Consider the following 57671-nt stretch of genomic DNA (forward strand, 5'->3'; position numbering starts at 1 on the left):
AGTGAAGCGCCAGCTATTGGATGAAGTGCAATCTATCTGCCCCCCGGGTGTGACTATTATGCATATTCGCCAGGGGCATGCTGAAGGATTGGGGCATGCTGTGCTATGCGCCAAACCACTGGTGGGTAATGAGCCATTTGCGGTGTTGTTGCCGGATGTATTGATTGATGATGCCAAATCAGATCTGACTAAGGATAATTTGGCTCAATTGGTTAAACGCTTTGATGAAACCGGTGTCAGTCAGGTATTAGTACACTCGGTCGAGCCAGAGGCATTATCTAACTACTCGGTGATTTCCTGCGAAAAATCCGATTTGGCACCGGGTGAAAGTAGCCGTATTAAAGCCATGGTCGAGAAGCCACAAAGCCCAGTTGACCTACAGTCAAACCTGTCTGCCGTTGGGCGCTATGTTCTGTCTGCTGATATTTGGCCACTGTTGGAACAAACCAAGCCAGGTGCCTGGGGCCGAATTCAACTGACTGATGCTATTGATGCATTGACGGAGAAAGCGCCAGTGGATGCTGTAGCCTTGACTGGGCAATCCTATAACTGTGGTGAGAAACTCGGTTATATGCAGGCGTATGTCGCTTATGGCCTGCGCCATCCGCAACAAGGTGCAGAGTTTAAAGCTTGGTTGAAAGAATTTATGGCCTAACCAATGGTTAGATAAATGAAAAGCAATCCATGTGGTTAATGCCGATCAGTTAAGGATCGGTTGACCGATCCAGTGGTTGTGTAAGAATCCGGAAATGTTCTTCGTTTCCGGATTTTTTTATGCACATCGGACAGGCTCTTGATCTCGTTTCCCGCTACGACTCACTGCGTAACCCACTGACCACACTGGGAGATTACCTCGACCCCCAGCTCATCTCCCGTTGTCTTGCCGAATCCGGCACGGTGACTCTGCGCAAGCGCCGCCTGCCGCTGGAAATGATGGTCTGGTGCATTGTCGGGATGGCACTCGAGCGTAAAGAACCTCTTCATCAAATCGTTAACCGGCTGGATATCATGCTGCCGGGCGATCGCCCCTTCGTGGCCCCCAGCGCCGTTATCCAGGCACGGCAAAGGCTGGGAAGCGAGGCTGTTCGCCGGGTATTCTCACAAACGGCGCAGCTGTGGCATGGCTCCGTCACCCATCCTCACTGGTGCGGTCTGACGTTGCTGGCCGTGGATGGCGTGGTCTGGCGAACACCAGATACGCCAGAGAACGATACCGCCTTCCCGCGCCAGACTTATGCCGGACAACCGGGCCTTTACCCACAGGTGAAAATGGTCTGCCAGATGGAACTGACCAGCCACCTGTTAACAGCGGCGGCCTTCGGTACGATGAAAGAAAGCGAATACACGCTGGCTGAGCAACTGATAGACCAGACTGCTGATAACACACTGACGTTGATGGATAAAGGCTACTACTCACTGGGGCTTCTGAATGCCTGGAGCCAGGCCGGCGAGCACCGCCACTGGATGATCCCGCTGAAGAAAGGCGCACAGTATGAAGAGATACGGAAACTGGGAAAAGGCGATCATCTGGTGAAGTTGAAAACCAGCCCACAGGCCCGGAAAAAGTGGCCCGAGCTGGGGGCTGAAATGACAGCCCGCCTGCTGACCATCACCCGAAAAGGGAAGGTGTACCACCTGCTGACATCCATGACAGATACGATGCGTTATCCCGGGGGAGAGATGGCGGATCTGTACGGTCATCGTTGGGAAATTGAGCTGGGTTACCGGGAAATCAAGCAGACAATGCAACTGAGCAGACTGACGCTGCGGAGTAAAAAGCCGGAGCTTGTTGAGCAGGAGCTATGGGGAGTGCTGCTGGCCTATAATCTGGTGCGTTATCAGATGATTAAGATGGCGGGAGCGCTGAAAGGATACTGGCCGAATCAGCTGAGCTTCTCAGAATCGTGCGGGATGGTGATGCGGATGCTGATGACGCTACAGGGAGCTTCACCAGGTCGCATCCCGGAACTGATGCGGGATATGGAGAGCATGGCGCAGATGGTGAAGTTACCGATAAGAAGAGAAAGAGCCTTCCCGAGGGTGGTGAAGGAAAGGCCGTATAAATATGGAAAAGCCAGGAACAAAAATGCCGATCAGTTAAGGATCGGTTGACCGATCCAGTGGTTGTGTAAGAATCCAGAAATGTTCTTCGTTTCCGGATTTTTTTATGCACATCGGACAGGCTCTTGATCTCGTTTCCCGCTACGACTCACTGCGTAACCCACTGACCACACTGGGAGATTACCTCGACCCCCAGCTCATCTCCCGTTGTCTTGCCGAATCCGGCATGGTGACTCTGCGCAAGCGCCGCCTGCCGCTGGAAATGATGGTCTGGTGCATTGTCGGGATGGCGCTCGAGCGTAAAGAACCTCTTCATCAAATCGTTAACCGGCTGGATATCATGCTGCCGGGCGACCGCCCCTTCGTGGCCCCCAGCGCCGTTATCCAGGCACGGCAAAGGCTGGGAAGCGAGGCTGTTCGCCGGGTATTCTCACAAACGGCGCAGCTGTGGCATGGCTCCGTCACCCATCCTCACTGGTGCGGCCTGACGTTGCTGGCCGTGGATGGCGTGGTCTGGCAAACAGACAATGCAACTGAGCAGGCTGACGCTGCGGAGTAAAAAGCCGGAGCTTGTTGAGCAGGAGCTATGGGGAGTACTGCTGGGCTATAATCTGGTGCGTTATCAGATGATTAAGATGACGGGAGCGCTGAAAGGATACTGGCCGAATCAGCTGAGCTTCTCAGAATCGTGCGGGATGGTGATACGGATGCTGATGACGCTGCAGGGAGCTTCACCAGGTCGTATCCCGGAACTGATGCGGGATATGGAGAGCATGGCGCAGATGGTGAAGTTACCGATAAGAAGAGAAAGAGCCTTCCCGAGGGTGGTGAAGGAAAGGCCGTATAAATATGGAAAAGCCAGGAACAAAAATGCCAGTCAGTTGCTTAACTGACTGGCATTAATCCATGTGGTTGCTTTTTTTTTGTATAAATTGGCACGATAAATAAATTAGGTTGGCTGTTATCTCTGATAAAGCAAACGTGTGCGAACAGCAACTGGTCAGTTGTGCTATCTATCGCACCAATCACTACCCAGCTGACATAATCCTGAGTTAACATGTTTCCCACATCAAAAACCTGTTGGCCTCAAGGCCGGTAACAGGTGTCATCCTTCAGACAGGAGTTTTTTAATGTCCAAACAACAGATTGGCGTTGTCGGTATGGCGGTGATGGGCCGTAACCTGGCGCTCAACATCGAAAGCCGTGGCTATTCCGTTTCTATTTTTAACCGTTCATCAGACAAAACTGACGAAGTCGTTGCCGAGAATCCAGGTAAAAATCTGGTGCCGAGCTATACCGTGGAAGAATTTGTTGATTCACTGGAAAAGCCTCGTCGTATCCTGCTGATGGTGAAAGCGGGTGAAGCTACTGATAAGACCATCGCTTCACTAACGCCACACCTTGATAAAGGTGACATTCTGATTGATGGTGGTAATACTTATTACAAAGACACCATTCGCCGCAACCGCGAACTTTCTGCGCAAGGCTTCAACTTTATCGGTACTGGTGTCTCCGGTGGTGAAGAGGGTGCATTGAAAGGCCCTTCCATCATGCCTGGTGGGCAGAAAGAAGCCTACGAGCTGGTTGCCCCCATTCTAGAAAAAATTGCTGCTCGCGCTGATGATGGCGATGCTTGTGTTGCTTATATCGGTGCCGATGGTGCAGGCCATTACGTTAAAATGGTTCACAACGGCATCGAATACGGCGACATGCAGTTGATCGCAGAAGCGTACTCTCTGTTGAAACAGTCTTTGGGCTTGAGCAACGAAGAGCTGGCCAGCACCTTTGCTGAGTGGAATAAAGGGGAGCTGAATAGCTACCTAATTGATATCACTAAAGATATCTTCACCAAAAAAGACGAAGCCGGTAAATATCTGGTTGACGTTATTTTGGATGAAGCCGCGAACAAAGGTACCGGTAAATGGACTAGCCAAAGTTCTCTGGACTTAGGCGAGCCACTAACACTGATCACTGAATCTGTGTTTGCCCGTTACTTGTCCTCTCTGAAAGATCAACGCGTTGCGGCCTCTAAAGTGTTGACTGGCCCGACAGTGAAACCTTTCGAGGGTGATAAAGCTGAATTTATCGAGAAAATCCGCCGTGCACTGTACTTGGGTAAAATCGTGTCCTATGCGCAAGGTTTCTCTCAGTTGAAAGCCGCTTCTGAAGAGAATAACTGGGATCTGCATTACGGTGAAATCGCTAAGATTTTCCGTGCTGGTTGCATCATCCGCGCTCAGTTCCTGCAAAAAATCACTGATGCGTATGCCGAAAATGCTGATATTGCCAACCTGCTGTTAGCACCTTACTTCAAGCAAATCGCTGATGACTACCAACAAGCATTGCGTGATGTGGTGTCTTACGCTGTTCAAAACGGTATCCCAACACCGACATTCTCTGCGGCGATTAACTACTACGATAGCTACCGTTCAGCTGTGCTGCCAGCCAACCTGATTCAGGCACAGCGCGATTATTTCGGTGCGCATACCTATAAGCGTATTGATAAAGACGGCGTGTTCCACACCGAATGGCTTTAAGTTAACGGCTACTGCGCGTTCGTATTTTGATATTGGGCAGTGCTCGTCATCCTCACGTACTGTGTGTACGCTCCGGTGACTGTGCGCTGTCCGCAATCAAACTACTTTCGCTCGCGACGCCTTGAATGGACTTGCTGTTAAGACAAACTTAGCAAGAACAGACAGTCGCTGATTTTAAAAGTTTGCCTTAATAAAAACGCCCTCGATGCTGAGTCGAGGGCGTTTTTTTGCTGATAAGAAAGGCAATCAGGTAATTACTTCTCGTGACGTTCGCGCAGGCGACCTATCACTTTACTCAGATCCAAGTCCTGATCCTGCAATAACACCAGCAAGTGATACATCAGATCTGATGCTTCATTTGTTAGCTCTTCGCGGTCATTCACTGTCGCAGCGAGGGCAGTTTCTACCCCTTCTTCGCCCACTTTTTGCGCGATACGTTTAGTCCCGCTGGCATACAGTTTTGCGGTGTAGGAACTGGCTGGATCTGCTGATTTACGTGAGGCTAACAACTGTTCTAGTTGATACAAGAAGCCCCAGTCGCTGGCAGCCGGCGCAAAGCAACTATTATTGCCTAAATGACAGGTTGGGCCGATGGGATTGACCAGAATCAGCAGGGTATCATTGTCGCAGTCTGGATAGATATTAATGACATTGAGGAAATGGCCAGAGCTTTCGCCTTTGGTCCATAAACGCTGTTTAGTGCGCGAGAAAAAAGTGACTTTGCCGGTTTCTTCTGTCACTGCCAGTGCTTCTTTGTTCATGTACCCCATCATCAGAACTTCGCCAGATACGGCATGCTGAACGATGGCTGGCATCAGATTGTCGACTTTTTCCCAATCCAGTTGGTTAATTTGTTGTTCGCTTAACACACTCTTATCTCCACGCCTTGTTCAGACAAATACTTTTTCAATTCGCCGATATTAATGATTTGCTTATGGAATACAGAGGCGGCTAGCGCACCATCGACATCCGCATCACGGAATGCTTCCAGGAAGTGCTCTGATGTTCCGGCACCGCCAGAGGCGATAAGCGGAACATGGCAGATGGTTCGCATCTGTTTCAATTGACGCAAATCATAGCCGTTACGCACGCCATCTTGATTCATCATATTCAGCACAATCTCACCGGCTCCGCGTAACTGGACTTCTTTTATCCAATCTTCAGTTTGCCAGGTGGTGGCTTTGGTCCGTTTTTCATCGCCAGTAAATTGATAAACCTGATAGCTGTCACTTTCCTCGCCATACCAGGTATCAATACCCACCACGATGCATTGTACGCCATAGCGATCGGCCAGGCGGGTAATTAACGTCGGATCAGCCAGTGCGGGTGAGTTGATAGAGATTTTGTCTGCTCCGAAAGTTAGGATTTGACCGGCATCTTCCACACTCTTAATGCCACCTGCGACGCAGAACGGAATATCAATCACTTCCGCAACTCGCGATACCCAACTTTTATCAACAACCCGTCCATCAGAGGAGGCAGTGATATCATAAAATACCAGTTCATCAGCGCCTTCCTGTGCGTAGCGCTGTGCCAACGGCACGATATCACCAATGATCTCATGATTGCGAAACTGGACGCCTTTAACCACTTGGCCGTCTTTTACATCCAGACAAGGAATTATACGTTTTGCCAGCATGCAATCGCCTCCTTCACGTTAAATTTGCCGTCCAAGAGTGCACGGCCGACAATCACACCTTGCACACCGCTGCTGCGCAAACGGGCAATATCATCCAGACAGCCAATGCCGCCAGAGGCCTGGAATGCCACTTGTGGATAGCGCTGGCACACTTCCTGATACAGCTCGACATTCGAGCCACTCAAGGTGCCATCGCGGGAGATATCCGTGCATAGCACATGCTTTAGGCCGAAAGGCAGATATTGTTCGACAATCTGCTCTAGCGTGGCATCTGAATTTTCCTGCCAGCCACTGATCGCCACTTCTTTGCGGCCCGCATCATTAATGCGCACATCCAGTGCCAATACAATGGCTTCAGCACCGTAGCGCTCAAACCATTGTTGCACCATTGCAGGCTGTTTAACGGCGGTTGAGCCAACGACAACACGTGTTGCGCCAGCTTCCAGCAGTGCGACAACATCTTGCTCATTACGGATGCCACCGCCAACTTGCACCGGGACATCAACACCGGCCAGTAGCTCACGCAATAGCGGGATCTGGCGGGCGGCGGGATCTTTAGCTCCGGTCAAATCGACCAGATGTAATACTTGAGCACCTTGCTGCTGATAATCCTGCAAGCGCGGCAAAGGGTGATTGCCATAATCGCGCTGTTGGCCGTAATCGCCCTGATGCAAACGCACCACCTTGCCTTCGATCAAATCCAAAGCGGGAATAATCATGGTGCTTACATCTCCAGAAAGTTTTTCAGCAATTGGGCTCCAGCCGCTCCGGAGCGTTCCGGATGAAACTGCACGCCAAAGAAGTTGTCTTTTGCGACTGCGGCGGTAAACGGCTCGCCGTAATTGGCTTGGGCGATGGTATTTGGGCATATTGGCATTGCATATCCGTGCACAAAGTAGAAATAAGTTCCGTCTGGGATACCACGGAACAGATGATTGCCCGCCTGAGGCGTAATCTGATTCCAACCCATATGCGGCAGTGGCAAACCAAAGTCCATCATCTGTTTTACCGGCGTATCAATAATACCGAGCGTTTCAATACCGCCGCTCTCTTCACTGCTGGTTGCCAGCAATTGCATTCCGAGGCAGATACCCAGCACCGGTTGGGTGCAACTCTTGATAAGCTCAATAAGATCGCGTTGCTTCAACTGATCCATCGCTGCGTGAGCGGTGCCCACACCGGGTAAAAACAGTTTATCGGCACGCAGAACGATTTCCGGGTCACGGCTGATAACCGGTGCATAACCTAAACGCTGCACCGCGTAGGTGACAGAGGAGAGGTTGGCGCAACCCGTATCCAGAATCACCACATTCATCAAAGCACCCCTTTGGAACTTGGCAGGGTATTACCCTCAACACGGATTGCCTGGCGTAAGGTACGGCCAAACACTTTAAACAGACTTTCTACCCGGTGGTGATCGTTGCGGCCTTTGGTTTTCAGGTGCAGGGTGCAGGCCATAGCATAAGAGAGGGAGCGGAAGAAATGCTCGACCATCTCGGTGCTCAGGTCGCCGACGCGCTGATAGTTAAACTCCGCTTTGTATTCCAAATGTGGTCGACCGGAAATATCCAGTGCGCAGCGAGCCAGGCATTCATCCATTGGCAGTACAAAACCAAAACGGCCAATACCGCGTTTGTCGCCCAGGGCGTTGTTAATCGCCTCGCCTAGGGCCAGTGCGGTATCTTCTACGGTGTGGTGATCATCAATATAGAGGTCGCCACTGACCTGGATATCCATGCGGAAGCCGCCGTGAGTGGCGATTTGGTCCAGCATATGGTCGAAGAAACCGACGCCGGTTTTTATTTTGCTACCGCCTTCGCGATCCAGCCAGACATCGACATCAATGGCCGTTTCTTTGGTGACGCGGTTAACGTGAGCATGGCGATCACGCTGGGTCAGTTGCTTGGCAATTTGTGACCAATTCAAGCCATCGCGCTGATAACGCAAGCCACTGATGCCCATATTTTGCGCCAGTTGCAGGTCAGTCTCACGGTCGCCGATAACATAGCTGTTGGCGCTGTTCATCACGCCTTCGGCCAAATAGCTTTCAACTAAGGCGGTTTTGGGTTTACGGCAAGCGCAGTTGTCTGCCGGTAAGTGTGGGCAAATCAAAACCTGCTCAAAATTGATCCCCTGAGAGCTAAAAATCTGCATCATCAGGTTGTGTGGTGGGGAGAAGGTTTCTTGCGGGAAACTGGCGGTACCCAAGCCATCCTGATTAGTGATCATGACCAAACGGTAATCCGCTTTTTGCAGCGCTAATAATGCTGGGATCACATCTGGCTCCAGCGCCAGTTTATCCAGCCGATCAACCTGATAGTCTTCCGGTGGCTCGGCAATCAGGGTGCCGTCTCTGTCAATAAAAAGAAATTTCTGGCTCATATCGTTTCCTTACGGAGGCTGGCGGTATTGGTGCTATTCGGGCTATCAACGCCTGGTAGGGGAGCAAGGGCTGCAATCACGCGCTCACATTCCTGACGGGTACCAATTGTGATCCGCAGGCAATTGGACAAGCTTGGTTGCTTGTTCTGATCGCGCAAAATAATGCCCTGATCCCACAGTGTTTTGAATACGCTGCTGGAAGCGGTGAAGCGCGCTAGTAAATAGTTACTCTCACTGGTAAATACTTGCTCAACACAGGCGCACTCTTGCAGCGCATTTTGCAACCATGCACGATTGGCTGTTACTTCGCTGACTCTTTGGCGCATTTGCTCCAGTCCCAGCGGGCTAAGTGCCTGCGCAGCGATATCCGCCACCGGTGTGGATAGTGGGTATGGTGCAATCACTTTAAGCAGCAATTGGATGATATCGCTGTTCGCCAGGGTAAAGCCACAACGTAAACCGGCTAATGCAAAGGCTTTCGATAAGGTGCGCAAAATGACTAAATTCGGATAATCTTTTAGCCAACTGCTCACCGAAGCTTGTGGACAAAATTCAATATAGGCTTCGTCGATAGCCACAATAGCGCGGCCTTGTGCCAACTCCAGTACTGCGCGCAAATCAGCCGGGTTGATCAAATTACCGGTTGGGTTATTCGGGCTGCAAATATAGATCAGTTTCACCCGGTCCAGACTGGCTTTAATCGCCGGTAAATCTAGCTGCCAATCCGCTTTCGTTGGTACGGTGCGCAATTCAACACCAAAGGTTTCGGCGCTGACGGCATACATACCATAGGTCGGTGGGCAGAACAGAATGGCATCCTGAGCCGGCTCGCAGAAGGCGCGGATTAGCAGCTCAATCCCTTCATCAGCCCCACGGCTGACCAAGACTTGATCCGTTGCTAAACCGGCATAAGCTGCGTAACGCTCGATAACCAATTTAGGCTGGCATTCAGGGTAGCGGTTGAAGGTCTGCGCTGTTAGTTGATATTCCGTCGCTAATGGATATTCATTGGCATTGAGCCATACATCGCCATTACCGCCCAGACGGCGGGCAGACATATAAGGGGTCAGGGCACGGACGTTGGCGCGGGCCAGCTCTGTGACATTGGTAGATTGGCTCATGCTTGCTCCTTTTGGGCGGCTGTCAGGGCAGCGACGCGTAGGGTAACGGCGTTTTTGTGGGCGGTCAGTTGTTCAGCCTGAGCCAGCGTTTCGATGGTTAATGCCAGACCCAGCAAGCCTTGCGGGGTTAATTGCTGCACCGTCATACGCTTAACAAAATCAGCCAGTCCCAAACTGGAATAGGTTGAGGTGTAACCATAAGTCGGTAATACGTGATTGGTGCCAGAGGCATAGTCACCCGCAGATTCTGGCGACCAGTCACCCATAAACACTGAGCCGGCATTATCAATCTTATCGATAATATCTTCCGGCTGGCGTATTTGCAGAATCAAGTGCTCTGGCCCGTATTGATTACTGATATCAATACATTGCTGCAAATCTTTGGTGATGATCAAACGGCTACTTTCCAGTGCCTGTCGGGCAATGTCAGCGCGCGACAACTGCTTAAGTTGTTGCTCAACTTCGACCGCAACGGCCTGAGCAATCGCGGCATCTGGTGTCAGTAATACCACTTGTGAGTCTGGGCCGTGCTCGGCTTGAGACAGCAAGTCTGAGGCGATAAACGCCGGTGTCGCGCCGCTGTCAGCGATAACCAATACTTCAGATGGGCCCGCTGGCATATCTATCGCGGCACCGTCCAAACGTTGGCTGACCTGACGTTTTGCTTCTGTGACGTAAGCATTACCCGGCCCAAAGATTTTATTCACTTTCGGCACTGATTCGCTGCCAAATGCCATTGCAGCAATCGCCTGCGCTCCGCCAATTTGGAACACTTCCTGAATACCGCACAATTGCGCGGCATACAGAATTTCATCAGCAATAGGCGGAGGAGAACATAAAATAACGCGCTGGCAACCGGCAATGCGCGCTGGGGTGCCGAGCATCAACACGGTAGACAGTAGCGGAGCAGAACCGCCGGGGATATACAGGCCGACGGAAGCAATCGGGCGGGTGATTTGCTGGCAACGCACGCCCGGTTGAGTTTCAACATCCACCACTGGCATTTTCTGCGCGTTGTGGAAGATTTCAATATTACGTACCGCTTGCGCCATAGCTTGCTTGATGTCGTCATTCAAGCGCCCAGCAGCAGCGGCTATTTCATCGCTGCTGATGCGGATGTCAGCTACCTGCACGGTATCAAAGCGTTGGCTAAAATCACGCAAAGCGCTATCGCCTTCGGCTTTCACCCGGTCAAGGATTTCACTGACGGTCGCGGTTATCCGCTCTGATGCATTGATCGCCGGGCGGCTCAACAGCGCTTTTTGCTGCTCTTCGCTGCATTGCTGCCAGTCGATTAGGGTATTGAAATTCGTCGGCTGCATTTCTTACTCCATCATCTTTTCAATCGGTAATACCAGAATAGAGCTGGCGCCCAGCGCCTTCAGTTTTTCCATGGTTTCCCAGAACAGGGTTTCGCTACTCACCATGTGCATCGCTACGCGGCTCTTGTCACCGGCCAATGGCAGAATGGTAGGGCGCTCGGCACCCGGCAGCAGCGTGATGATTTCGTCCAGACGTTCACTGGGCGCGTGCATCATGATGTATTTGGATTCGCGTGCTTGAATCACACCCTGAATTCGGGTCATCAGGCGGTCAATCAGCTGTTGTTTGTCAGCTGGCATTTCGCCATCGCGCTGAATCAGGCAAGCTTTAGAGCGGTAAATCACTTCGACTTCGCGCAGGCCGTTAGCTTCGAGGGTGGCACCGGTTGACACCAGATCACAGATGACGTCGGCCAAACCGGCACGGGGTGCCACTTCAACTGAACCGTTCAGCAAACAGGATTTAAAAGTCACACCTTGTTTATCAAGGTATTGCTTTAAAATGTGTGGGTAAGAGGTGGCGATACGCTTATTTTGTAAACATTGTGGGCCGGTATATTCGGTATCCAGCGATGCGGCCAGTGACAGGCGGCAACCACCAAAATCCAGACGGCGTAAGGTGAAGTAACGTGGGTCTTCGCCTTGAGCACGGCGGCTCAGCAACTCTTCTTCCAGTACGTTTTCGCCAATGATTCCTAAATCAACCACGCCATCCATCACCAGCCCTGGGATATCGTCATCACGTACCCGCAGGATATCGATTGGCATATTTTCAGCAAAGGCAATCAGGCGTTGTTGTTGTAAATTGATTTTAATCCCGCAGCGCGACAACAGCTCATGGCAATCGTCACTGAGGCGACCTGATTTCTGCATCGCAATGCGTAAACGTGTTTTATCCAGCATGGTAATCCTCTTCTCTTTTAACTTTATAAAATGGTGAGCAACAAAAAAGCCCTCGGAAGATAATCTTCCGAGGGCTTTCTCTATTGCGTTCTACCGCCACCTGGAAGATTCGTTAACCGTCTTCCAGCACACATCGGCCTGCAAGACTAGTCAGGATGATGGTGATGATGGTGATTAAATTGAACGCGATTCATAGTAGCTTCTCTGTTTGGGCTTCCTGACATAATCAGAATAGCCATATCTGCGACGTGCCATAATTTCTGTCAATCAACGTAAACCATCCTGCGGGTAGCGCGCAACCTTTTTTTCACCTGACGGCTTTATTTCACCGTGGTAAGTTGCGGTTTATCGGCCAGTAATCGTTTTCTTTTCAGCGGTTATCTCTCATTTTTCTGTCAGTGTAAGCAGGAAATTGTTACGTATAGTCATTACACCGACAAATAAAAACACGCGCATAATATCGAGGAATTGTTAGGTGACATTCGTTGGCGTAGGTTATTAGTATGGAGTGGGTTGTTGGTATGAACCGGTCGAGGGTAATTGAGATGAAAAAAGTAGCCATTATTGGTTTGGGCTGGCTGGGCATGCCACTGGCGCAATCACTGGTCCGTCGTGGCGTGCAGGTTGTCGGAAGTAAAACCACGCCAGATGGTGTTGAAGCTGTCAGAATGAGCGGAATTAATTGCTATCAACTGCAACTGACACCGGAGCTGATTTGCGACCCCGATGACTTAGAACAGCTAATGACGGTGGATGCACTGGTTATCACTTTGCCCGCTAGCCGTACAGCTGATGGGGGCGAACAGTATTTTCAAGCGGTGCAGATGGTGGTCGACAGTGCGTTAGCGTTCGGTGTACCGCGCATTATTTTTACCAGTTCAACCTCGGTTTACGGTGAAACCCGTGGCCGCATCAAAGAGAGTTCGCCGCTGCAACCGGTAACCACGGCGGGAAAAACGCTGGCAGAACTCGAACTCTGGTTGCACAAATTACCCAATACCTCAGTGGATATTTTGCGTCTGGCGGGGTTGGTGGGGGCGGAGCGCCATCCTGGGCGATTCCTTGCGGGTAAAACCAATGTGAAAGGCGGTTCACAGGGTGTTAATCTGGTACATCAGGAAGATGTCATCTCCGCCATTGAACTGCTGCTTAATCTGCCCAGAGGCGGTCATATTTACAATCTGTGCGCGCCAGCCCATCCGCGCAAACGAGATTTTTACCCTGAGTGCGCACGCGCGTTACAGCTCCCCCCCCCTCAGTTTGCGCCTGAAGATATTGAAGAAGCACCACGTGAAATTGATGGCAGCAAGATTTGCAGTGAGTTGGGGTTTGAGTATCAATACCCAGACCCAAATCGAATGCCTTTGAATTAATTATCTTATCGGCTACTGCGCGTTGTCATTCTGAGATTGTGCAGTGCTCGTACTCCTCACATACTACCTGTATGCTCCGGGTACTGTGCGCTGTACGCACTCAGTCTGACTTAGCTCGCTACGCCTTGAATGTATGGGCATTGAAAACATTACGAAATAAGAATCAATGCCCAATCACCGCTTCTGATGAATATAAGTCAGGGCTAAGGCCAGCGCCAGAACCCCCCCTTTGATGATATCCATCGCGTAGTAAGGCACTGACAGCATCACCAACCCGTTTTGCAGCACACCAAGGATAACCGCGCCAATTAAGGTGCCGAAGGCATTGGGTTTGCCGGAACCGGCCAGTGAAAAGCCAATATAGGCTGCTGCCACTGCATCCATCAGATAGCCGCCGCCGGCATTAACTTGTGACGAGCCAATCCTGGATGCCAGCAAAATTCCACCCAGTGCTGCTAGCAGAGATGACAATACATAAGCCAGCACCCGATAACGTACTGTGCGAATACCTGCCAAACGCGCCGCTTCTGGATTCCCACCGATGGCATACATCCGGCGGCCATGCTTGGTCAGTGACAAATACAACTGCACCACAATCGTTACCGCCAACATAATAAGCACTATCACCGGCACTTGACCCAGCGCTGAAAACATCTCAGGTATGACGCCTTCCGCCATATCGCCGCTGGGTAGCAGCATATTCTGCGTGATAGAGCCGCCATAGCTGTACGTCATGGCCACGCCCTGAATCACAAACAGGCTGGCCAGGGTTGCCAGCATATCGGGGATTTTCAGCACCACAATCAGAAAGGCATTAAACAACCCCACCAGAGTGCAAATAAGCAAGGTCAGGATGATGGCTCCGGTCGTACCAAACCCGTACCAGACAAACAGTGATACGACGATGGCATTCGCCAGCGACGCGGTGGAACCGACCGATAGGTCAAAGCCGCCAATCGACAAGGAAATCGACACGCCGATGGCAATCACCGTCACAATGGCAATGGAGCGTAAAATGTTGATGATATTGTTGGGATCAAGAAAATTGTCTGAGGCTAGCCCAAATAACGCGATTAGCGCCACAACGGTGAGTAACATCCCCCATTTGTAGAGAAAATCAAACAACTGGTGACGCCACGGCTGCGCGTCTGGCAGGGGTATTTCTTTACTCACTGAGGGGTTCCTCCGGTTGAAAATAATAATAATGTTTCTTCATCGACATCTGCGGCATTTAGTTCAGCCACAATACGCCCATCCCACAACACACAGATACGAGAGCATAAACCGACTAATTCAGAGAATTCACCGGAAGCATAAATAATACCTTTTCCCTGCTGCGCTAACCCATCAATCAGATTGAATAGATCCTGTTTGGCTTTGATATCCACCCCTTTGGTTGGCTCATCAAAAATCAACACTTGGGCATTCCCGCGCAGCCACTTGCCTATCGCCACTTTTTGCTGATTCCCGCCAGATAAGCGGGCCAGTTTTTGTTGCGGCGATGAGGTGTGCACTCCCAGTCGTGCAATCAGCTCTTTGGCCCAACTCAACTCCTGACGGCGGCTAAAAATACTCCAGCGGGAAAAGCTGTCATCAGCGGCCACACTTAGGTTCATCGGGATACCCTCGTGGATAAAAATGCCTTCTTTACGTCGTTCTTCTGGTACCAAAGCCAACCCCTGCGCGACGGAGCGGTCTGGCGAACGTGGTTTCCACGGTCTGCCCTGTAATTCACCCTGATCAACACGGCTCGGCGTGGCACCAAACAAGGCTTTGCACAATTCGGTTTTACCCGCACCAGCTAACCCGGCAATCCCTAATATTTCCCCTTCACGCAATGTCAGGGAAATATCGCGTAACTTGTGTTGGTCATGTAACCCCTTAACGGACAATAAGGTTTTGTCACTGAAAGCGGTTCGTCTAGGGGGGTAAATATCATCCAAGGTATGGCCGAGCATTTTTTCGACAATTTGTTCACCACTTAGGTCACCCATTGCATCATGGCTGACCTTGCGGCCATCGCGTAATACCGTCAATTGATCACAAACTTCCCGTAATTCATGAATGCGGTGCGAAATGAAAACGATGGCTATCCCTTCGGATTGCAGGCGGCGAACCACTCTAAACAAACGCGCACTCTCTTCTTGATCCAGTGGCGCGGTAGGCTCATCCAGAATCAGAAAACGGCATTGATGGGAAAGGGCGCGGGCCAACAGCACCTGTTGTTTTTCGGCTAATGTGCAGGATTCCAGGCGCTGGCGCACATTCAATTTGAGATCGAGTTGCCCGAGTAGCGCTTCTGCCTGACGGTACAGTTGCGGCCAGTTAAACAGGTGCCCCTGTTCAGCCAGCGTATCCAGCATAATATTTTCTGCTACCGATAGAGTTGGAACCAGCGCAACATCAACTTCTTGCTGAACCACATGAATACCATGCTGTTTTGCCTGACGTGGTGAGTGAATATCTACCTGCTGACCATCAATGAAGATCTCACCGCGATAGTGATTGTGAGCACCAGAAAGGATCGCCATCAAGGTCGATTTACCCGCACCATTAGCACCAACTAATGCATGAGTCGAACCGCCTTCTAGTGTGAAATCAACTTGTTGCAGGGCATGAAATCCAGAAAACGAGATAGAGATATTTCGCATCTCAAGGCGGGCGGGAGTGATGGTAGACATAATTTCGATGACTGCCCTATAAAAGATGGTAACGAAACAGGCAGTCAATAATGCTGCTGATATCATTCTTTTTTAACACAGTTTCTATTATTCGCAACAAACTAAAGTAGTTAAGGTATATCAAAAAATTATTAAACAATGATAAGTATGCCCTTAAGATGGGAAAACGCAGATGACATCACAACTTAAAATAAATAATGATTTAAAAGGAACAGGGGCATGAGCACGAACGCAATCCGAGTGCAGGTAGGGCCTGCCAACTATTTTTCTTTTCCAGGCGCTATCGACAAACTGAGTGAGTTTTATCCTCAGGCGGCACGGGAAAATGCGCTGTGGATCTATGGAGAGCGCGCTTTGGCCGCGGCCATTGATTATCTGCCAGCAGAATTTAACAGCCCTCAGGCGGTGCGCGCTTCATTTTCGACCCATTGCAGTGAATCAACTGTGGCTGATTTGGTGAGCGCGGCGGGCAGTGATCGCCAAGTCGTAATAGGCATTGGGGGCGGGGCGGTATTAGATACGGCAAAGGTGGTGGCACGTAAACTTGGCTTGCCATTGGTGGCAATCCCCACTATTGCCGCGACCTGTGCGGCCTGGACACCGCTTTCAGTTTGGTATAACGATGCCGGACAAGCACTGAATTTTGAAATTTTCAAAGATGCCAATCACTTAGTATTAGTCGAGCCGCGCATTATTTTGCAAGCGCCAGTGGAATATCTGCTGGCTGGGATTGGCGATACCCTGGCTAAATGGTACGAGGCGGTGGTGCTGAGTCCGCAACCAGAAACTTTATCTTTGACGGTTCGTTTGGGGCTACAGGCTGCTTTGGAGATTCGCAATGTGTTGCTCAAACAGAGTGAAGCCGCATTGCAAGCGGTGAAACAGGGTGAGTTGACACAAGATTTCCTGGATGTGGTCGATGCAATTATTGCCGGTGGTGGCATGGTCGGTGGGCTGGGTGAGCGCTATACCCGAGTGGCGGCTGCGCATGCGGTACATAACGGTTTGACACTATTGCCACAAACTGAACATTTCCTGCATGGCACTAAAGTCGCCTATGGGATATTGGTTCAAACTGCCTTGTTGGAGCAGGATGAAGCCTTGCAATCACTGATTGTGGCATTTAATCAATTGGGCCTACCGACACATCTGGCCGCACTAGATGTTGATATTAATGACCGCGATGCCATTGAACTGGTGATTAGTCGAATTCTGAAGCCGAGTGAGTCAATTCATTATCTGCCTGTTGAGTTGAATTCAGACAAAATGTGGGCAGCGATTGAGCGGGTAGAAATTGCCGCTCAGCGCTGATACAGCCTGGAAAGAGCCGTTTAGATCAAACTACCATAAGAATATTGTTTCAAGCGGTTTAACATCTTGTTTTTTGCTCCCAAGTTAGGGCAAAATACGCGCCATGCAATAACCGACGTTTAAACGCGTCGGTTATTTTTTTGCATTCGTGTTTTCACAAATCAAGAGGCCGGACAACGATCCGGATAGATAAACAGGTCCGCGAGCGATTATTCACATACGAAAATCGCCGTTATGAGGAAAGAAAGATGGGGCAATTATTCACACTGGCACCGGTGCCCACCGGTATGCGCTGCACATGCAGCGATTATGGCGCAACAGGTATGGCACATACCCGTTTCACCGCTCTCGTTTCCCCACTTACGTATCCCAGGCAGATACGAAGTTTCCCCGTCACCTCTGACCTGCGAGCTACACTTGCAAATTGGGTTAAAGGTATGGGGAGGCTGAATCATGACGCATAATGCTACTGTTACAGTCGGTACCAATCAAACTGGCACCAATAACCGCGTTCAACTCAGAAAAACACTGACGTTGGTACAAGTTGTGATGATGGGGTTGGCTTATTTGCAGCCAATGACCATTTTCGATACTTTTGGCATTGTTTCCGGCTTGACCGATGGTCACGTCGCGACTTCTTACGCCATTGCGTTGATAGCGGTGCTGTTCACTGCCATCAGCTATGGCAAATTGGTTAAGCGCTTCCCGTCTGCGGGTTCGGCCTATACCTATGCCCAGAAATCCATTAGCCCCAATGTTGGTTTTATGGTGGGTTGGTCATCATTGCTGGACTATCTGTTCATGCCGATGATTAACATTCTGTTGGCGAAAATTTATCTCGAAGCGATTTTCCCTGGTGTGCCATCGTGGATTTTTGTTGGCGCGCTGGTCAGCCTGATGACGATGTTCAACTTGCGTGGCATTAACGTGGTAGCTAACTTGAACTCGATTATTGTTGTAGTTCAGGTGGCAATCATGGTGGTCTTCATGGGGCTGCTGATTCATGGTGTTTATCAGGGGGAAGGTGCGGGCACATTGGTGAGCCCACGTCCGTTCTATTCTGAAAATGCCCATTTGGTACCGATGATAACCGGGGCCACGATACTGTGCTTCTCATTCCTGGGTTTCGACGGCATTAGTTCATTGTCTGAAGAAACCCCCAATGCCGGTAAAGTGATCCCGAAAGCGATTTTCTTGACCGCATTGATTGGCGGCGTGATCTTTATTGTGGTGTCTTATTTCCTGCAACTCTATTTCCCGGACATTTCACGCTTCACTGATCCTGATGCGTCGCAGCCGGAAATCATGTTGTTTGTTGCGGGTAAATTCTTCCAGTCAGTTATTCTGTGCTTCTCCTGTGTCACCGTATTGGCATCAGGTATGGCCGCGCACGCCGGTGTTTCGCGTCTACTGTATGTGATGGGGCGAGACGGAGTATTTCCGGAGAAAGTGTTTGGTTACGTGCATCCGAAATGGCGTACCCCGGCAATCAACGTACTGCTGGTTGGCGGGGTAGCATTGTCTGCTATCTCGTTTGACTTGGTGACAGCAACGGCATTGATTAACTTCGGCGCGCTGGTGGCCTTTACCTTCGTTAACCTGTCGGTGATTTCACAGTTCTATATCCGTGAACGCCGTAACAAGTCGTTCAAGGATCATTTCAGCTACTTGGTTCTGCCAATGATTGGTGCAGGAACGGTTGGTGTGCTGTGGATGAACCTGGAAAGCAGCTCAATGACGTTGGGCTTGGTGTGGGGTGCCATTGGCCTGCTTTATATGGTCTGGAAAACCCGTGCATTCCGTCAGGCACTGCCACAGTTTAATGGCGAACTGGCACAGTAACTGTATTGCTATGGTGTTTCAGATGGCCGACAAAGTCGACTGAAGGGGAATTGTGCCGTTGGGGTTGTAGTCGCGTAAGCGACCGGAGTGCCCCTGGGTGCGGTAACCCCTTCACTCTCTCTGTGACCTCTACGGAGCCTGAAAATGGCTCCGTTTTTTATTGGCTATTTATGACTGGTGGGGTTAGCTCACTAGAGCTCTGGCATAGTCAAACAGGGCTTTCAGCAGTGCCAGCTTCTCTTTATCATCCTCATACTGGTTATATAACGCCTCCAGTTGCAGCACATAGTCTTGCACTTTTTCTGGATTAAGCGCTTCGCGACGATGCGCTAACCAGCGCTGTTGCTCACTGTCAGTCAACGTATTTGGATAATTACGGGCGCGGAAGCGGAATAGCAATACTTCCAACCGTGGGTCTTGGAAGGTCAGATCGAGTGCTGGCAGATTTTGCGCTTTAGTTTGTAAAATGATTTTCATGGTAGCGCGGTCAGCATCACTGAAAAAACCGTTATACAGTTGAGCATCCACATCATCAGAAACGGCAAAAGGCTCGGCCTCTGCAAATAGGGCGACCACTTTTTCACGGACTTGCGGATTTTGCCGCAATAATTGCAAATTCTGTAGACAGCGTTGGCGATCAATACCTAAACGATCGGCATTTTCCGGTAGCAGAGTTTTCGCGGGGGCGAGTACCGGGCATTTATTGATATGCACCAGTTTCAGTGGCACGGCGGCATCTTGGGCACTGAGTTTGTCGCGGCGGGTATAGAGCCGCTCACGCAGTGTATCGCTATCCAACTCTAGCAGGGGTGACATATCACCCGCCAGATCGCACATAATCACCGCATTTTTATTCTCAGGATGCCATGCCAACGGCGCAACCCAACTGGTATTACCCCGTGCCGCACCAAACATGCCTGATACATGAACCAGCGGTGTCATATCTGCAATATCAATCAATGCGTTGATTTTGTGTTTACTACGGTGCTGGTAGAGGTAATCAAACAGCCGCGGTTGTGCTTGTTTTACCCGCTTTGCCATAGCGATAGTGGCATACACATCAGACATCGCATCATGGGCATGCAAGTGTTCAACACCGTTGGCTTTGGTCAAATGCTCCAATTTGAAACTGGGTAAACCCTCTTCGTTTTCCGGCCAGACAATACCCTCGGGGCGCAGGGCGTAGCAGGCGCGCATCACATCGAGTAAGTCCCAGCGAGAGTTCCCCCCTTGCCAGCTGTAGGCATAAGGATCATAAAAATTGCGGTAGAAAATATTTCGACTAACTTCATCATCAAAACGAATATTGTTGTAACCAAGAATACAGGTACCGGGCACATTGAAAGCTTGATGGATTTGCCGGGCAAACTCGGCTTCATTCACCCCATTGGCTAAGGCATGTTGCGGGGTGATGCCGGTTATCATCACGGCTTCCGGCTGCGGCAGGTAGTCGTCTGCGGGGGCGCAGTAAACCACCAGCGGTTCTTCGATGATATTGAAATCCAAATCGGTACGTACCCCGGCAAACTGGGCTGGCCTGTCTAACGCGGGGCGCTGACCGAAGGTCTCATAATCATGAATGTAGAATGTTGGTTGCTTGTTTTTATCTGACATTATGCGGTTTAACCCTTAATTCTCATATACCCGTCATACTCTAAGCTGCATGTGCGTTGGCTGCGTTCAATCACCCGAATCACTTACAACACAGTAAGCTCATCGGGACTCTCTCACTTGCCGCCTTCCTGCAACTCGAATTATTGTGGGTATAGCTATTCTTTATGATGGGGCACTGCCCGCGGTAAGCCGCAGTGCCCCACGGCATTAACGCTAGAATATCATTTCAGGCGGGGCGGGACGTCAGGATTTATTTTGAAATAATTATGTTTCAGTCAAAATGTGTCGATCCAACTAATATTTAGCTGCCGTTTACTTAGCTATTCATACAATCCGCCTACTGAATATAATAAGTAGGACTCAAAGTGAAAACACTTCTGTTAACCGGTGCCACAGGTTTTCTGGGCGGAGCTGTGCTCGAAAAGCTATTGTTGGAAAACTCAGATTTTAATTATTTATTATTAGTCCGGGCCAATACACCGGAACAGGGATTAACACGTATTCGCGAGAATATGGCGAAGTTTTATCTCCCTAATGGGCAACTGAATAAAATTGATGTTAGCCATATTTTATTAGGGGATTTAGCTGAACCGGACAGTTTTATTAATGACCCGCGTATTGATGGGGTGACGCATGTTATTAATTGTGCTGCTGTCGCATCATTCGGTAATAACCCGCTAATCTGGAAAGTGAATGTTGATGGCACATTAGCCTTTGGCAAAAGAATGTCGCAGGTTGCTGGTTTACAAAGATTCATCCATGTGGGAACAGCTATGTCTTGCACACCCGATGCCGATACTGTGGTGAGCGAGCAGGTTTTATCCGCAGAGGATGACGCGCATTTGGTGGAATACACTAAATCTAAATCAGCAATTGAGCGCTTATTGGCTGAAGAATGCCCAGAGCTACCCTTGGTATTTGCCCGACCATCGATTGTGGTCGGCCATACCCGGCTGGGCTGTCAGCCATCCAGCAGCATCTTTTGGGTATTTCGCATGGCATTAATGTTACGCAAGTTCATGTGCTCGCTGGATGACTATATCGATGTTATTCCAGCCGATTATTGCGCAGACGCTTTAGTGTGTATTTTACTGCATCCAAATTTACCCGATAATATCTATCATATTTCAGCTGGCGAGAAAGATAGCGTTAGTTTTGCCCAGATTGATCAGGCGATGTCCGCCGCTGCCAGACAGAAACCTATGGGGGCAGATTATTGCCAGGTAGAATACGGTGCATTGGTACAAATGCGTAACCAACTTAAAGGAATTTTTGGCCCCTGCAATGAGCGCATAATGCTAAAAGCCATGCGCTTATATGGTGCATTTGCCATGCTCAACGTGCGCTTCAGTAATGAACGTTTGCTCAGCTTGGGAATGCCACCGTCACCACGCTTCACCGATTATATTGCTTGTTGTGTCGAGTCCAGCTTTGGCGAGTCTATTGTGCAACAAATGGCGGTTGACTTTAAATAAGCTTATTTCCCGGCGGGCAATACCTGACAGGGAATATTTATTCCCCCCCAGACTGCTGACAAAGTCAAATGAAGGGGAATCGTGCCGTTGGGGTCGTAGTCGCGTAAGCGACCGGAGTGCCCCGAGGTGCGGTAACCCCTTCACTCACTAAGTTATCAACAGCTTTGTTATTAAGCTCCGGGGAATATTTATTCCTGCTACTTTTGGTAACGGTTAATCCGCTGCCAGCGCGTAATAACTCAGCTAAACTTAGGTTTTAGTATCTTATTGGAAGTAGGTAAGTGTGCGCCTGAATAAAAAAATATCGCCATTGGATAACCTGATCTACACCCATTACCGCATCACTCACGCTTTACGTATTACGTTAGCGTTTATCTTAACATTTCTGATTATTCGCTTACTGGCTATTCCGGAAGGTACCTGGCCGCTGATCACATTAGTGGTAGTGATGGGGCCGATATCCTATTGGGGCAATGTGCTGACCAGAGCGATGCAGCGTATTGGCGGCACTGTTTTTGGTGCGATATCCGGCTTGATTGCTCTGTATCTGGAGTCTTATTCCTTAACACTTATGCTGGTCTGGTGTGGGGTTGTGATGTTCTTATGCGGCTACCTCACATTGGGCAAGCGGCCCTACATGGCTTTGCTCATCGGCATCACTCTGGCGGTGGTGTGTGGATCTGCCCCTGGAGATATGACTACCGCCCTGTGGCGCAGCGGCGATGTTATTTTTGGTTCATTATTGGCATTGGTCTTTACCAGTGTCTATCCACAACGCGCTTTCACCCATTGGCGTATGCAGATGAGTGATAATCTGCGGGCCATCAGCCAAATTTATGCGGCTTATTTATCGCCCAATGTTATCGAGCGCCCACGGTTAGAGCCTAAATTAAAAGCTGCACTCAGCCAGTCGGTTAAAATGCGTACTTTTATTGCGCCTGCCAGTAAAGAATCTCATATTAATAAAGACGTTTTTGAGGCTATTCAGACACTGAGCCGCAACCTGATTTGCACGCTAGAATTGCTGGTGGATGCTTATTGGTCGTCGCGGGAAAGCCATTTTATTATGCTCAATGCCAAAGGCTTGCGCAGTACTCAGTTGATGACAATCCGCACTTTGAATACATTAAGTGATAGCCTGCGCGATGGATCTCCTGCCCGTGAGCGGGAAGTTGCCGGTGAGCTGAGTGAAATCTCTACTGAGTTGAAATCATTGATGTTGGCTGTGACGCAAGAGCAGCAGATAGAAACACCGATTTATGGCTATGTTTGGCTGAGTATGGAGTTAACCAAACAGCTTGAGGAATTGGACGATCTGATTAATATGACTTTACGCAGGTGATCTATTGTTGGATTCAGGCAGATGATATTTCTGTCTGACGGGTAAAGCGGGTAAGATAAGTCTAGCCAATGAATCTTGTCATCAGGCATAACAAAGCGGTATGGTTCACATAGCCTGGTCACCAGCAATTGAATTTGTGTAAAACTTAAGTGAAGGTGTGAAAACGGATAATGCAAGTAAGCCAACTTTCCAGGACGTTTTGGAGTTTGTGCGTATGTTCCGTCGCAAAAACAAGTTGCAGCGTGAAATCGTTGATAACGAAAAGAAAATTCGTGATAACCAAAAACGCGTTCTGTTGCTCGATAACCTGAGTGAATACATCAAGCCAGGGATGAGCATCGAAGAGGTTCAAGCCATTATCGCTAACATGCGTGTTGACTACGAAGATCGTGTCGATGAATACATCATCAAAAACGCAGATCTGTCTAAAGAACGCCGTGAATTGTCGAAAAAACTGAAAGCGATGGGCGAAGTTAAGTAACTTTAGCGCAACGTGAAATAGCTTATTTTACCGCTATTAATAGAAAGGCTGGTATGAATCGCCAGCCTTTTCTTTTGGCTAAATTGTGTTTAGTTTGACGGTTTATTTTGCCGTAAGAAACGAAACGCTGGGATCTTCGCACCTTTGACAAAGATAAATGCCAGCAGTAATGAACCCCACAGAGCCATGGTGATATAACTACTCACGCCCATGATATTCAGCCCGCTCTCCAGCATTTGTAGCAGGAACAGTGCTAGCACAATGCCAACAATCTTACCAAATCCGCCATCAGGATTAACCCCGCCTAACACCGTCGCCAGGATAGTGATAAGTAACAGTGATTCACCATAGGAGGCTTTGGCCGAGTTTAGCTTGGACATCATCAACAAGGCCGCGACGGCACACAGTAACGATGAAATCACGTACACCCAAATCAACGTGCGGCGAGTATTAATTCCGGAGAAGAAAGTGGCTTTTTCATTGGAACCGGACAGGTATATCTGGCGGCCAAGCGGGGTCTTGGCCAAAATAAGCCAGATAACCAACGCCACCGCAGCAAACAGATAAAGTGGTACCGGAACCCCGAGAAAATAGCTGCGATCTAACGCCAGCACATAGTTAGGGAAATTAGAAATCGCCGATCCTTTGGAAATAAGCACATTCACGCCTTTGAGCAAGGTCATGATGCCCAGTGTCGCTAAAATCGGGGAGACGCGCACCACCGAGATAAGCACCCCATTGATAAGCCCCACCACCAAAGCGACCGAAGCACCCGCCAGTAACATCAATACCATTGAGCTGAATGTGGGTTCCAAATGGGTACAGACCCAGGCCATTACCAGTGCACTGGCATTCGCAGTAGCAATAATTGACAGGTTGATACCGCCGGTCAGCATGGTAATCGCCATTGCCAGTGTTAATACTCCGGCGACCGGGATTTGTGACGCGATAGATTGAAAGTTAGCCGTCGACCAGAACACGTAAGGAATAAACAGGCTAAACCCGATAGAAACCAGCAGCAGTAAAGCCAGTAACCAGCGCTCGGTATGATCACGTTGAGTTGTTTTCGACATGGTTATATCCCTACCTTATGACGTTGGCCCCAGGCGGTCACACTGATACTGATGACAATCACCAGACCGATAACCACGGTATGCCAGTACGACGAAATACCCAGTAAATTCAAACCATTTTGCAATATCGCCAACAAAATCACCCCCAGCAGAGTGCCGGTTAGGGTGCCGCGCCCGCCCACAATACTGGTGCCACCCAGCACCACGGCTGCCAGTACGGTGAGTTCATAACCGAGTAATGAGTCGGGCGCTACCGTCAAGACGGTATAGGACTGCACCACACCAGCGATGCCGGATAGAAAGCCCATATAGCCATAAACAAACAGTTGCAGCTTGAGGATGCTGAACCCCATGCGGGAGGCTGCTTCCTGATTACCGCCCAATGCATAAATTTGCCGACCAATACTGGTGCGTGTCATCAGCAGAGCCGTGACAATAATGGTCGCCAGCAATGTCAATATGGGTAACGAAAGACCATAGTCATAGCCATCGGCTGCGGTGAAGGAGAACAGCATTGGCCCATGTTCGAACCATTCCGGATAGGTATATAGCCAGACACCACGACTGAGATACAGCAGTAATCCGTAGAATATATTCAGCGTGGAAATGGTGATAATGATAGACGGCACGCGCAGGCGATTAACCAACAGCGCATTAATTAACCCCAATAATAAGCCGATACCACCGGCTAGCGCGAAAGCCACCGGGAAGTTGCCACCAAACTTCACAATTAATGTCACCATGACATATTGCGAGATAATGGTCATTGCCGGGAATGAAATATCAATACCGCCAGAAATCAATACGATAAATAAACCACAGGCCAAGATGGTCAACATGGCATAGTTATTTATCAAGTCATAAATATTGGCGAGCGTCAGAAAATCTGGGCTGGTGAAAGCAAGATAAGTCGAAATAATCAATATGGTGAAAGCCAACATCACTTCATGGCGTTTCAGATGCTCTTTATTAAATAGACCTGTTTTACCAACATCAGGTTTATTAAGTGCATGGGGATTAGCCATTTACTACCTCCGCAATGGCTGCTTCGCTGCTGTTACCTGGCAAGAACTCCTGCACCAGCCGCCCAGACCGCATCACTAAAATACGGTGGCTATTAAAGTAGGCTTCATCAATCTCATCACAAATCATTAAAACCGCAATCCCCCGTGCTGCCAGTGCATTGATAATATTATAAATACCGGCTTTATTGGCGATATCTACCCCCACGGTTGGTGAGTCGAGAATCAATATTTGTGGGTCGGTTGCCAGCCATTTGGCAATGGCAATACGCTGCGCATTACCGCCAGATAAGGTATTGACCGGCAAATCGCTATTACCAATTTTGATAGACAGGTGCTTAACCATGTCTTCGACCAATGTATCGACTCGCTCGGTACGCATCAGGTGGAAAGTGTTTTTAAGCCGGTGTAAAACGGTGGCGCTGATATTGTCGCGGATTGATTGTTCCATGATCAGTCCGGTACTCATGCGATCTTCTGAGACATAACCCACGCCAGCGGCAATAGCATCGCGGTTGCTGGTAAAATACATCGGTTTATCATTGATACGAATGGTACCTGACTCTGGTGTAGTTAAACCAAATAGACTAAGGCACAATTCTGTGCGGCCAGAACCCAATAAGCCGACCAGTGAGACAATTTCACCGGGATGCAATGTCAGTGAGATATTGTGATATTCATTGCCACGGGAAAGTTCTTCCACTGCCAGCACCGGCGCAAGCGAAGCGCTATAGGGTGGCAGCACCTGAAAATCAAACTTCATACCGGTCATCAGCCAGGCCAGCCGTGCATTATCAACTTCAGCGGCAGGGTAGGTTCCGACCCAATTACCATCTTTGAGCACGGTAATACGGTCTGAAATTTCCAGCACTTCGCTCAAGCGGTGGCTGACAAATACCACGCAGATATTGCGTGATTTCAGTTCATGCACCACCCGCAGCAAGCCGTTAACCTCTTGCCGGGTCAGAGATGCGGTCGGTTCATCCATCACAATTAGCCGGGCATCCTGCGCCAGGGCACGGCAGATTGCAACTAACTGTTTCTGGGCGATGGGGAGGTCTTCAACCAATTCATCCAGATTAAGATGGGCATCAATGCTCTTGATGACACGCTCGGCGGTTTCCCGCATCTGGCGTTTGTTCACCCACAGATGATGGTGATAATGGTTCATGGCGATATTCTCAGCCACGGTCAAGTTGGGGAATAATGATAAGTCTTGATAAATCACCTGAATCCCCAGCCGGACAGATTCAATCGGGGTCAGGGTTGAATACGTTTTGCCATCAACAGTTATCGCGGCCTCAGCATCGGGTTGATAAACACCGGAGATAATCTTAATCAGTGTGGATTTGCCACAACCGTTTTGCCCTGCAAGGCAATGTACCTCACCGGGTAACAGGGTCATAGCCACCTTATCCAGCGCTTTGACGCCATAAAAGGTTTTACTGATATTTTCCAGGGTAATAAATGGCTGCATACATCCCCTTATACCCTTCGTCCTTGAAGTTACAGGGGTGTTAGCTACGCTCACTCACCCGAATCACTTACCTGAGTAAGCTCATCGGGCTTCGTTTGCTTGCTGCCTACCTGCAACTCCAATGACTTTGGGTATATCTTAATAATTGCGTATTCGCACTCTTTGATATTGTGGAGTTAATGCTTATCAGCAGGTGTGAATCAATACAGCGAATCCACGTTATCTTTGGTCACACGCAACACATTGTGGAACTGAATCAGGTGTTTAGCTTGATCAACTTCCGCTTTACCTACTCCTGGGATCTCCATGCCTGTTTCGATTTTCTCGCCTTTCAGCACTTTATCAGCTACCGCTGTCATGGCATAACCAGCAGAACCTGGGTCATAAGTCACGCCCATAGCGATATCGCCACTTTTAACCAGCGATGCAGCCTGAGATGGGATCATCATGCCGAACACATGAACATTGTTTTTCGCCCGTTTTTCTTTCACTGCACGGCCTGCACCAATCGGGCCTTGTGAACCGAAAGCAACAATACCTTTCAAATCACTATGCGCTTTCATCAAATCCAGTGTGGTACGGCGTGAGTCATCAATGCTCTCAGCGACAGGCATACGGCTGGTCACTTCAAACATTTCCGGGTAATGCTCTTTCTGGTATTTAACAAACAAATCGGCCCACAGATTATGTTGTGGCACGGTCAGGCTACCCACATAAATCACATAGCCGCCTTTGCCGCCCATAGCTTTTGCCATTTCTTCCACATTGTCGGCAGCGAATTTGGCGTTATCGATGATTTCGATATCCCAGTTAGCGCTAGGCTGCCCCGGAGATTCGTTGGTTAATACCACGATGCCAGCATCGCGCGCTTTCTTGAATACCGGTTCCAGCACATCGGCATCGTTCGGCACGATACTGATGGCGCTGACTTTCTTGGCGATTAAATCTTCAATGATCTTCACTTGTTGTGGGGCATCGGTACTGGATGGGCCGACTTGATAGGCTTTGATCCCGAGATCTTTACCGGCGCGCTCCACCCCTTCGCCCATGCGGTTGAACCAAGGCATTCCGGCGATTTTCGAAATATTGACGACTTCGACTTCTTGCGCCAGCGCGCTGCCCGAGCACGCCATCATGCTGAACAGGCTGGCCGCCAATAACGTTTTTACACTCAGTTTTTTCATTTCAAGCTCCCGGAGCTAATGTAGGTTGAGGCTAGCGTCGTTAGGTGTTGACGTAATATTTTGTATTAGTTAAGTTTTATTTATGTTTTTAAAAAAATGAAGATTTATCAGGAAGCAAATTTTACATCTGCACTACATTTCCTGTAGGTCGACTCTACTGCTTCGATAGCCATTTTCCCCATATCTATAAATGCTATTTACATGGATAAAATAGCTGCTTTCCCAGTTTGTGACTGGCATCATGATCCTGAGGGGGAGAACAAAGAGAGTTGCATAAAAATGGTAGGCAGAAGGGTAATAACAATGCTTTTTACATGGACATTATGGTTTATCAGTTGATGCTATTTGGCGAGTCTTGACACCTATTATGCTGGTTACGATATAAATAAACACACTGATAATTCATATGGTTATTATTGATAATTTATTGACATAACTATTAGCGTAACTTCTTATACTATATAAAATATAATTAATAACTATTAAATTTGATAGTTTTAAATTTTATTTTTACTTGTATTATATTTTATAAGAAATGGAATATTTATTCAGACTGCTGACAAAGTTGATAAAAGGGGAAATGTGCCGAATGGGTCCCTATTTATTTAAAATACAAGTGGCGTGAACCGTCGGAGCGCCCATCGGTGCAGTCGCCCCGTTAGTCTCAGTGCGGAAAAATTAACCTCAATGTTTATTTTTTACTATCTTCAGATATGTTAAACGATGCGATACTTATTATTAAGTAATTATATAATTAAACTATCGAGTGGTAATCTTAAAGTATATCTTCGGAATAACATTATGAACTCTAAAAAAAGAAGTATTGCTATTATAGGCGGTGGTGTTGCGGGAGTCGCCACATTTATTGCTGCGGTGCTGCGTCATGCTACACAACTTATTTATATTATTGAACCTTCACCCATTGGCCCTGGCATGGCGTTCTCTAATGTAGATGAAGATGTACTGTGTAATACCTCAGTAGATACTATGTCAATATTGGCAGATAAACCGCTTGATTTTTATGATTATCTAATCGCCAGTGGTCACGTTGTCACCACTGAATCTTTTGTTCCCAGGAAATGGGTAGGGAATTATTTGGTCGACCGTTTTCGTGAGTATTTTGCTATCGCGCATAGAGACGGTATTGTAGTTATCCATATCCCTCACTTATTTATTTCGTTGAAGATAAATGCTCCTCGTTGTTATTCAGTTATGTTTGGTGATGTTCTAAAACCTCAATCACTGGTGGTGACAGATGTCGTTTTCTGTACGGGCTATGGCTGTTCTCGCATTCCTGATGTGTTTAGTCTGTGCTTATCTCACCCGACCTTTATTCGCAACCCTTATCCAGAAATGAATATGTTAGCCCGGATTCCTGCTCACTCTCGGGTACTTGTTATTGGTAGTAAGCTGTCAGCAATAGATACAGCAATATTACTTTGTCGTGAAAGTCATCAGGTCACCATGATATCGCCTTCAGGAAGTATTCCTGCCGTCCGAACTTATTTGATGAGATGTACTGATGCTATTATTGACCAAGATCGTCTGGCGTCAATAATAATGATGCTCAGAGAGCGTCGAGGTACAATGCCTACTGTAGATTCATTAAAATATAGCTATATTAAATACTTCGTTGGGCTTCTCAATAAACACACAAATGAATCGTGGCGAGACCAGTTCTCTTTTGTCAGAAATTATCGCGATCGACTTTATGAAGAAATCTCTATTGCTGAGAAAGGAAAGTGCCAATGGCAAGATATTACAGTCAACTTTTTGAATGTAATGAATGAAATTCATCTAGCTAACACATCCTATTTTGTAGGTTCTTTTCATCCCGATTTTATGAAGGTAATTCATCGATACTTATCATCGATTCCATTAATTAATGCACGGAAGATTCTGCAATATATAGATAATGGTGTTCTTTTTGTACAAAAAGGAGAGATCGGTGATATCTCAATTTCGGCGCACAGCCCTGATGTGTGGCGAATCGATTGGGGAGAGGGTGATAAGCATTTTGATGCGATTGTTTGCGCAACTGGTTATTGTTTACCCTACTACTTTTTTGATAGTAAAGGGCATATTGTGATTGATATCCACAGTGAACACGCGAAGGACGCTATTCTAATATCCTCTTCGCTAGGGATAAGTCATCCCTATTTTAAGGAAATAGAAAGTATTTGGTTTGTTGGAATACCAGCACATACTAGGTTATGGATAGTAAATGCTTTTTTTGTGGTGTTGGCGTTGGCTAACCAAACTGTCGATAATATAATGAGGCTTCCCGAACGGATAATTTGATTACAAGAAAATAATAATCAGTCTATTTTTATTAATATTTTCAAATTAAGCAGAGTGATATTGCTTTTGCAATGACTTGCGTTTTATTCCTACATTTCAATTTATTTTTAAGGCTCACAAGATGAAAATCAACCCCACTCTTAGATAGAGATATTTTATGCGCTATTTCTTTGGAAGTAAACCCATCGGCAGAATACCTTAAAATATCTATTTCTACGGAAGTGAGATGTAATATGTCATTATCGGCATTGCAGTGTGGTTTTTTGTGGGATTTGATGTAATTAAGAATGTTATTTATTAATTTAAGCAATGTTTCTTTTAATGCAATTTGTACGCTTTTATTATTAATGTCTGCCAGATTACCTTTTTTTCCAAATAGAGATACAACAGCAGTTATTTTTTCATTTAGGGCAATACTTAAAACTATACAAGTGTTAATTTTCTTCTTTTTTGCCAGTTCACCTATATCACCAATATTCTGAAAAAAATCGTTGTCAAAAATATACACTTTATCTTTATTTGATGTATCTACATTAAAATAAAGTTCTAATATTTCTAAGTATGATAGATAATTACATTTATTCATTAAGCTATCTATTAAGTAAATGTCATTTTTAGAGAATGACGTCTCTTCAATTATTGCAATTAAGAAGTCTTCGAATAATGTTGTGGTGCATATGCTATTATGTATTTTTGTTATAAACATAGAATCAAATACTATTTTTATAGTGTTAAGTTCCGGCGTGAGTTGACTTTTTCTTCTCTTCATATAACCAACGCTCCGTTATTAAGTTTATAGCTGTTATGATGTTTAAGAAAGTCAATCTATTTTTTAAGTTTTTCACTAAATTATTTTAGTTTTGTTAATTTATATGAAGATAGTAATTAAGCTAATAATATTCCTGAGTAAGTTTTTGCATGAGTCATATTTACTGAAAATTAGGTCATTATTTATAATTTTGCAATGAAAAAACGAAATTAATTAAAAATAAAATAATTATTTTTACTGTTTTATAAGGATTAATCTATTTTATACAGCTAAGAGATTGAGGCATGACTTAAGTCCAACGATTGCAGATATTCAAAATATATCGTGCTCTACGTCACCGCACCCCGCCGGGCACCATAGTTAATAAGTGTTGGTTCGGGTAGCTTTGCGTGATATTGCGCTGTTGTAATTGCCAATAAAGCTGTTCCACATCATGGCGTTGACGGTCTAATAATAAGCCCACCACACTGCCGCTGTGTGCCACATTCAGTCCATATAAATCCAGCTCTTCGACTAATCCCAGCAGAGCGCAGAAGTCGGGTTTAACCAGTAGATGCTGGCTGGCCTGTGCGCTAAGTGTGGTGGACTGGCCTAGCAGGGCGCAATCATGCTGCTCAGCGGCCTGCGTAAACAGTTGCCATGCTTGTTCTAACGATGGGGCGCTTGCCAGTAGGGCTGTCTGGCGATGCCGACGATGATAATCCTCGGTGTTGAGGCATTGTGGGCTTTCCAGCAGCAGAATATCCACACTGGGTTGCCAATCATAAGAAATCTGTGTTGCGGCGGTTTGATGATCAAATAGGGTCAGCCGTTGAAACAAGGTGCTGTCAGTGGGTTCAAGGCTAACACACAAGGCAGCCAGTGCGGCTTCATCCAGTGTTTCCCCCAAGTGACGTGCGGTTGCCAGAGCAGTGGCGGCAATATCTGCGGTGCTGCTGGCTAACCCTTTTGCCACCGGAATGGTGGAATCAAAATTGATATGCAGGCCACGGGCCATCTCTGCTGGTTGGTCAAAATAAGTCAATACTGCTTTCAGCATTTGGCGCATCCGTGGCCGTTCATGGCTGCCCGGCACACCGTCGGTAACGGACACGGTGCTAAACCAGTTTATCGGGCAAGAAATGAGCTTCTCCCCACCCAGTATCCAGCCCTGAATTAACTCACCACAGGAGGCGGGGCAACGGGCCTCAGCCATGGCTAAAAACCTGTTGTAACGCGGTGACCAGTCGTTGATTGTCCGTTGCACTTTTGATGGCCACCCGATAGTGGTCGCAGGTCAGTCCGGGGTAATTGGCGCAATGGCGAATCAGAATATTGTGCTGTAATAATGCCGGTTGTAGCGCTATTTCCGGCCTTAAACAGCGCAGGAAAAGATAGTTGGCGCAACCTTGCCACACCTGCAATGCGGGAATGGCGCATAATTGCTGATATAGGCAGTGCTGCTGCTGTGCTAACCATCCATGAGTGGCCTGAATATAAGGCTGGTCATCGAGAATAATCTCACCTGCCAGCGCAGCGAAGGCATTGATGCTCCAGGGTTCGCGCTGCTGCTTCATGTGCTCGATGCCCTTCAAATCGCCGCTAAGTAAGTACCCCAACCGCAACCCCGGAATCGCGAAAAACTTGGTCAGTGAGCGCAATACATAAAGGTGCGGAAAATCAGTTAATTGTGGGATAAGTCCCGGCGCATCAGGGAGGAAATCAATAAAGGCTTCATCAACAATTAGCGCAATTTGGTATTGATGGCAGCAGCGTACAATAGCTTGCAGCAGGTTAGCATCTGGCATTAATCCGGTCGGGTTATTGGGGGTCGCCAGAAACAGGCAGTCAGGGCGCTGCTGTTCTAATACCGCCAGCAGCCGCTCATCGGGCTGATAACCATCAGCGTCACTCATCTGATAATCATCAATCTGGCAACCGACCCGTTGCAGGGCGCGACGGTATTCAGCAAAACCCGGTGTCAGCAGCAGGGCAGTGCGAGGTTGCAGATAATGCACTACGGCATAAATGAGTTCGGTTGCACCATTGCCTGCCATGATATTTTCCGGCAAACAATGGTGAGCGCGGGCCAGTGCACTGTGCAGTTGGCGATACTCAACATCAGGGTAATGTTCCGCGCGCGCTAACTGTTCAACAATGGCAGTTTTTAGGGAGTCTGGCATTCCCAACGGATTAATATTGGCACTGAAATCAATGATATTCTCTGCGTTTGTCCCGATTTTCAGTGCCATTTCCAGCACATTCCCGCCATGTTCGCTCATTGCTGCGTCATGCCCCTCAGTAAGTTGTGTGTTTAGAGTACCATAAGCTAGGGGGTTGAGTTTAGCGACAACATTTCTGGTGTGAATGCCAGTATGTCGCGCAAGCGCACCACATCACCAATAACAATCAGTGCCGGGGCTGATAATCCTTGCGCCGCAACTTGATCCGCTAAAGTGGTCAGAGTGCCACTGGCCACTTGCTGCTGCTGGTGGCTGGCATACATCACCACCGCCGCAGGTGTGGTGGGCGCTTTGCCTCCAGCAATCAGTTGCTGACAAATGGTGGTCAGTTGCGTCATGCCCATCAGGATAATCAATGTGCCTTCCAGTTTTGCCAGTGTTGCCCAATCCTGTGGCTCATTGCCCTGACGTAGATGGCCGGTAACCACATGAAAACCGGAGGCATAATCACGATGGGTCACTGGGATACCGGCATAGGCCAATCCACCGATGGCGGAACTGATCCCCGGTATCACTTCAAACGGAATATCCGCCAGCGCCAGTGCTTCGGCTTCTTCTCCGCCACGGCCGAAGACATAAGGGTCGCCGCCTTTTAGCCGCACTACATTCAAGCCGCGTTGAGCACAATCCACCAGAATTTCATTGATTTGCGGTTGTGGCACCAAATGATGATTGGGTGTTTTGCCCACATTAATCATTTCACAACCGTCTGGTGCTTCAGCTAATAATTCCGCACAGACTAACCGGTCATAGACCAGCGCTTCAGCACGACGAATGGCATGTAAGCCTTTTACTGTAATCAGTGCTGCATCCCCCGGCCCCGCACCGACTAGCCAAACTTTTCCACTTTTCATATTGCCTCTCATTGTGTGGCGAGGGCCGGTTGTACCGGCAGGTTCAGTGCCACGCGCAGGACATCACGGGCTATCATTAATTCTTCATTAGTATTGACGATGGCAATTTGTACCGGAGCGGTATCTTGCTGAATAAAAAACTGATTTCTGATGTTCTTTTCTTGATCCAGTTCAATACCCAGGAATGTCAGCTCCCGGCATATCTGCTGGCGGGCGCTACGTGAGTTTTCACCAATGCCGCCGGTAAAGATAAGCGCATCGATCCCCCCCAATTGCACGATATAGCTGCCAATCACGGCGCGGATCCGCTCAGCGAACAGTTCAAGAGCCAATGCTGCACGGCGGTTGCCGTTATCGGCCGCTTGTTCCACATCACGATAATCATGAGAAATACCGGAGATACCCAGCAAACCAGATTGGTTATTGATCAGATGGTTAATTTCAACCGCACTTTTGCCTTCTGTTTGCTGAATAAAAGGCAGAATGGATGGATCAATATCGCCGCTACGGGTGCCCATCATTACCCCTGCCTGGGGGGTAAATCCCATCGAGGTATTGACGGACTTCCCGTGGCCGATAGCGCAAATACTGGAACCATTGCCGAGATGGCAGGAGACAATACGTAGCGCTGCCAATGGCTGGCCCATACGCTCAGCACAGACCGCACTAACATATTTATGACTGGTGCCGTGAAAGCCGTAACGACGAATTCCCAATTCTTCGTAATAGCGCCACGGCAGCGGGTATAGGAATGAGGTCTGACTCAATGTTTGATGGAATGCAGTATCAAATACTGCCACGGCACTGGCATGGGGCAGGGCAAGCTGGAACACGCGAATACCTAATGCATTCACCGGGTTATGCAGCGGCGCTAATGTGCCAAGCTGTTCAATTTTATCCAGTACTTGCGGGGTAATCAGTACCGAATCGGCAAAGGTTTCACCGCCGTGGGCAACACGATGACCGACGCCAATGATTTCGTCTAATGAGTCAATAATATTGTGCTCAATCAGCGCCCTAAGCAGGTGTTCAGCGCCTTGACGGCAATCCGCGATGGGTAAGGTTTCTCGCCATCGCACATCACCTACTCGCAGGTTAAATATCGCATCATCCATCCCAATGCGTTCAATTAATCCCTGACATAACACCTGCTCGTGATGTTGGCCGGTATGTTCATTTAACATGGAAAACAGCTGAAATTTCAACGAAGAACTGCCGGCGTTAATCGCCATAATCTTACCGGACATGCGACTCTCCACAATGTTTTAAATAAGTCATAAGGGATTCAAATAAGTCATAAGGTCAGTTAACCCCTCGCCGGTTTGCGCCGAGGTGATAAAAATATGTTGTGCACCCGCTTGGGTCAGGCAATCCGCCGCCCAGTCCAGTTGGTCGGTGTGGCTGACGGTATCGGCTTTGCTGATAATGCCAATCACCGGTTTGTTGAAAACCTGCGCCAGCATTGGCGCAAACCAGCTCTGTGTGGCATCGGCATTTTGTACCAACCCCACCACATCGGCTTCACAAGCACTGGCTAATAACGCACTGTATAAACAGCGGTTTTCCAGATATTCACCCGGCGTATCTATGGCATTGTCCTGCCAGATAATGGACTGGGTTTTCTGGTAATTCAGCGCCTCACCGCGTAAGCGCTGAATCAGCGAGGTTTTGCCACACTGACTGGGGCCAATCAACATGATGCGTTGCATGGCATCAGGTCCGGGTCATCGGGCAGGCAGTGAATTTCATCATGTCGCCCAAGGTGTGAATCACCTGTTTCAATGCGTATTCCACCGCGGAAACATCGCCGGTAAACACCACCGCACCAGTAAATCGGTCAATAAAACCAATCTCGACTGCGCCGGATTTGGTGGCGATATCACTGGCAATAATCGAGGCTTCACTGGGGGTAATGGTCAAAATGCCAATGGCGCTACTGACATCGTTTAGTCCCAGTTTTTTATAAAGCGCCTTGTTAGGGTTGGCTATCAGGTGCGCCAGGGTTATCTGTTTACCGGGAACATATTCTTGGATCACGCGCTCGGGGGTGCTATTTGCTTCCATCATGCCTCCTGAACTAACTGACGCCACAGCGCCTCATGGGGCCGTGGGATAACTGAGCTGTATATCAATAATCCCTTTTCACCAGCACATTGGCTGGCGACCTCGACGGCGGTTTGCACATCGGCAATGTCACCGCTAAGCACCTGATAACATTTGCCACCGATACCAAAAGCCATATGAATACGTACCAGAGTGACATTGGCGGCTTTCACCGCACGGTCGGCGGCGGTAATGCAGGCCACCACACTCCAGGTCTCCACCACACCTGCCGCCTGACGGTTTTCCACCGAGTTCAGGCCGCTGATGGCAGGTAATACTGATGGATGAAGATTGGGCAAAACGATGCTGTCGACCAATAAGTGACCGCTGTGCCGTTCACCATTTTGTACCGACTGAGTCACCGCCCCGATATCACCTCCCACCATCAGCAAATACTTGCCGGGGCACAGGGTTTTGCTGACCAACAGGTCGACGTTGGCACTTTTTAGCATCAGGTCGCAGACTTCCATCCCTTTGGCAATACTGCTTAATTCAACAATTCCAATGGCTTGTGACATGCCAACTCCTCTTTAAAAAACACTGTCAGCCGCGGCTTATGGTGATGGCGCTGTTACTGATAGCAGTGATGACACCGCTGATACTGGCGTGTAGCGGTGCGCCCAAGGCGTTATGCGGGATTTGCCCAATTAATTGGCCCTGTTCTATCCGATCCCCCACTGCGACGATGGCCTCTGCGGCAGCACCGATATGCTGGCGTAATGGTAATATCACCTGTTGAGGCTGATAGGGCTTCTCACTAAAGGGGGCAGCCTGATACCAGTCGGTTAAATCCAAGCGGGCGATCAGCCGTGCTGTTGGCACCATGCGGTATTTCGCCATCGGGTCAGCTTCGCGCAGCTCCCCTTGATAGCGGGCACCCTGCGCACGTAACTGAGTTTTCAGCAGGCGGTTAATGCGCATCGGCGAGATATCCACCGGGCAGGCATAGCTTTCACACAGACTGCATTCCGAGCAGGTCAGGGCGCTGAGCAAAATATCTGGCGTGGCGACTTGCTGGTAGATAATCGCCCGTACCAACAGGTGCGGCGGTAATTCATGGCCGATAAGGTGGCGCGGGCAGAGTTCGGTACACATGCGGCACTGTTCGCAGACGGTGCGAGCGATGGCAAGCACATCCTTATCACTGCGGGCACGGCGGGCAATCAGCAAATGATCAGCAGGCAGTACCAGCAGGCCGCCAGTGGTTTTGGTGACGGGCTGATCAAGATCATGCAGGGCATGGCCCATCATCGGGCCACCATTAATATAAGCGGGATTATTAATGGTCGCGCCACCCGCCAAAGCCAACACTTCGCGCAGTGACGTGCCCAGTGGCACCGTCAAGGTCAATGGCCGAGCTACGGCACCATTCACTGTGAGGGTTCGGCGGGTGACCGGCCACTGCTGTTCAACGGCGCGGGCTACGTTGAGCAGGGTTTGCACGTTATTCACCACCACCCCAATGCTGATCGGCAGCGCCGCAGGTGGAACCCGGCGGCCGGTTGCCAGCCAGATGGTAATCACTTCATCTCCGGCGGGGTAAACATCGGGTAAAATATGCAGCCGAATCTGTGGTGGCAGCAGCGGTGTCAGCGCTGCAATGGCCTCCTCATATTTAGCTTTCAGCGCAATGATGCCTTCGCATGCACCGGTGGCTTTCATGCCATACAGCACGCCGCGCACCAGCCGTGCCGCCTGACGTGGGATCAATTGCTGATCCACTTTCAACATCGGTTCACACTCAGCGGCATTGACCAGGAAAATCTCGGCCTGTGACTGTAACTTCACCGCCGTGGGGAACCCGGCACCACCGGCTCCGACCACACCGGCGTCACGCACCCGCTGTTGGATAGTCGCTGCATCACATGGCGGCAGTTCGCCATAAGCGGGGGGCGAGTGCAGCACGTTGGCTTCAGGCATCTGCATATCACTCATAAAGCGCCTCGATAATCCCACGGATATCCTGGTCGCTAGCTGGGCGCGGGTTGGTGCGCAATGTGATGTCGGCCAGGGCTGCTGCAATCATATCGGGGAGATGTTGCTGCAATTGGCGCTCATTAACTTTCATTGCCGCCAACGGCTGAGGTAACCCGCACTGGCGTTTTAGCTGCTCAATTTGGTGAACCAGCTGATTGACTGCACTGTGATCATCGCCATTGGGTGGGCTGAAATGGCACAGCTTCGCCAATCTTGCATAGCGCTTACGCGCTCGCGCATCTGCGGCGTTAAAGCGAATCACCGGCACCAGCAACAGGGCATTCGCTAAGCCGTGAGCAATGTGGAATTGCCCCCCCAATTGGTGGGCGATGGCATGATTAATCCCCAGCCCCGCCTGACTGAATGCGATGCCAGCCAGCGTCGAGGCATTGTGCATTTTGCCGCGGGTTATCAGGCAGTCACCTTTACGGCAGGCGGTTGCCAGATGGCGAAATACCAGTTGCACCGCTTTTTCTGCCAGTGCATCGGTAAAATCACTGGCGCGCGGTGATACATAGGCCTCCAGCGCATGAGTCAACACATCCAATCCGGTATTGGCGGTGATAGCGGGCGGCACGCTGGCCACCAGTGCGGCATCCAAAATGGCGATATCAGGATAAATTTCATCGTCAAAGATTGGATATTTAATGCTTTTCTCTGGATCACTTATCACACAAGCGCTGGTGACCTCAGAGCCAGTCCCGCTGGTGGTCGGGATGGCGATACAGGTTGCTATCTCCAGCCCCTGTTTACGGCTAAACCAGACAATGGCTTTGGCGGCATCCAGTGCCGAACCACCGCCAAAACCGATCACTATATCGGGGCGCAGCGCTTGCATCTGCTCAATCCCCTTCACCACGGTGGCGATATTCGGATCCGGCGTGATATCGCTGAACAGGGTAATCTGGTTGTCGACTGGCAAGGCTTGTCTCAGTTTATCCAGCAGCGGAGAGGTGGCTAAAAAGCCATCGCAAACAATCCAAATTTTGCGCTGATGAAAGCGTTGCAGCACCTTGAGGCTGCCTTCCCCGCTATAAATGCGTGTTTGCAGGAAAAAAGTTTTCATACATCCTCGCTCAGCGAATAGAGAAACCATTAGTCAGTACACAGCGGCGTTGACGCGCAAAGGTACGCGCCGAAGTGGTACCCTCCCCGGTCGGGGTGGCAATAGTAAAGGTGGTAAAGCCTTCACCGCCGACCCCTATCCCAGCATAGGACGGGCCATTTTTGACAAAAATGGAGGTTTGCAATAAACGTGCAGCCAGATTCAAGCGCGAGACATTTTGTGAGTGCATGGTTGCGGTATGATGCAGGCCGCCCTCGACGTGCAATGCCAATGTCAGGGCCGCATCAAAATCCTTTACCCGTACCACCGGTAACAGCGGCATCAATTGTTCGGTGGTGACCAGTGGATCGTCACCAGCCACTTCGACCAATAACAGGCGCGGGGCTTTAGCTGGGCAGGTGATGCCAGCCGCTTTCAGCAATTCAGTTGGGCTTTTACCCACCAGATTTTTATTGGCATGGCCCTGCGGCGTCAGGCAGGCTTTGCGTAAGCTGTCAATCTCTTGCGGATTGCTTATCAGTAATGCATCGAAGGCCTGCATCTGTTGCAATAAACGGTCGGCAACACTTTCCACCACGATCAGGCTTTTCTCTGCAATGCACGGCAGGTTGTAGTCAAATGAAGCACCCGCCACGATATCCTGCGCCGCTTTGACTAACTCGGCGGTTTCATCCACCAGACAAGGTGGGTTACCCGCACCGGCACCAATCACTTTCTTGCCGCTTTTCATGCCCATCGCCACAATGGCCGGGCCACCAGTAATCGCGAGTAAGGCAATTTTGTCGTGTGCCATCATCTGTTGGGTGGCTTCGAAACTCGGTTCTTTTACTGTCACCACCAGATTGCGAATGCCGCAACTGTTGAAAATGATCTCTTCAATTTGGGCGATGAGATCCAGTGACACCGCTTTAGCACCAGGGTGGGGGCTGAAATAGACTGCATTACCCGCTGCCAACATACTGATGCTGTTATTAATAATGGTTTCGGTCGGGTTAGTGCTGGGGGTGACTGAACCAATAACGCCGAAGGGTGAATACTCGAATAACACCATGCCGCCATCACCGGTCAGGGCGGTGGTAGATAAGTCTTCAATACCCGGTGTGTTTTCCAGTGCAGCTTTGTTTTTCAGGAATTTATCTTCTTTATTACCCATGCCGGTTTCACTGGCACCACGCTCGGACAGAGAGACAAGTTGTGGCTTTAATTGCTCACGGATAGCGTGGATAATGGCGCTGCGGGTTTTCATCGGGCTTTGCTGATAGCGCAAAAACGCGCTGTGAGCAGCATTAATGGCTTCATCCACGCTGGCAAAAATGGCGCTGGAGGCAGGGGCCGTGACCGGCGTCAGTTGCTCGGTGAGGATAGTGCGAATGAGCGATTCAAGGTCATTGGTATTCATTATTCATTCCTCAGATGTAAAGCCGATATGGCCGCTTCTGCTATGTACATATCTTGTTCGACGCTACCGCCGCTTATCCCAAAACCGCCCACCAATTGGCCGTCACGCCACAGTGGGTAGCCCCCACCAAAACTCACCACTTTGCCGCCAGTGCTGGCTTCTAGCTGGAACAGATCGGCCCCCGGTTGAATGGCTGCACTGAGTTGGTGAGTAGCGGTTTTCAAGGCGACAGCAGTCCAGGCCTTTTTCGGTGCCAGCTCGCTGCTTACCAGCAAGGTATCGGGCATACGGTAGGTCATAATCATGTTGCCGTGGCGGTCGGCCAGTGCCACAACTACGGTAATTTGTAATGTCATGGCGGCTTCAACCGCTAACTTAACCAGTTGGTGAACATCAGAAAATCCAAGTCCAGCGCTCGTGGGCTGAGTGGTCGCAACGGGTTTCTCAGTGGTTGCGGCTAAATAGCGCGCCACCACGGTGTGTGCTGTTTGTTGCAATGTCTGGCGTTGGTCTTCATCGCGGGCCAGGGCATACAAGCAGTCCGATAGCCGGTTGAGATACTGCAATAACACCGGACGCACCGGCACTTGCTCGGCCAGTTCGATTAACCGCCGCTCGCAGCGCCGCGCCAAGGTGCGGGCAAAATGTAAGCGGCTCCCGGCTTCGGTGTTACCGGGCAGGATAAAACCCTGTACCGGTGGCAGTTGCGCCATGCAGCGATCCACCGCCTGTTCCAGCGCCTGAATATCTTGTTCGCTAATACTTTTTCGCCCACTGGGCGGGGTTTCGATGCCCTCACTGGCCAGTTCGGCGCTGAAATAAAACAGCTGATGTTGTATCGCATCGAGTAACTGAAGGTTTTCTTCACCTTGTGCCACGCGGGCGCACAGGCTAAGTGCCGCATTCAGTTCATCCAAGGTGCCGTAGGTTTCCACCCGAGGATGACTTTTTTTGACGCGTTGACCGGTGAACAGGGCGGTAGTACCCGCATCACCGGTTTTGGTGTAGATGCTCATAAAATCACCGCTTAATCAGTAAGAGCATTCATCGACGATGGCGACAATCGCCAGGTCGATGGCATCATTCGGTTCGGCAAAAACGCGCCGAGCACTGGAACCACCGGACAGCAGCACCAGTTCGCCTTGACCTGCGCCAACAGAGTCAACGGCTACTTCATCCGGCGTGTTGCTGTCCGGAGGCAGTGAGCCATCACCGGCGACACGGCGCACCAACAGTAGTTTCTTACCGATCAGTGTCGGCGACTTTTGTGTTGAAACCACCGAACCTACCACTCGGGCCAGTTGCATGATTTACTCCTGCCTTAACAGTTGAATGTGACGGGCTGACAGTGTTTCCTGCGCCAGCGGTGTAACCAACGTAGAGCTGGCAATCAGCAACCAGCCGGGGTCAAGTGTGGCAATATCGCGATAACTCAATACCTTGCCTGTATGTAGCCGTACCGCCAGACCTTGGTTGTCACTGAAAGTTAGTGGCAATGGGCGCAGTGCCGTCATGGGCAGGGCGGGGAGCAGTTGGCGGTGCAGGCTGATATGCACTTTCATGCCCCACGACCAGGCCTCGTTCAAGGCCACCACTGCTGGACAGTTGGTATCGAACTGCGCCAGCTGATGGATAAACGCCAAATCCGGCAACATTAAATGCAGCGTGGCATGGTGCAGGAATACCGATGTATCCAGCCCGGCGCGTAGTTGAGGCAATAGCAGGGCGTGAACCCGGTGTTCGCGCTCAGCCAACCGCGTGACAATCTGGCTGACCAGCTGTTCGGTTTGCGCCTGAGTCAGATTCATGGCTGCGTTGTCCGTGCAAGGGGTAGCAACGTCGCAAAAGCCGCCGGATCATCGGCTCCAGCGGCATTGGCCTCGTCGGTATCAATGTGCATTTCCAGTTTCATTTGGGGTGAAACGCGGATAGCAACATCATCCATGATCAACCGGCGGCCACTGCCGTGGATTGCCACTTGCACCCGGTCGCCGTGTTTGACCCGATAGATAAGGGCATCCAGTGGCGACATATGGATATGGCGCAATGCCACAATCACACCCTGTGGCAATTCCAGCTCGCCATAGGGGCTGACCAGCCGGATAGCTGGCGTGTCGTCCAGATTGCCCGACATCCGCAGAGGGGCATTGATACCCAGTGTGCGGGCGTCAGTACGAGAGATCTCAACCTGACTGTGGCTGCGCAGTGGCCCCAGAATACGCACATTCTTCAAGTTGCCTTTCGGCCCGACCAAGGTCACCGTCTGAGCCGCGGCGAACTGGCCGGGCTGGAGCAGTGCTTTTTTCTCAATCAGCGGCTGATCGGGGAATAATTGTTGGTAATCCTGCACCGAGAGGTGCAGGTGTCGATTGGAAACCCCAAGCGGGATCGGACGAAGGCGCATTTCGTCGAGGATCTTACTGACAACGGGTTCCAGTAACGCTTTTTCCATCAGACTTTTCCTCGTTTACCCAAGTGAATACAACGAAAGCGAGGCTCACCTTTATGGCGTCGGCAAGCAGGGTCGAGGCAGAGATTGCAGCTCACACGTGGAGCTGGTGGGGCCTCACTTTCTGCACTTTGTCTTGCGACATCCAAATCCATTATTGCCACACCCAAGGCAATTTCTGGTTCATCGTCGGTGGCGGTATCGGCAGGTCGTGGGGCTTCTGCTTCATCGCACTTGTCAATGGTGGGGCTTTCTGTCATAACCATTTCGGCGACAACCTGTTGCGCAGGTTCGCTCAAGGTGGTGGCTTCAGTGGCGGCTGGCTTAATGTGTGGCGCTTGCCAATACGCCATTAGGGGATCTGCCGGACGGGCCAGCACCGCACTTGAGACCAGCCCTTGATGCAGTTGGGCAAAGGCGGCTCCGGTACTGATTGCCGCCTGAACGGAAGCCACATCACCGGTCAGACGAATTAACATCCAGCCGGAGCCGTTGGTTTTTTCTATTCCAATCAGGGTGACGGATGCCGCTTTTGCCATGACATCCGCTGCACCAATCGCCAGCGCCAGACCGCTAACTTCAAGTAAACCCAGTGACGTTTTCACGCGGTGCTCCTCTTCTTACCCTTAGGCAGAGGTCGGTAAAATGGCTTCTACATCGCTATGTGGGCGTGGGATCACATGGCAAGATTTCACTTCACCCACTGCGCTGGCCGCCGCAGAACCGGCATCAACCGCCGCTTTAACTGCGCCGACATCGCCGCGAACCATGACCGTCACCAAGCCGGAGCCGATTTTTTCGTATCCCACTAGCTGTACGTTGGCAGATTTGACCATGGCATCAGCCGCTTCGATGGCAGCGACCAGCCCTTTGGTTTCGATGAGTCCTAGTGCGTTGTTCATAGATATGAATTCCTTGTTAATTTGAGTGTGATTACTTAAACGGTAAACCTTTGACTAACCGGGCGGCGTTATTGCCCAGTCGCCGTAGTTGGTCTTCGTCTTGTGCCAGTGGCTGCCGGAACAGCGGGCTGGCGGGTGGTAAATGACGAAAATGCACGATAACTTCGTCGGCAGAACACGCCATCCCCACCAATAATGGGGAGCGGGTCGCCGCCTGCCAGGCGCGGAGAATGGCATCCGAGTCATCGTCTTGTTGCCACTGCCAGGGAATGCCTTCTTCCTCAATCCCTAGCAATACTTGGTGCCAGACCGCCTCGGGTGTTGGCGAGGTCAGGCTGATAACAATTGCGGGTGCATCTTGGGTAAAGTTCATACGTGATTCTCCCGTTGCCAGGACAGAATCAATCCGGTAGCGACCGCGTTGCGCGGGCCTTCGCTGGCGCGGATATTGCCGCGACCGGCCACCAGCTTGTAGTGAGAAAGGGCGTCGGTGACCAATTGCGGGATTTCGAAGTCCAGCGACGAGCCGCCAACCAGCACTACGAAGGGGATGTCGCGGATATTGCCGGTCGGGCTGACTTGGCGTAGGGCGCGAAGCGCATTGGTGACAAATACCCGCTCTTTAGCGCTGCGGCGGATATTGCGCACTTTTTCCAGTGCATAATCTCCCGGCAGTGGCACCAACCCTTCCGGTTTAACCACCACTAATCGGGCAAAAACTTCGGGTGGCAGCGGTTGTGGGAAGAACTGAACGCTGCCGTCTTCGTGGCGCAGGTGGAACAGACTTTCCACTTTTGCCAAGGGATATTTTTTGATGTCTTCGGCCAAATAGCGGTCTTGGAGATCCAGCTCAGAGGCGATTATCATCGTGACCATATCGCCAGCACCCGCCAGATGGGTGGCAACGATTTGACCTTGCGCATTGATGATTGAGGCATCGGTCGAACCGGCCCCTAAATCGAGGATGGCGAGTGGCCGCCGCGTTCCTGGTGTGGTCAGCGCGCCGAGTATCGCCGCTTCGGCCTCTGCCCCCCCGACCTGTACCTCAATATTCAGGTTCTTTTTGATTTCACTGGCAATATGCGCCATTTGCAAACGATCAGATTTCACCATTGAGGCGATACCCACCGCCTGTTCAAGCGAAAACTCTCCCGCCAGACCGCCGGTGACATTGACGGGCACCGCGGTGTCAACCGCCAACAAATCTTGAATGAAGATCTCACTGGTCGGTTTGTTGGTCAGTTCGGCCATGGTTTGGCGCACGTGTTCGAGCATGCCGCCGATATTGGTACCGGCTTCGCCACTGACATTGTCGAGATGTCGAAAGCTGTTGACCGCAGTCATGATGGCTTCAGCACCGGTGGCGACATCCACCCGCACCGTACGGCCATTAGCAAATAGCTCCAGATGCCCAGCCGGAATGGCGCGGGCTTTAACATCGCCCTCCGGGGTTTTCACCACCACCGCGGAGCGCGTGCCAATTAAAGCCCGCGCCACCGGAACGATGTTTTTGGTTTCTTCAGCACTCAATCCGAACACTGTGGCAATGCCATAAGGGTTAGAGAGGGTTTCAATCACCTGACCCGGCATAGCGACTTCAACCGCCGCCAACATCCCCATTGGGATACGGTCAATATGCAGCACCTCATCCACGATGGGCAGGGGGTGTGTGAGACGGTTGTTGACCAGTACACCATCATCCCGTTGCAGGATAATCGCGGTAATGCGGTATCCAGCGCCGTTAGCAGCATTGACCACGGCCGCCACATCGGCAAAATCAACTGCAGAGGGCACCACCAGAATATAAGGCTGGTTAGGGTCTCGCGTGACTAACTCATCAATCGTGATGGTCAGCCCAACGCCTAACCCCAGTCCACCGGGAGTTTTAGGGTTGTGACCGATCATGGTGGATTCAGTAATAATGGTTTCAGTTATGGTTTCCATCGCCACATCACCAATGACCGGGGTCGCCTCGTTGATGCGGATAAGATTGATATCACTTAGTGCGATACCGGCCTTTTCCACCAACATATTCAGCGCCTTAGTGATGCCAAAAATGTTGCGTTGCGTCCCTTTGATACCCGTGGTTTCGGTTAGGGTACTGGTAACAAAGTGCAACTGACCATCAGTCATGCATTGTGCCAATGCGACTTCTGTTGATGAGTTGCCGATATCTACCCCGACGATGTAATCCATATCTCTTACCTTAAGTTGCTGACAGTAACACCCCTCTGATTTAGCCGAGGTGAGCGAAGGGCCTATATGTCTAGGGGCACTCCGGCGGCTCACGCCGCTACGACCCCAACGACCTATCTCCCTTCGTTTGATATCGCCAAATTAATCGTCGCCTTTTAGCTTTTTGCGCTGGACATACAAAACGGCGGCTTCGCGCACGAAGGCGGCACAAATAGTCGCGTTGTAGGTCTGTTCCAGGTCGTCGGCAATGGCATTCAACTCTTCTTTACTGGAGCGGAATGGGCGCAGGGCGTTGTAGATATCCAGCACCTTGTCATCCGGCACCGCAGTTAGCTCAGCTGCGCGCTCAAAGTTCATTGCCAGCAGCGGGCGGCCAGCGTCTTTGGCAATGGATGCCTGAATACGCAGGATTTCCGGGGTAATACGTAAATCTTGTGAAGTAACACTGCCGTTTAAAACGTTTGCCAGCGTCAGATCATCCAGTGTTTTATTGGTGGCGGTTTTCACCCAGTCAGGGTGTTTATTCGCCAATGGATAATCAGAGACTTTGGCATCACTGCGCGAACTGGCCGCTGGAGCACAAGCGGTAGTTGGCGTTTGGCCTTGCAAGCTGTTCATCTTGCTCAGTACATCGCGAACCATGGATTCAATAGCTTCGGAATTCATTGTGTTTTCCTTTGTTAAAGCGCCACCCGGAGTTCCTGAGGATTCTTGCCGGTCACCACATATTTGGTTTCTTTAATGTGCAGAATCGCTGATTTGGCCTGATATTTTGGCCGTGCCATTTGGTCATTCAGGGTCGGAACCGGTTGTGGTGATTCCCGTTTGGCGTAGCGAGCGGCGTTTTTACCAATCAAACGATAGGTTTCCAGCGTCAGCAGTGGGGCTTGTGGGAACAGCTCCAGGTTAGAAAGTGGCGGCAGACCTTGCTGATGAATGACCGTGGTACCTTTTGACTGGATGCCAATAGAAATCCCAGAGCCACTCAGGCGGTTGCCCTCGACGGCAACAAACGCCACGTCGGAGGATTTAAAGCAGCGGATAACCCGCGCTTTTATCCCTTCCTCTTCGATACCAGCAATTAGTTCGCGCAAAATATTCTTGTGCGGAATGCCAACGATATTGGCGGTTTGCGACAAGCCAAATGCCGGGCCGACAGCAATAATCACTTCATCCTGATGGGTACCGGGGCGGGCTTCACCCACTTCAGTGAGAAAATCCCCTGACGCCACGGCAGCCGTTGCCGTAGGTTGGGTCTCTTGCTTAAAGGAGACGGTATTGCTGTCTCCCTGCATTTCCTGCAATACGCCTTCAATAATTTGGCGTAACAGTTTTTCGTTAATATCCACCATCTCGTGCACCCCTTAGCCAAGCTCATTTGGATCAAGCGCGTTTGGAATATTTTTAATTTCTTCCCAACGTGCACCTTCCAGCCGGTAACCGGTAGCTGGCCCCGCGTAGTCATTGACGTCATTCACCGCTGACAGCACCTGGTTATCGCCTTTGATGATCGCCGAGGTATGCAAGTAGTCGCCGGCGATTTTGGCTTTCTGGATGTTGAGCATGTCCTGCGCCACATCTTCAAAGCCGCCTTGCGCCAAGGCTTTCACCACTTCCAGACCGGTGCGGTTTTTGCTGATGATTTCCTGAGCGAACTTGATGTCTTCAACGATGTTACGTTCCGGCATATCTTTCGAACCGTGTGCATATGTCGCGGCAATTACTTCTTCGTCGGTAATTGGCGGTAAACCCATCCCGGCGAATACTGCTTGCAGAGCGCGCGCAGCTTTGTTGCGAATAGCCACCACGTCAGCTTCCAATACTGGACGCAGGCCACCATCGACTTTCAGGTCGCGCTGCATGACGTTGTAATCGTCAAAGTCTTCGGCATCTTCGTTGGAGCCAGCGAACATATTGTCGTAGTTCGGCACCGCGGAATAACCAGAGGAGATAAAGTCAGTACCCGGCAGGAACTGCATCAGCAGGCGAGCGGTACGGCGCATATCCGAGTGGGTAAAGGTTTGGTCGTTACTGGATGCACATTCCAGATCCAGCGCCGAACAAATCAGGTTTTCGGCCAAAATGGCGCGAATGCCTGATGGCACCGCCGATGGCACGCCGACACAACTGACGGAGCCGTTTTGCAGCCCCTGAACCCCGGCGGCTTTGGTGATATAAATACAGCGCGCTTCGAGATACAGCATGGATTTGCCTTCGGCATAGCCCATTTGCACTTCGGAGCCAGAACCGGAGGTGAAGCGCATTTTCAAACCGCGTGATGCATAAGACGAAGCGAGAAAACCTTTCGACCACGGAGTGTCATCACCGTCGGTAAATACCGGTTCAGTGCCATAAACCGAAATGGTTTCGGCATAACAGGTGTGGCCCAACATCCCTAGTTTCAGCTCAGTGGCTTCTTCCAGCGAACATTGAGTCAGCACCCCTGGGCGGCCAACTTGCGAACCGACCAACAGTGCAATGGCGTTGAATGGCGCATAACGAGCCACCGCCACCGTAGTCTCTTGCTCATCGAAACCACGGAATGCGCCTTCCGCAGCATCGGCGGCAATTTGCACTGGGTTATCTTTCACGTTGGTGACGTGCGCTTGCTGTGATGGTGTCCGACGAGCGCGCATTTTCTGCATCGACATCATCATTTCCACCACGTTCATGTGTGATACCACCTCGACGATTTTGGCGGGTGTCATGGCGGTGGTTAGCGGAACAATGGTGCGGCGCGACACATTTGGATCACACAACATATTGGCCAGCTTGATGGAATCCATCTTCATCACTTCTTCCGCATGGGCCAGATTGATACCGTAGCGGGCGATAAAGTGGTCGATCAGGTCGAAACTACTTTGTGGTTTACCGTCGAGTTCAGTCACCACACCATTAACAATCTTGATAGAAGGTTTTGGATCGTTAGGGCTTTCCATGGCAATAAAGCCTTCCTCGATCCACTCTTTGACAAAGCCGTCCTGATTAACCGGGCGTTTCGCCAACGCTTCAAATCTTTTCGATTTCATGAAACAGCCTCACTGTGGCGTCAGATATAAGAAGGGCGGTCGTTTTTCGGTTCAGCACCTAAAGTGGCTAATACCGTTTTGCCGATCTCACGAGCAGAAATCACTGCCTGACGGACTGCGCCAGAATCGCCGGAGATAACCAGAATCACTTCGTTACTAAAGCTGGTGCCTTGTGCAGGGGAGCTATAAGCCACCACATCCACATTGGCGGATTTCACCGCGGTATCAGCCATCAGAACACCAATGGAAGCCGGTGCGCCGACAATCACGCCGCAAGAACGGCCCAGCGGTGCGCCGAATGCTTTTTCCAGTGCATGGCTTGCACGCGCGCTGTATTGCAATTCGATATGACCCGCTTCATTGGCGTAAACATCACCAAATGTGCGGTCTAACTCTTTCAGCGCCACTTCAACGGCACGCTTCACGTCGGAAACATCATCACCACCGAAGATAATGAGCGAGCCATGACCGGCACCGCCTTTGGTATCGCGTGGTAATTCAATGCTGACCACTTCGGTATTGGTGGCTTTTACTGCTTCATCGGCGGCCATAATGTGCGGGCCAGCACCGGTGCGAGCGCCCAAAATACCAATGGAGCGATAGCGTTTTTCCAGCTTCATTGCGTCCAACAGGGCGCTGTCGACGTTGGCGATCACCAGTCCGACCGTGTCACCGATCGCGGTTCCAACAAATTCCGTTAAACTGCAAGTTTTCTCAGCCATAGCCGTATCTCGTTGTTTATAGGATGGTTGTGCATGGGATGGTTGTGCAGAAGACGCCGGAGCGTGTTCACTGACTTTTGCTATCACCTGCGCCATGATTTGGTCGACCAGGTCATTGCTTTTCATTAGCTATTTCCCTTTGGTAAGTTTCCCTTGGGAAGAAAGGCCTCAACATCGGTATGTGGCCGTGGGATCACATGGGTTGATTTCACTTCACCTATGTTGGCAGCCGCGATAGCGCCTGCATCAGTGGCCGCCTTAACCGCTCCGACATCACCACGGACGATGACAGTGACCAGACCGGAGCCAATTTTTTCGTAGCCTACCAACGTCACATTGGCCGATTTCACCATGGTGTCAGCAGCCTCGATGGCTGCAACCAACCCTTTGGTTTCCACCATTCCTAGTGCTTCTTGTTGCATATATACCTCGACGAATATCAGGTGCCCTTACCCGTCATACTTCAAGCTGCATGTGCGTTGGCTGCTTCGTTCACCCCAGTCACTGACTTATGTAAGTTCCTGGGGATTTACTCAATTGCCGCTTTCCTGCAACTCGAATTATTTAGGGTATTGCTTTGGCTTGAATTGCCATATTCAAAAATAATGTTGTTATATTCAGTAATAACGTTGTCAGGTTCGTGCTGAGATTGAATATACAAACAAGCAATGAAAAAGAATGGCTGTATTGAATTTACTGGCGGGAATGGTTAGTGACGAAATAACAAATTATTGTCATGAGTTCATTTAACTGATTATTTTATAAGTCTATTTATTAATGGATAGGTGATAATAATTGGTTTTTGCATATTCATAATTACAATTAAGTCAGTGACAATCCCTATTTTCTTTGGTACTCACGCACGTGAATATAAAGATGGAAGCTGGCTCACATTAAAATAGAAATTGCGAGCTTGATAACAATAACGGAAAGAATAAATGACAAGAAAGTCACATTATTGAATTAGACAATAAGTTGCTTGTTTACAGGGTGTTGAGGGGAGTATGGGCCAGATAATAGCAATAATTTGCTATAGGAACTCTATTTTTTTGTTTAATTAATGGCTAATCACGACAACACTTTCATTTTCCGTCTCTTTATAGTGGTTGAGTCAAGGGCCGTGCATTACTGAAACACAATGTATTCATCATAATAACTTCAAGCAGGGTAACCCTATGAACGACTCGCTCAAAGCTCAGTGTGTGGCAGAATTTCTTGGCACCGGGCTGTTTTTGTTTTTTGGTATTAGTTGCTTGGCGGCGATGAAAGTGGCCGGTGCCAGTTTTGGTTTGTGGGAAATCTGTATTGTTTGGGGGCTGGGGATTTCACTGGCGGTTTATCTGACCGCGGGTATTTCCGGTGCTCACCTCAATCCCGCGATTACCATTGCTTTATGGCTGTTTGCCTGTTTCCCCGCGCGCAAAGTCATTCCCTACAGCATTGCACAGATTGCCGGTGCTTTTGGTGGTGCGGCGCTGTCTTATATGTTGTATCACAACTTATTTACTGATTTTGAAACCGCCCATCAGATGGTACGTGGCAGTCTGGAAAGTCTACAACTGGCCAGTATTTTCAGTACGTTCCCCTCACCGGCTATCAGTGTATGGCAAGCCGCATTTGTTGAAATCATTATTACCTCCATTCTGATGGGGCTGATTATGGCGTTGACGGATGATGGTAATGGGGTGCCGCGTGGTGCATTAGGGCCGCTATTGATTGGTATCCTGGTGGCGGTGATAGGGGCTTCAACCGGGCCATTAACCGGTTTTGCCATGAACCCCGCGCGTGATTTTGGCCCTAAATTATTTACCTTCTTTGCCGGCTGGGGAAAAATCTCCATGACTGGTGGGCGTGATATCCCTTATTTCATTATCCCGATTGTCGCCCCTATTATTGGTGCTTGCCTCGGTGCGGCGGTTTATCGCTTCTTCATTGGCAAAAACCTGCCTTGCAATACTTGTAAATTAGAGGATGAGAAAGCCAGTTTATAAATCAAATGAGTTTCCTCATCTTGAATCTATGAAACGAGATGAGGAAATTTCGTGATCTATTCTGGTTAATCGACTGATTATCGTCCCCTGTTGATTATGACTCTGGTAAGGTGAATTGTTATTTTCCTTCATTTTGCCAGGGTCTAAACCTTCACAGGGAAATAGGTTTTCCACTTGCTGATAGGAATGTAAATACAACAAATTAGTAACACATGGTTTATTACAGGGATGATTTATAGCAACAAACGAAACTTAATAACAATAAATTAAAATTAACTGAGAGGTTTTATCATGATTTCTGCCAGTTCTCTAAACTCAGAGCTCATAAATAAAATCGCGCAGGATTTTGCTCAGGCCACAGGGCTGGCCGTGGTGGTAGTGAATATTCACGGCGAAGAGATTTCTGATCTTTTTAACTTTACGCCATTTTGTCAGTTGATGCGCCAGGACCCGGTGAACCATCTCCGTTGCCGAATGAGTGATCGTTGCGGGGGCCTTGAAGCCTCAAAATCCAATGAGCCTTGTATTTATCGCTGCCACGCTGGGTTAACTGATTTCTCTATTCCGCTGGTCATTGCCGGTCATTTAGTGGGTTTTGTGTTATGCGGCCAGGTGCGGTTGCACTCAGATGTTTATCTGATTGATATACTTAATGTGGATAATCACTGGCAGCAGAATCCGGCACTGATGGATGAGTTCCACAATGTGCCTGTTATGGATTTTTCACGGGTGATTGCATCGGCAGATTTATTGAAGTTGATTGTTGAGAATTGCCTCAAAAAACATCTCAATTTTGTGGTGATCAACGACAACATGGGCAGCAAAGAACCGGGCAGAATACGACCGGTTCACCCCCATGACAGCAAAATGAAGAAAGCACTGCGTTATATTGATACGCATTTATCGGAAGAACTACGGCTGGAAGAAGTGGCGGCTAAGGTATATCTCAGCCCGTACTACTTCAGCAAATTGTTTAAAAAATATCAGGGCATCGGATTTAATGCCTGGGTCAATCAGCAGCGGATGGCCAATGCCAGAGAGATGTTACAACACAGCGATTGGAGCATTGCCAGCATTGCCAAGAATCTGGGTTTTTCCCAGACCAGCTATTTCTGCAAAGTGTTCCGTCAGACCTACAACGTGACACCGCAGGTATTTCGCTCACTTTCTTCTGAACGCAGCGAAATGGAATGACAGTTATTGATCTAATATCAATTGGTCATGCTGTTCATTCAAGTTTGTCTATTTTAATATCCAGTGTGATATTGAAAATACAAAATAAATAATGACAATTTTTTGCTATTTTTTTAAACGATATTTTTTCATTTAACTTGTTGTTTTTAAGTGGTTATCGTCTGTTTTTATGACAATTATTTGTTGTAATGATACAAAAAAATAACTCGCAAAAAATGAAATTAACCATTTTTTATGAACAGAAAAGCGTATATTAATTTCAAGAAAGCCGACCAGACTACTAATTAATAAATGCTCTGTTATAACAGTGTAAATAAAGAGATAAATTAAATAACGAAATAAGAAACTAAATAACAGAATCTACTGTACTTAAATACTGAAACAGGTATGTCGTGGATAACACGATTGGGAAGGGGGTGTAAATCCCCCGCAGCCCCCGCTGCTGTGATGCTGACGAACCCGCTGAGACCACTGATCCATAGGATTGGGAAGGTAGCGGGGGAGAGTGACGCTAAGCCAGAAGACCAGCCAAATCAGTAAAGAGTTTCAACTCCTTCGGTGGGAAGCGGGTTGTCATCAGATGCGCGCAGCGGTGACGTTGCGCAAATGCACCTTTTTGACACTGCATATCCCGCTTGAAATGGCGGGATTTTTTATGCAATGCTCAGGTAAACAAGCATTTATCATCGCAGGAACCGGCAGCGGCTGTGGTAAAACCACTGTGACGCTGGGTATTTTGCGGGCGCTGATGGCGCGCGGATTGTCGGTGCAGCCGTTCAAAGTTGGGCCGGACTACCTGGATACTGGTTGGCATACCGCCGTCAGTGGTGTGACGTCACGTAATCTTGATGCTTTTATGTTGCCGCCCGCCACCCTTAATGGGTTGTATAACCAGCATATGCGCCATGCCGATGTAGCGGTGATTGAAGGTGTCATGGGGTTGTATGACGGCTACGGCACTGACCCCGATTATTGCAGCAGTGCAGCGATGGCGAAGCAATTAGGCTGCCCGGTTATCTTGCTGGTGGATGGTAAAGCGGTGTCGACATCCGTTGCCGCAACCGTGCTGGGCTTTAGCCAATTTGACCCCAAGCTGACGATTGCCGGTGTGATTGTTAACCGCGTCAATTCAGAAAATCACTATCAACTTATCCGCCATGCTATCGAACGTTATTGCGGCATTCCGGTTTTGGGCCGCTTGCCGGTCATGGACGATGTTGCCTTGCCATCACGCCATTTGGGGCTGATCCCGGCACAAGAGCGAGGCGGTGCACTATCCAAACAGCCCGATAACTCACCGTGCTGGCAACAATTGGCCCAGCAGGTCGAAGCCTTTATCGATCTGGACCGATTGTTGACCCTGACTTCAAGCACCCAACGCCCTGTTGGAACCCCTCCCGCGTTACCTTCTCAAGCTTTGGCTGACGGGCTGATATTGGCCTTAGCCGAAGATGAAGCTTTTAATTTTTACTACCCCGATAACCTTGATTTGCTGGAGCAAGCAGGCGTGCGCATCCAGCGTTTCAGCCCGCTGCATGACCGCCATCTGCCGGCTTGTCAGATGATTTATCTGGGCGGAGGGTATCCGGAGATCCATAGCCGCGCATTAGCAGAAAATACCGCGATGCATGCGGCGTTACAGCAAGCCCACCGCCAGCAAATCCCGATGTATGCCGAATGTGGTGGCTTGATGTATTTGGGGGATGCTCTGACGGATGAAAGCGGACAGCGCCATCGGATGGTGGGAGTTTTGGCCGGAGAAAGCCGAATGGGAAAACGCCTGACTCGCTTTGGTTACTGTCAGGCCGAGGCCCGCAGCGACACATTATTAGCCGCGTCTGGCGAAATTCTACGCGGTCATGAGTTCCATTACTCTGATTTTACCAGCCCACTGACACCCGTTTTTGATAGCAGTAAATGGCGCGATGGCGAAGTTATTCAGCGCTGGCACAGTGGCTATCAAGTGCAACGGACTCAGGCCAGTTATCTGCATATTCACTTTGCTCAGCGCCCCGGATTATTGGACGGCTGGCTGACTGCTGCCCGGAGTGTGCTATGACCCTGAGCGCGTGGTTTGTGGCTTTTCTGCTGGACCATTGGCTTGGCGACCCGCCGCGTTGGCCGCATCCGGTGCGCTGGATGGGTAATCTGATCACGCTGTTGCAGAGAGCCATTCGCACCCTGTGTCATAGCGAGTGGGCACTCAAATGGGGGGGGGCGGTGCTGTGGTTACTGGTGGTGGGTATCACCTGGCTCGTCAGCTGGGGGTTTTTATGGCTGATGACAGAGATTAATCCGTGGCTTGGCTGGTTAGCGCAAGTGTGGATGATTTACACCTTACTGGCCGGACGCTGCTTGAGTGACGCGGCATTAGCGGTTTTTGATGCGCTACAACACGGAACCCTGGCGCAAAGTCGCGAAAAGCTGTCATGGATTGTTGGGCGTGATACTTCGCAATTGGAGAAACCACAAATCACTCGTGCGGTGGTCGAGACCGTGGCCGAAAACAGCGTTGATGGCGTGATTGCACCGCTGTTCTTCCTGATGCTGGGGGGCGCGCCGCTGGCAATGGCTTATAAAGCAGTCAATACCCTTGATTCGATGGTGGGATATAAAACGCCGAAATATCGCGCAATTGGTTATGTCTCTGCCCGTATGGATGATGCTGCCAATTGGCTTCCTGCACGCCTCAGCTGATTGTTACTCAGTATCGCAGCCTGGTTGATTCAGGCCGATTACCGTCAGGCGTTGCGCATTGGTTGGCGCGACCGTTATCAACACTCCAGCCCGAACTGCGCCTGGCCGGAAGCCACGGTGGCGGGAGCGTTGGGTATTCGCCTGGGCGGCCCGAATGATTACTTTGGTGAGCGGGTGGAGAAGCCGTGGATCGGCGATGAGCGGCGTGAAATCGCTCTGAGTGATATTCCCCGCAGCATTCATTTGATGATGATGGCGTCGCTATTGGCCCTGTTATTGTTCGCTCTGACTCATCTGCTGTTGGTCGGTATTTAACCAGGATAACCTCATGAACTATATAAAAAACCCGCAGGAAATCGAGAAAAATAGCTTCGTTATCATTGGCGATATTATCGCCGCTGAGCGGCCAGAGATTCGGTTTGCCAGTGCAATGCATGAAGCGGTTGTCAAGCGGGTTATCCACACCACAGCGGATTTTGACTGGCTGGATATTCTGCATTTTTCACCGGATGTGCTGACCCGCATTGCCGAGGGGCTACGTCGAGGATGCACGCTGTACACCGACACGACTATGGCGATGTCGGGCATTAACAAAACACTGTTAAAGCAGATGGGATGCGAGTGTCGCTGTTATATCAGTGATCCGCGGGTGGTGGAGAGTGCGCCGGTACAGGGGATTACCCGCTCGATGGCCGCGGTAGATGTGGCGTTGGCGGAACCGGGCGAAAAACTGTTTGTATTCGGTAATGCGCCGACGGCGTTATTCCGTTTGTTAGAACGGCAAGTGTCCCCAGTGGCGGTCATCGGCGTGCCGGTGGGGTTTGTTGGTGCGGCGGAATCCAAAGATGCGTTGGTGGCAAGTGGTTTGCCGTGTATTGCCGCGCTGGGGCGTAAAGGGGGCAGTAATGTGGCGGCAGCCATTATTAACGCCATCCTCTATCAATTACAAAGGACGCAGTT

54 protein-coding genes, 2 pseudogenes, 1 riboswitch and 1 other annotated feature (2 of these 58 cut by a window edge) are annotated in these 57671 nt (G+C 49.7%); of the genes and pseudogenes, 16 read left to right on the forward strand and 40 right to left on the reverse strand.

Translation table 11 applies throughout. The features are described from left to right. The 4 genes and pseudogenes from galU to gndA all read left to right on the forward strand — a co-directional run. Positions 1–655: the 3' portion of a UTP--glucose-1-phosphate uridylyltransferase GalU gene (galU, locus tag FGL26_RS01660; RefSeq protein ID WP_005168326.1), read on the forward strand. Its footprint begins 239 nt before the window's first position; only the last 655 of its 894 coding nucleotides appear in the window; its start codon lies beyond the left edge, outside the window; the stop codon is at positions 653–655. 119 nt (positions 656–774) lie between these two features. Continuing rightward, positions 775–2112: an IS4 family transposase gene (locus tag FGL26_RS01665; RefSeq protein WP_011815237.1), complete on the forward strand. Its 1338-nt coding sequence runs from the start codon at positions 775–777 to the stop codon at positions 2110–2112. A gap of 55 nt (positions 2113–2167) precedes the next feature. Beyond that, positions 2168–2954: pseudogene (locus FGL26_RS01670) on the forward strand (transposase domain-containing protein). Positions 2955–3191: 237 nt separating this feature from the next. Then, entirely contained in the window at positions 3192–4598 is a 1407-nt protein-coding gene (gene gndA, locus FGL26_RS01675; RefSeq protein WP_005168345.1) for an NADP-dependent phosphogluconate dehydrogenase, read from the forward strand. A 254-nt stretch (positions 4599–4852) separates the two neighbouring features. Here the strand turns inward: gndA and hisIE are convergent, their stop codons facing one another. The 9 genes from hisIE to hisL all read right to left on the reverse strand — a co-directional run bounded on the left by hisIE (position 4853) and on the right by hisL (position 12159). Then, positions 4853–5467, reverse strand: coding sequence for a bifunctional phosphoribosyl-AMP cyclohydrolase/phosphoribosyl-ATP diphosphatase HisIE (hisIE, locus tag FGL26_RS01680; RefSeq protein ID WP_005168349.1), 615 nt, complete (start codon positions 5465–5467; stop codon positions 4853–4855). Next, entirely contained in the window at positions 5461–6237 is a 777-nt protein-coding gene (gene hisF / locus FGL26_RS01685; protein WP_032912678.1) for an imidazole glycerol phosphate synthase subunit HisF, read from the reverse strand. Before hisF ends, hisIE begins: the two co-directional genes overlap by 7 nt. Next, entirely contained in the window at positions 6219–6956 is a 738-nt protein-coding gene (gene hisA / locus FGL26_RS01690; protein WP_032912679.1) for a 1-(5-phosphoribosyl)-5-[(5-phosphoribosylamino)methylideneamino]imidazole-4-carboxamide isomerase, read from the reverse strand. The genes hisF and hisA overlap by 19 nt, the downstream gene beginning before the upstream one ends. Positions 6957–6961: 5 nt before the next feature. Continuing rightward, the gene (hisH, locus tag FGL26_RS01695; protein WP_005168362.1) at positions 6962–7552 is read right to left on the reverse strand and encodes an imidazole glycerol phosphate synthase subunit HisH; all 591 of its coding nucleotides are present in this window, start codon (positions 7550–7552) and stop codon (positions 6962–6964) included. After that, on the reverse strand, positions 7552–8619 hold the full coding sequence (gene hisB, locus FGL26_RS01700) for a bifunctional histidinol-phosphatase/imidazoleglycerol-phosphate dehydratase HisB (RefSeq protein ID WP_005168369.1): 1068 nt from the start codon (positions 8617–8619) through the stop codon (positions 7552–7554). Before hisB ends, hisH begins: the two co-directional genes overlap by 1 nt. Continuing rightward, entirely contained in the window at positions 8616–9740 is a 1125-nt protein-coding gene (gene hisC / locus FGL26_RS01705) for a histidinol-phosphate transaminase (RefSeq protein WP_005168372.1), read from the reverse strand. The genes hisB and hisC overlap by 4 nt, the downstream gene beginning before the upstream one ends. After that, positions 9737–11062, reverse strand: a complete 1326-nt coding sequence (gene hisD / locus FGL26_RS01710) for a histidinol dehydrogenase (RefSeq protein WP_005168375.1) — start codon at positions 11060–11062, stop codon at positions 9737–9739. Before hisD ends, hisC begins: the two co-directional genes overlap by 4 nt. A 3-nt stretch (positions 11063–11065) precedes the next feature. Continuing rightward, on the reverse strand, positions 11066–11965 hold the full coding sequence (gene hisG, locus FGL26_RS01715) for an ATP phosphoribosyltransferase (RefSeq protein WP_004388789.1): 900 nt from the start codon (positions 11963–11965) through the stop codon (positions 11066–11068). A 40-nt stretch (positions 11966–12005) separates the two neighbouring features. Further along, positions 12006–12136 (reverse strand) — a sequence feature (His leader region). Beyond that, positions 12112–12159 (reverse strand): his operon leader peptide, encoded by a 48-nt coding sequence (gene hisL, locus FGL26_RS01720; RefSeq protein WP_002231208.1) that lies wholly within the window; start codon positions 12157–12159, stop codon positions 12112–12114. Its footprint overlaps the feature before it by 25 nt. 351 nt (positions 12160–12510) lie before the next feature. Between hisL and FGL26_RS01725 the strand changes: the two genes are divergently transcribed. Then, a complete protein-coding gene (locus FGL26_RS01725) occupies positions 12511–13338 on the forward strand; it encodes an SDR family oxidoreductase (protein WP_032912680.1) in 828 nt (275 codons plus the stop codon). A 174-nt stretch (positions 13339–13512) separates the two neighbouring features. On the opposite strand, the gene FGL26_RS01730 is transcribed toward FGL26_RS01725, so the two are convergent. Then, entirely contained in the window at positions 13513–14511 is a 999-nt protein-coding gene (locus tag FGL26_RS01730) for an ABC transporter permease (RefSeq protein ID WP_005168379.1), read from the reverse strand. Further along, positions 14508–16019, reverse strand: a complete 1512-nt coding sequence (locus tag FGL26_RS01735; RefSeq protein ID WP_005168381.1) for a sugar ABC transporter ATP-binding protein — start codon at positions 16017–16019, stop codon at positions 14508–14510. Before FGL26_RS01735 ends, FGL26_RS01730 begins: the two co-directional genes overlap by 4 nt. Positions 16020–16238: 219 nt before the next feature. Here FGL26_RS01735 and FGL26_RS01740 point away from each other — a divergent pair, with 219 nt between their 5' ends. Beyond that, on the forward strand, positions 16239–17330 hold the full coding sequence (locus FGL26_RS01740) for an oxidoreductase (protein ID WP_005168382.1): 1092 nt from the start codon (positions 16239–16241) through the stop codon (positions 17328–17330). 453 nt (positions 17331–17783) lie between these two features. After that, entirely contained in the window at positions 17784–19172 is a 1389-nt protein-coding gene (locus FGL26_RS01750; RefSeq protein WP_005168386.1) for an APC family permease, read from the forward strand. A 183-nt stretch (positions 19173–19355) separates the two neighbouring features. On the opposite strand, the gene sbcB is transcribed toward FGL26_RS01750, so the two are convergent. Next, positions 19356–20786, reverse strand: a complete 1431-nt coding sequence (gene sbcB / locus FGL26_RS01755) for an exodeoxyribonuclease I (RefSeq protein WP_005168388.1) — start codon at positions 20784–20786, stop codon at positions 19356–19358. A gap of 365 nt (positions 20787–21151) precedes the next feature. Between sbcB and FGL26_RS01760 the strand changes: the two genes are divergently transcribed. The 3 genes from FGL26_RS01760 to tmaR all read left to right on the forward strand — a co-directional run bounded on the left by FGL26_RS01760 (position 21152) and on the right by tmaR (position 24084). Continuing rightward, a complete protein-coding gene (locus FGL26_RS01760) occupies positions 21152–22261 on the forward strand; it encodes an SDR family oxidoreductase (protein ID WP_005168391.1) in 1110 nt (369 codons plus the stop codon). A gap of 283 nt (positions 22262–22544) precedes the next feature. Next, entirely contained in the window at positions 22545–23603 is a 1059-nt protein-coding gene (locus FGL26_RS01765) for an FUSC family protein (protein WP_005168394.1), read from the forward strand. Between the two features lie 157 nt (positions 23604–23760). Continuing rightward, positions 23761–24084 (forward strand): PTS system regulator TmaR, encoded by a 324-nt coding sequence (gene tmaR, locus FGL26_RS01770; RefSeq protein WP_138060209.1) that lies wholly within the window; start codon positions 23761–23763, stop codon positions 24082–24084. 89 nt (positions 24085–24173) lie between these two features. Here the strand turns inward: tmaR and FGL26_RS01775 are convergent, their stop codons facing one another. The 4 genes from FGL26_RS01775 to FGL26_RS01790 all read right to left on the reverse strand — a co-directional run bounded on the left by FGL26_RS01775 (position 24174) and on the right by FGL26_RS01790 (position 28792). Continuing rightward, positions 24174–25157 carry an ABC transporter permease gene (locus tag FGL26_RS01775; RefSeq protein WP_005157737.1) on the reverse strand — a complete coding sequence of 328 codons (984 nt, stop codon included), beginning with the start codon at positions 25155–25157 and terminating at the stop codon, positions 24174–24176. A gap of 2 nt (positions 25158–25159) precedes the next feature. Next, entirely contained in the window at positions 25160–26098 is a 939-nt protein-coding gene (locus tag FGL26_RS01780) for an ABC transporter permease (RefSeq protein WP_026018016.1), read from the reverse strand. 76 nt (positions 26099–26174) lie between these two features. After that, positions 26175–27656, reverse strand: coding sequence for a sugar ABC transporter ATP-binding protein (locus tag FGL26_RS01785; RefSeq protein WP_005168398.1), 1482 nt, complete (start codon positions 27654–27656; stop codon positions 26175–26177). Positions 27657–27856: 200 nt separating this feature from the next. Next, positions 27857–28792, reverse strand: a complete 936-nt coding sequence (locus FGL26_RS01790; RefSeq protein ID WP_227745813.1) for an autoinducer 2 ABC transporter substrate-binding protein — start codon at positions 28790–28792, stop codon at positions 27857–27859. Positions 28793–29641: 849 nt separating this feature from the next. Here FGL26_RS01790 and FGL26_RS01795 point away from each other — a divergent pair. Then, positions 29642–31141 (forward strand): FAD/NAD(P)-binding protein, encoded by a 1500-nt coding sequence (locus tag FGL26_RS01795; RefSeq protein WP_005168401.1) that lies wholly within the window; start codon positions 29642–29644, stop codon positions 31139–31141. Positions 31142–31181: 40 nt separating this feature from the next. On the opposite strand, the gene FGL26_RS01800 is transcribed toward FGL26_RS01795, so the two are convergent. The 24 genes from FGL26_RS01800 to pduA form a co-directional block, all read right to left on the reverse strand. Beyond that, positions 31182–31910 (reverse strand): helix-turn-helix transcriptional regulator, encoded by a 729-nt coding sequence (locus tag FGL26_RS01800; protein ID WP_050498973.1) that lies wholly within the window; start codon positions 31908–31910, stop codon positions 31182–31184. 334 nt (positions 31911–32244) lie between these two features. Next, positions 32245–33105, reverse strand: a complete 861-nt coding sequence (locus tag FGL26_RS01805; protein ID WP_005168406.1) for a GHMP family kinase ATP-binding protein — start codon at positions 33103–33105, stop codon at positions 32245–32247. Continuing rightward, on the reverse strand, positions 33098–34171 hold the full coding sequence (gene cobD / locus FGL26_RS01810; RefSeq protein WP_032912683.1) for a threonine-phosphate decarboxylase CobD: 1074 nt from the start codon (positions 34169–34171) through the stop codon (positions 33098–33100). The genes FGL26_RS01805 and cobD overlap by 8 nt, the downstream gene beginning before the upstream one ends. A gap of 47 nt (positions 34172–34218) precedes the next feature. After that, positions 34219–34986 (reverse strand): uroporphyrinogen-III C-methyltransferase, encoded by a 768-nt coding sequence (gene cobA / locus FGL26_RS01815; RefSeq protein WP_005168410.1) that lies wholly within the window; start codon positions 34984–34986, stop codon positions 34219–34221. An 8-nt stretch (positions 34987–34994) separates the two neighbouring features. Beyond that, positions 34995–36233: an acetate/propionate family kinase gene (locus tag FGL26_RS01820; RefSeq protein ID WP_032912684.1), complete on the reverse strand. Its 1239-nt coding sequence runs from the start codon at positions 36231–36233 to the stop codon at positions 34995–34997. A 27-nt stretch (positions 36234–36260) separates the two neighbouring features. Further along, a complete protein-coding gene (locus FGL26_RS01825) occupies positions 36261–36695 on the reverse strand; it encodes a EutP/PduV family microcompartment system protein (protein ID WP_005168415.1) in 435 nt (144 codons plus the stop codon). A 4-nt stretch (positions 36696–36699) separates the two neighbouring features. Next, the gene (gene pduU, locus FGL26_RS01830; RefSeq protein ID WP_005157716.1) at positions 36700–37050 is read right to left on the reverse strand and encodes a propanediol utilization microcompartment protein PduU; all 351 of its coding nucleotides are present in this window, start codon (positions 37048–37050) and stop codon (positions 36700–36702) included. Then, positions 37050–37607 carry a BMC domain-containing protein gene (locus FGL26_RS01835; RefSeq protein WP_032912686.1) on the reverse strand — a complete coding sequence of 186 codons (558 nt, stop codon included), beginning with the start codon at positions 37605–37607 and terminating at the stop codon, positions 37050–37052. Before FGL26_RS01835 ends, pduU begins: the two co-directional genes overlap by 1 nt. 25 nt (positions 37608–37632) lie before the next feature. After that, entirely contained in the window at positions 37633–39024 is a 1392-nt protein-coding gene (locus FGL26_RS01840) for a 4Fe-4S dicluster domain-containing protein (protein ID WP_032912687.1), read from the reverse strand. Continuing rightward, on the reverse strand, positions 39017–40132 hold the full coding sequence (locus tag FGL26_RS01845) for a 1-propanol dehydrogenase PduQ (protein WP_005168423.1): 1116 nt from the start codon (positions 40130–40132) through the stop codon (positions 39017–39019). Before FGL26_RS01845 ends, FGL26_RS01840 begins: the two co-directional genes overlap by 8 nt. 10 nt (positions 40133–40142) lie before the next feature. Further along, positions 40143–41531, reverse strand: a complete 1389-nt coding sequence (locus FGL26_RS01850; RefSeq protein ID WP_032909149.1) for an aldehyde dehydrogenase family protein — start codon at positions 41529–41531, stop codon at positions 40143–40145. Continuing rightward, the gene (locus tag FGL26_RS01855; protein ID WP_050138471.1) at positions 41531–42547 is read right to left on the reverse strand and encodes a cob(I)yrinic acid a,c-diamide adenosyltransferase; all 1017 of its coding nucleotides are present in this window, start codon (positions 42545–42547) and stop codon (positions 41531–41533) included. The genes FGL26_RS01850 and FGL26_RS01855 overlap by 1 nt, the downstream gene beginning before the upstream one ends. A gap of 15 nt (positions 42548–42562) precedes the next feature. After that, on the reverse strand, positions 42563–42838 hold the full coding sequence (locus FGL26_RS01860) for a EutN/CcmL family microcompartment protein (protein WP_004699362.1): 276 nt from the start codon (positions 42836–42838) through the stop codon (positions 42563–42565). Between the two features lie 3 nt (positions 42839–42841). Next, a complete protein-coding gene (gene pduM / locus FGL26_RS01865; RefSeq protein ID WP_032912689.1) occupies positions 42842–43339 on the reverse strand; it encodes a microcompartment protein PduM in 498 nt (165 codons plus the stop codon). Then, positions 43336–43983 carry a phosphate propanoyltransferase gene (locus tag FGL26_RS01870; RefSeq protein ID WP_032912690.1) on the reverse strand — a complete coding sequence of 216 codons (648 nt, stop codon included), beginning with the start codon at positions 43981–43983 and terminating at the stop codon, positions 43336–43338. Before FGL26_RS01870 ends, pduM begins: the two co-directional genes overlap by 4 nt. After that, positions 43983–44585 (reverse strand): BMC domain-containing protein, encoded by a 603-nt coding sequence (locus FGL26_RS01875; RefSeq protein WP_005168438.1) that lies wholly within the window; start codon positions 44583–44585, stop codon positions 43983–43985. The genes FGL26_RS01870 and FGL26_RS01875 overlap by 1 nt, the downstream gene beginning before the upstream one ends. Positions 44586–44606: 21 nt before the next feature. Beyond that, positions 44607–44882 (reverse strand): propanediol utilization microcompartment protein PduJ, encoded by a 276-nt coding sequence (gene pduJ, locus FGL26_RS01880; RefSeq protein WP_004388818.1) that lies wholly within the window; start codon positions 44880–44882, stop codon positions 44607–44609. Positions 44883–44913: 31 nt separating this feature from the next. Then, positions 44914–45255 (reverse strand): glycerol dehydratase reactivase beta/small subunit family protein, encoded by a 342-nt coding sequence (locus FGL26_RS01885; protein ID WP_005168440.1) that lies wholly within the window; start codon positions 45253–45255, stop codon positions 44914–44916. Next, the gene (locus FGL26_RS01890; RefSeq protein WP_005168442.1) at positions 45252–47078 is read right to left on the reverse strand and encodes a diol dehydratase reactivase subunit alpha; all 1827 of its coding nucleotides are present in this window, start codon (positions 47076–47078) and stop codon (positions 45252–45254) included. The genes FGL26_RS01885 and FGL26_RS01890 overlap by 4 nt, the downstream gene beginning before the upstream one ends. Positions 47079–47219: 141 nt before the next feature. Beyond that, positions 47220–47744, reverse strand: coding sequence for a propanediol dehydratase small subunit PduE (gene pduE, locus FGL26_RS01895; RefSeq protein WP_005168445.1), 525 nt, complete (start codon positions 47742–47744; stop codon positions 47220–47222). A gap of 14 nt (positions 47745–47758) precedes the next feature. Next, positions 47759–48427 carry a propanediol/glycerol family dehydratase medium subunit gene (locus FGL26_RS01900; protein WP_005168446.1) on the reverse strand — a complete coding sequence of 223 codons (669 nt, stop codon included), beginning with the start codon at positions 48425–48427 and terminating at the stop codon, positions 47759–47761. 15 nt (positions 48428–48442) lie between these two features. Next, positions 48443–50107, reverse strand: coding sequence for a propanediol dehydratase large subunit PduC (pduC, locus tag FGL26_RS01905; protein WP_005168448.1), 1665 nt, complete (start codon positions 50105–50107; stop codon positions 48443–48445). A gap of 20 nt (positions 50108–50127) precedes the next feature. Next, a complete protein-coding gene (pduB, locus tag FGL26_RS01910) occupies positions 50128–50955 on the reverse strand; it encodes a propanediol utilization microcompartment protein PduB (RefSeq protein WP_005168453.1) in 828 nt (275 codons plus the stop codon). Further along, the gene (gene pduA / locus FGL26_RS01915) at positions 50955–51251 is read right to left on the reverse strand and encodes a propanediol utilization microcompartment protein PduA (protein WP_005168455.1); all 297 of its coding nucleotides are present in this window, start codon (positions 51249–51251) and stop codon (positions 50955–50957) included. Before pduA ends, pduB begins: the two co-directional genes overlap by 1 nt. 753 nt (positions 51252–52004) lie before the next feature. On the opposite strand from pduA, the gene pduF reads away from it, so the two are divergent. From pduF to FGL26_RS01940, 5 genes and pseudogenes are all read left to right on the forward strand, one after another. Beyond that, on the forward strand, positions 52005–52820 hold the full coding sequence (gene pduF, locus FGL26_RS01920) for a propanediol diffusion facilitator PduF (RefSeq protein ID WP_004699353.1): 816 nt from the start codon (positions 52005–52007) through the stop codon (positions 52818–52820). Positions 52821–53111: 291 nt separating this feature from the next. Continuing rightward, positions 53112–54014, forward strand: a complete 903-nt coding sequence (pocR, locus tag FGL26_RS01925; protein WP_005168458.1) for a transcriptional regulator PocR — start codon at positions 53112–53114, stop codon at positions 54012–54014. Between the two features lie 366 nt (positions 54015–54380). Beyond that, positions 54381–54561, forward strand: a riboswitch (cobalamin riboswitch). Between the two features lie 108 nt (positions 54562–54669). Then, positions 54670–56073, forward strand: coding sequence for a cobyrinic acid a,c-diamide synthase CobB (locus FGL26_RS01930; RefSeq protein ID WP_011816689.1), 1404 nt, complete (start codon positions 54670–54672; stop codon positions 56071–56073). Further along, positions 56070–57026: pseudogene (gene cbiB, locus FGL26_RS01935) on the forward strand (adenosylcobinamide-phosphate synthase CbiB). Before FGL26_RS01930 ends, cbiB begins: the two are co-directional and overlap by 4 nt. A 13-nt stretch (positions 57027–57039) precedes the next feature. Beyond that, positions 57040–57671, forward strand: the 5' portion of a protein-coding gene (locus FGL26_RS01940; protein ID WP_005168465.1) for a cobalt-precorrin-8 methylmutase. The gene runs 16 nt beyond the window's last position; the window shows 632 of its 648 coding nt (coding positions 1–632); its start codon is at positions 57040–57042; its stop codon lies off the right edge, out of view.

The sequence above is a fragment of the Yersinia enterocolitica subsp. enterocolitica genome, from assembly GCF_901472495.1.
Classification (GTDB): Bacteria; Pseudomonadota; Gammaproteobacteria; order Enterobacterales; family Enterobacteriaceae; genus Yersinia; species Yersinia enterocolitica.

Bases quoted from the DNA above. Each gene is read 5' to 3' on its own strand.
- hisG (WP_004388789.1), bottom strand. From the start codon at position 11,965: ATGCTGGATAAAACACGTTTACGCATTGCGATGCAGAAATCAGGTCGC.
- gndA (WP_005168345.1), top strand. From the start codon at position 3,192: ATGTCCAAACAACAGATTGGCGTTGTCGGTATGGCGGTGATGGGCCGT.
- FGL26_RS01735 (WP_005168381.1), bottom strand. From the start codon at position 16,019: ATGTCTACCATCACTCCCGCCCGCCTTGAGATGCGAAATATCTCTATC.
- hisF (WP_032912678.1), bottom strand. From the start codon at position 6,237: ATGCTGGCAAAACGTATAATTCCTTGTCTGGATGTAAAAGACGGCCAA.
- hisC (WP_005168372.1), bottom strand. From the start codon at position 9,740: ATGAGCCAATCTACCAATGTCACAGAGCTGGCCCGCGCCAACGTCCGT.
- pduU (WP_005157716.1), bottom strand. From the start codon at position 37,050: ATGGAAGCAAATAGCACCCCCGAGCGCGTGATCCAAGAATATGTTCCC.
- pduC (WP_005168448.1), bottom strand. From the start codon at position 50,107: ATGAAATCGAAAAGATTTGAAGCGTTGGCGAAACGCCCGGTTAATCAG.
- sbcB (WP_005168388.1), bottom strand. From the start codon at position 20,786: ATGTCAGATAAAAACAAGCAACCAACATTCTACATTCATGATTATGAG.
- FGL26_RS01795 (WP_005168401.1), top strand. From the start codon at position 29,642: ATGAACTCTAAAAAAAGAAGTATTGCTATTATAGGCGGTGGTGTTGCG.
- FGL26_RS01930 (WP_011816689.1), top strand. From the start codon at position 54,670: ATGCAATGCTCAGGTAAACAAGCATTTATCATCGCAGGAACCGGCAGC.
- FGL26_RS01885 (WP_005168440.1), bottom strand. From the start codon at position 45,255: ATGAACTTTACCCAAGATGCACCCGCAATTGTTATCAGCCTGACCTCG.
- pduA (WP_005168455.1), bottom strand. From the start codon at position 51,251: ATGCAACAAGAAGCACTAGGAATGGTGGAAACCAAAGGGTTGGTTGCA.
- FGL26_RS01860 (WP_004699362.1), bottom strand. From the start codon at position 42,838: ATGCAACTGGCCCGAGTGGTAGGTTCGGTGGTTTCAACACAAAAGTCG.
- FGL26_RS01775 (WP_005157737.1), bottom strand. From the start codon at position 25,157: ATGTCGAAAACAACTCAACGTGATCATACCGAGCGCTGGTTACTGGCT.
- hisD (WP_005168375.1), bottom strand. From the start codon at position 11,062: ATGCAGCCGACGAATTTCAATACCCTAATCGACTGGCAGCAATGCAGC.
- FGL26_RS01790 (WP_227745813.1), bottom strand. From the start codon at position 28,792: ATGATGGCGTGCTCGGGCAGCGCGCTGGCGCAAGAAGTCGAAGTCGTC.
- FGL26_RS01820 (WP_032912684.1), bottom strand. From the start codon at position 36,233: ATGTCCGGTAAGATTATGGCGATTAACGCCGGCAGTTCTTCGTTGAAA.
- FGL26_RS01870 (WP_032912690.1), bottom strand. From the start codon at position 43,983: ATGGAAAAAGCGTTACTGGAACCCGTTGTCAGTAAGATCCTCGACGAA.
- pocR (WP_005168458.1), top strand. From the start codon at position 53,112: ATGATTTCTGCCAGTTCTCTAAACTCAGAGCTCATAAATAAAATCGCG.
- FGL26_RS01740 (WP_005168382.1), top strand. From the start codon at position 16,239: ATGAGCACGAACGCAATCCGAGTGCAGGTAGGGCCTGCCAACTATTTT.
- pduE (WP_005168445.1), bottom strand. From the start codon at position 47,744: ATGAATTCCGAAGCTATTGAATCCATGGTTCGCGATGTACTGAGCAAG.
- FGL26_RS01855 (WP_050138471.1), bottom strand. From the start codon at position 42,547: ATGAGCATCTACACCAAAACCGGTGATGCGGGTACTACCGCCCTGTTC.
- FGL26_RS01725 (WP_032912680.1), top strand. From the start codon at position 12,511: ATGAAAAAAGTAGCCATTATTGGTTTGGGCTGGCTGGGCATGCCACTG.
- FGL26_RS01890 (WP_005168442.1), bottom strand. From the start codon at position 47,078: ATGGATTACATCGTCGGGGTAGATATCGGCAACTCATCAACAGAAGTC.
- FGL26_RS01845 (WP_005168423.1), bottom strand. From the start codon at position 40,132: ATGAAAACTTTTTTCCTGCAAACACGCATTTATAGCGGGGAAGGCAGC.
- FGL26_RS01800 (WP_050498973.1), bottom strand. From the start codon at position 31,910: ATGAAGAGAAGAAAAAGTCAACTCACGCCGGAACTTAACACTATAAAA.
- hisH (WP_005168362.1), bottom strand. From the start codon at position 7,552: ATGAATGTGGTGATTCTGGATACGGGTTGCGCCAACCTCTCCTCTGTC.
- hisB (WP_005168369.1), bottom strand. From the start codon at position 8,619: ATGAGCCAGAAATTTCTTTTTATTGACAGAGACGGCACCCTGATTGCC.
- cobD (WP_032912683.1), bottom strand. From the start codon at position 34,171: ATGAGCGAACATGGCGGGAATGTGCTGGAAATGGCACTGAAAATCGGG.
- cobA (WP_005168410.1), bottom strand. From the start codon at position 34,986: ATGAAAAGTGGAAAAGTTTGGCTAGTCGGTGCGGGGCCGGGGGATGCA.
- FGL26_RS01785 (WP_005168398.1), bottom strand. From the start codon at position 27,656: ATGCAGCCATTTATTACCCTGGAAAATATCAGTAAAACCTTTTATGGC.
- FGL26_RS01850 (WP_032909149.1), bottom strand. From the start codon at position 41,531: ATGAATACCAATGACCTTGAATCGCTCATTCGCACTATCCTCACCGAG.
- pduJ (WP_004388818.1), bottom strand. From the start codon at position 44,882: ATGAACAACGCACTAGGACTCATCGAAACCAAAGGGCTGGTCGCTGCC.
- hisA (WP_032912679.1), bottom strand. From the start codon at position 6,956: ATGATTATTCCCGCTTTGGATTTGATCGAAGGCAAGGTGGTGCGTTTG.
- FGL26_RS01805 (WP_005168406.1), bottom strand. From the start codon at position 33,105: ATGGCTGAGGCCCGTTGCCCCGCCTCCTGTGGTGAGTTAATTCAGGGC.
- FGL26_RS01665 (WP_011815237.1), top strand. From the start codon at position 775: ATGCACATCGGACAGGCTCTTGATCTCGTTTCCCGCTACGACTCACTG.
- FGL26_RS01780 (WP_026018016.1), bottom strand. From the start codon at position 26,098: ATGTTGGCTTTCACCATATTGATTATTTCGACTTATCTTGCTTTCACC.
- FGL26_RS01750 (WP_005168386.1), top strand. From the start codon at position 17,784: ATGACGCATAATGCTACTGTTACAGTCGGTACCAATCAAACTGGCACC.
- FGL26_RS01835 (WP_032912686.1), bottom strand. From the start codon at position 37,607: ATGTCACAAGCCATTGGAATTGTTGAATTAAGCAGTATTGCCAAAGGG.
- pduM (WP_032912689.1), bottom strand. From the start codon at position 43,339: ATGAATCTGACTCAGGCGCAAACCGAACAGCTGGTCAGCCAGATTGTC.
- FGL26_RS01825 (WP_005168415.1), bottom strand. From the start codon at position 36,695: ATGCAACGCATCATGTTGATTGGCCCCAGTCAGTGTGGCAAAACCTCG.
- FGL26_RS01840 (WP_032912687.1), bottom strand. From the start codon at position 39,024: ATGAGTGATATGCAGATGCCTGAAGCCAACGTGCTGCACTCGCCCCCC.
- pduF (WP_004699353.1), top strand. From the start codon at position 52,005: ATGAACGACTCGCTCAAAGCTCAGTGTGTGGCAGAATTTCTTGGCACC.
- pduB (WP_005168453.1), bottom strand. From the start codon at position 50,955: ATGAAAAGCAATGACCTGGTCGACCAAATCATGGCGCAGGTGATAGCA.